The sequence below is a fragment of the Lonsdalea britannica genome (assembly GCF_002111595.1).
Lineage (GTDB): Bacteria > Pseudomonadota > Gammaproteobacteria > Enterobacterales > Enterobacteriaceae > Lonsdalea > Lonsdalea britannica.
In genome coordinates this window covers 1-57,671 of record NZ_LUTN01000021.1, presented here as the reverse complement: position 1 = coordinate 57,671, position 57,671 = coordinate 1, and the positions used below count along the sequence as shown (strand labels likewise).

39 protein-coding genes and 7 pseudogenes (1 of these 46 running past the window's edge) are annotated in these 57,671 nt (G+C 56.3%); 13 read left to right on the top strand and 33 right to left on the bottom strand.

What is annotated here, in order from left to right; all coding sequences use genetic code 11:
* A protein-coding gene (guaA, locus tag AU509_RS15615) for a glutamine-hydrolyzing GMP synthase (RefSeq protein ID WP_094118777.1) crosses the window boundary here: on the bottom strand, positions 1-1,535 show its 5' portion. Its footprint begins 43 nt before the window's first position; 1,535 of the gene's 1,578 nt are visible here — the first part of the coding sequence; it begins with the start codon at positions 1,533-1,535; the stop codon falls past the left edge of the window.
* Between the two features lie 94 nt (positions 1,536-1,629).
* A complete protein-coding gene (gene guaB / locus AU509_RS15610) occupies positions 1,630-3,099 on the bottom strand; it encodes an IMP dehydrogenase (protein ID WP_099045422.1) in 1,470 nt (489 codons plus the stop codon).
* A gap of 170 nt (positions 3,100-3,269) precedes the next feature.
* On the opposite strand from guaB, the gene xseA reads away from it, so the two are divergent.
* The 3 genes from xseA to AU509_RS15595 all read left to right on the top strand — a co-directional run bounded on the left by xseA (position 3,270) and on the right by AU509_RS15595 (position 6,178).
* Positions 3,270-4,625, top strand: coding sequence for an exodeoxyribonuclease VII large subunit (xseA, locus tag AU509_RS15605; protein ID WP_085653577.1), 1,356 nt, complete (start codon positions 3,270-3,272; stop codon positions 4,623-4,625).
* Between the two features lie 116 nt (positions 4,626-4,741).
* On the top strand, positions 4,742-5,803 hold the full coding sequence (locus tag AU509_RS15600; protein WP_085653576.1) for a M4 family metallopeptidase: 1,062 nt from the start codon (positions 4,742-4,744) through the stop codon (positions 5,801-5,803).
* Positions 5,804-5,872: 69 nt separating this feature from the next.
* Positions 5,873-6,178 carry a hypothetical protein gene (locus tag AU509_RS15595; RefSeq protein ID WP_322788449.1) on the top strand — a complete coding sequence of 102 codons (306 nt, stop codon included), beginning with the start codon at positions 5,873-5,875 and terminating at the stop codon, positions 6,176-6,178.
* Here the strand turns inward: AU509_RS15595 and AU509_RS15590 are convergent.
* The 10 genes and pseudogenes from AU509_RS15590 to ndk all read right to left on the bottom strand — a co-directional run bounded on the left by AU509_RS15590 (position 6,137) and on the right by ndk (position 16,165).
* Positions 6,137-6,379: a zinc ribbon domain-containing protein gene (locus AU509_RS15590; RefSeq protein ID WP_094118776.1), complete on the bottom strand. Its 243-nt coding sequence runs from the start codon at positions 6,377-6,379 to the stop codon at positions 6,137-6,139. The genes AU509_RS15595 and AU509_RS15590 overlap by 42 nt on opposite strands.
* 113 nt (positions 6,380-6,492) lie before the next feature.
* On the bottom strand, positions 6,493-7,986 hold the full coding sequence (gene der, locus AU509_RS15585) for a ribosome biogenesis GTPase Der (RefSeq protein ID WP_085653573.1): 1,494 nt from the start codon (positions 7,984-7,986) through the stop codon (positions 6,493-6,495).
* A 148-nt stretch (positions 7,987-8,134) separates the two neighbouring features.
* On the bottom strand, positions 8,135-9,316 hold the full coding sequence (bamB, locus tag AU509_RS15580) for an outer membrane protein assembly factor BamB (RefSeq protein WP_094118775.1): 1,182 nt from the start codon (positions 9,314-9,316) through the stop codon (positions 8,135-8,137).
* A 10-nt stretch (positions 9,317-9,326) separates the two neighbouring features.
* On the bottom strand, positions 9,327-9,941 hold the full coding sequence (locus tag AU509_RS15575; RefSeq protein WP_094118774.1) for a YfgM family protein: 615 nt from the start codon (positions 9,939-9,941) through the stop codon (positions 9,327-9,329).
* A 13-nt stretch (positions 9,942-9,954) separates the two neighbouring features.
* Positions 9,955-11,229 (bottom strand): histidine--tRNA ligase, encoded by a 1,275-nt coding sequence (gene hisS / locus AU509_RS15570; protein WP_085653570.1) that lies wholly within the window; start codon positions 11,227-11,229, stop codon positions 9,955-9,957.
* 137 nt (positions 11,230-11,366) lie between these two features.
* Positions 11,367-12,488: a flavodoxin-dependent (E)-4-hydroxy-3-methylbut-2-enyl-diphosphate synthase gene (ispG, locus tag AU509_RS15565; RefSeq protein WP_085653569.1), complete on the bottom strand. Its 1,122-nt coding sequence runs from the start codon at positions 12,486-12,488 to the stop codon at positions 11,367-11,369.
* A gap of 36 nt (positions 12,489-12,524) precedes the next feature.
* Positions 12,525-13,511, bottom strand: a complete 987-nt coding sequence (rodZ, locus tag AU509_RS15560) for a cytoskeleton protein RodZ (protein WP_094118773.1) — start codon at positions 13,509-13,511, stop codon at positions 12,525-12,527.
* Positions 13,501-14,258 (bottom strand): annotated as a pseudogene (gene pilW / locus AU509_RS15555) (type IV pilus biogenesis/stability protein PilW). Before pilW ends, rodZ begins: the two are co-directional and overlap by 11 nt.
* Before the next feature lie 136 nt (positions 14,259-14,394).
* Positions 14,395-15,573 carry a bifunctional tRNA (adenosine(37)-C2)-methyltransferase TrmG/ribosomal RNA large subunit methyltransferase RlmN gene (locus AU509_RS15550; RefSeq protein WP_085653566.1) on the bottom strand — a complete coding sequence of 393 codons (1,179 nt, stop codon included), beginning with the start codon at positions 15,571-15,573 and terminating at the stop codon, positions 14,395-14,397.
* A 160-nt stretch (positions 15,574-15,733) separates the two neighbouring features.
* Positions 15,734-16,165, bottom strand: coding sequence for a nucleoside-diphosphate kinase (gene ndk / locus AU509_RS15545; RefSeq protein WP_085653565.1), 432 nt, complete (start codon positions 16,163-16,165; stop codon positions 15,734-15,736).
* Between the two features lie 398 nt (positions 16,166-16,563).
* Here ndk and sseA point away from each other — a divergent pair.
* Positions 16,564-17,423: pseudogene (gene sseA, locus AU509_RS15540) on the top strand (3-mercaptopyruvate sulfurtransferase).
* A 343-nt stretch (positions 17,424-17,766) separates the two neighbouring features.
* Here the strand turns inward: sseA and sseB are convergent.
* The 5 genes from sseB to trmJ form a co-directional block, all read right to left on the bottom strand.
* Positions 17,767-18,561 carry an enhanced serine sensitivity protein SseB gene (gene sseB / locus AU509_RS15535; protein ID WP_094118772.1) on the bottom strand — a complete coding sequence of 265 codons (795 nt, stop codon included), beginning with the start codon at positions 18,559-18,561 and terminating at the stop codon, positions 17,767-17,769.
* A 122-nt stretch (positions 18,562-18,683) separates the two neighbouring features.
* Positions 18,684-19,979, bottom strand: coding sequence for an aminopeptidase PepB (gene pepB / locus AU509_RS15530; protein WP_094118771.1), 1,296 nt, complete (start codon positions 19,977-19,979; stop codon positions 18,684-18,686).
* Positions 19,980-20,740: 761 nt separating this feature from the next.
* Positions 20,741-21,958 (bottom strand): IscS subfamily cysteine desulfurase, encoded by a 1,218-nt coding sequence (locus tag AU509_RS15525; protein WP_094118770.1) that lies wholly within the window; start codon positions 21,956-21,958, stop codon positions 20,741-20,743.
* A 119-nt stretch (positions 21,959-22,077) separates the two neighbouring features.
* Positions 22,078-22,572, bottom strand: a complete 495-nt coding sequence (iscR, locus tag AU509_RS15520) for a Fe-S cluster assembly transcriptional regulator IscR (protein WP_026738381.1) — start codon at positions 22,570-22,572, stop codon at positions 22,078-22,080.
* Between the two features lie 131 nt (positions 22,573-22,703).
* The gene (gene trmJ, locus AU509_RS15515) at positions 22,704-23,426 is read right to left on the bottom strand and encodes a tRNA (cytosine(32)/uridine(32)-2'-O)-methyltransferase TrmJ (RefSeq protein ID WP_085652733.1); all 723 of its coding nucleotides are present in this window, start codon (positions 23,424-23,426) and stop codon (positions 22,704-22,706) included.
* Between the two features lie 120 nt (positions 23,427-23,546).
* On the opposite strand from trmJ, the gene suhB reads away from it, so the two are divergent.
* The 4 genes from suhB to AU509_RS15495 all read left to right on the top strand — a co-directional run bounded on the left by suhB (position 23,547) and on the right by AU509_RS15495 (position 27,881).
* The gene (suhB, locus tag AU509_RS15510; protein ID WP_085652732.1) at positions 23,547-24,350 is read left to right on the top strand and encodes an inositol-1-monophosphatase; all 804 of its coding nucleotides are present in this window, start codon (positions 23,547-23,549) and stop codon (positions 24,348-24,350) included.
* A gap of 524 nt (positions 24,351-24,874) precedes the next feature.
* Positions 24,875-25,999 (top strand): ABC transporter substrate-binding protein, encoded by a 1,125-nt coding sequence (locus AU509_RS15505; protein ID WP_094118769.1) that lies wholly within the window; start codon positions 24,875-24,877, stop codon positions 25,997-25,999.
* Between the two features lie 59 nt (positions 26,000-26,058).
* On the top strand, positions 26,059-27,087 hold the full coding sequence (locus AU509_RS15500) for a FecCD family ABC transporter permease (RefSeq protein ID WP_244201061.1): 1,029 nt from the start codon (positions 26,059-26,061) through the stop codon (positions 27,085-27,087).
* On the top strand, positions 27,084-27,881 hold the full coding sequence (locus AU509_RS15495) for an ABC transporter ATP-binding protein (protein WP_094118767.1): 798 nt from the start codon (positions 27,084-27,086) through the stop codon (positions 27,879-27,881). The genes AU509_RS15500 and AU509_RS15495 overlap by 4 nt, the downstream gene beginning before the upstream one ends.
* Before the next feature lie 80 nt (positions 27,882-27,961).
* Here the strand turns inward: AU509_RS15495 and AU509_RS15490 are convergent, their stop codons facing one another.
* The 4 genes from AU509_RS15490 to glyA form a co-directional block, all read right to left on the bottom strand.
* Positions 27,962-29,008: a nickel/cobalt transporter gene (locus tag AU509_RS15490; RefSeq protein WP_085652728.1), complete on the bottom strand. Its 1,047-nt coding sequence runs from the start codon at positions 29,006-29,008 to the stop codon at positions 27,962-27,964.
* Positions 28,999-29,607, bottom strand: a complete 609-nt coding sequence (locus tag AU509_RS15485; RefSeq protein WP_244201062.1) for a DUF1007 family protein — start codon at positions 29,605-29,607, stop codon at positions 28,999-29,001. Before AU509_RS15485 ends, AU509_RS15490 begins: the two co-directional genes overlap by 10 nt.
* 69 nt (positions 29,608-29,676) lie before the next feature.
* Entirely contained in the window at positions 29,677-30,846 is a 1,170-nt protein-coding gene (locus AU509_RS15480; RefSeq protein ID WP_094118765.1) for a 3-phenylpropionate MFS transporter, read from the bottom strand.
* A 131-nt stretch (positions 30,847-30,977) separates the two neighbouring features.
* A complete protein-coding gene (glyA, locus tag AU509_RS15475; RefSeq protein ID WP_094118764.1) occupies positions 30,978-32,231 on the bottom strand; it encodes a serine hydroxymethyltransferase in 1,254 nt (417 codons plus the stop codon).
* Positions 32,232-32,725: 494 nt separating this feature from the next.
* Between glyA and AU509_RS15465 the strand changes: the two genes are divergently transcribed.
* Both AU509_RS15465 and AU509_RS15460 read left to right on the top strand, forming a co-directional pair.
* Entirely contained in the window at positions 32,726-33,889 is a 1,164-nt protein-coding gene (locus AU509_RS15465) for a polysaccharide lyase (RefSeq protein WP_085652723.1), read from the top strand.
* Between the two features lie 399 nt (positions 33,890-34,288).
* Complete coding sequence (locus AU509_RS15460; RefSeq protein WP_094118763.1) at positions 34,289-35,485, top strand: pectate lyase family protein; 1,197 nt, start codon at positions 34,289-34,291, stop codon at positions 35,483-35,485.
* A 910-nt stretch (positions 35,486-36,395) separates the two neighbouring features.
* Here AU509_RS15460 and glnB read toward each other — a convergent pair.
* The 5 genes and pseudogenes from glnB to purL form a co-directional block, all read right to left on the bottom strand.
* On the bottom strand, positions 36,396-36,734 hold the full coding sequence (glnB, locus tag AU509_RS15455; RefSeq protein ID WP_085652721.1) for a nitrogen regulatory protein P-II: 339 nt from the start codon (positions 36,732-36,734) through the stop codon (positions 36,396-36,398).
* A gap of 105 nt (positions 36,735-36,839) precedes the next feature.
* Positions 36,840-38,176: pseudogene (gene glrR / locus AU509_RS15450) on the bottom strand (two-component system response regulator GlrR).
* Positions 38,173-38,940, bottom strand: coding sequence for a two-component system QseEF-associated lipoprotein QseG (locus AU509_RS15445; RefSeq protein WP_162896381.1), 768 nt, complete (start codon positions 38,938-38,940; stop codon positions 38,173-38,175). The pseudogene glrR and the gene AU509_RS15445 overlap by 4 nt, the downstream one beginning before the upstream one ends.
* Before the next feature lie 41 nt (positions 38,941-38,981).
* A complete protein-coding gene (locus AU509_RS15440; RefSeq protein ID WP_094118761.1) occupies positions 38,982-40,421 on the bottom strand; it encodes a sensor histidine kinase in 1,440 nt (479 codons plus the stop codon).
* Positions 40,422-41,344: 923 nt separating this feature from the next.
* Positions 41,345-45,226: pseudogene (gene purL / locus AU509_RS15435) on the bottom strand (phosphoribosylformylglycinamidine synthase).
* 280 nt (positions 45,227-45,506) lie between these two features.
* On the opposite strand from purL, the pseudogene mltF reads away from it, so the two are divergent.
* A pseudogene (gene mltF, locus AU509_RS15430) lies at positions 45,507-46,972 on the top strand (membrane-bound lytic murein transglycosylase MltF).
* On the opposite strand, the gene tadA reads toward mltF, so the two are convergent.
* From tadA to murQ, 3 genes and pseudogenes are all read right to left on the bottom strand, one after another.
* Positions 46,961-47,467, bottom strand: coding sequence for a tRNA adenosine(34) deaminase TadA (gene tadA, locus AU509_RS15425; protein WP_094118760.1), 507 nt, complete (start codon positions 47,465-47,467; stop codon positions 46,961-46,963). The pseudogene mltF and the gene tadA overlap by 12 nt on opposite strands.
* A gap of 67 nt (positions 47,468-47,534) precedes the next feature.
* Positions 47,535-48,173 (bottom strand): phosphatidylglycerophosphatase C, encoded by a 639-nt coding sequence (yfhb, locus tag AU509_RS15420; protein WP_085652715.1) that lies wholly within the window; start codon positions 48,171-48,173, stop codon positions 47,535-47,537.
* Positions 48,174-48,246: 73 nt separating this feature from the next.
* A pseudogene (gene murQ / locus AU509_RS15415) lies at positions 48,247-49,146 on the bottom strand (N-acetylmuramic acid 6-phosphate etherase); the annotation flags it as partial.
* A gap of 246 nt (positions 49,147-49,392) precedes the next feature.
* On the opposite strand from murQ, the pseudogene lapG reads away from it, so the two are divergent.
* Both lapG and lapD read left to right on the top strand, forming a co-directional pair.
* Positions 49,393-50,030: pseudogene (lapG, locus tag AU509_RS15410) on the top strand (cysteine protease LapG).
* Positions 50,031-50,039: 9 nt separating this feature from the next.
* Positions 50,040-51,989: a cyclic di-GMP receptor LapD gene (lapD, locus tag AU509_RS15405; RefSeq protein ID WP_085652712.1), complete on the top strand. Its 1,950-nt coding sequence runs from the start codon at positions 50,040-50,042 to the stop codon at positions 51,987-51,989.
* Between the two features lie 55 nt (positions 51,990-52,044).
* Here the strand turns inward: lapD and AU509_RS15400 are convergent, their stop codons facing one another.
* The 4 genes from AU509_RS15400 to AU509_RS15385 form a co-directional block, all read right to left on the bottom strand.
* On the bottom strand, positions 52,045-52,386 hold the full coding sequence (locus AU509_RS15400) for a tryptophan synthase subunit beta (RefSeq protein ID WP_085652711.1): 342 nt from the start codon (positions 52,384-52,386) through the stop codon (positions 52,045-52,047).
* A gap of 90 nt (positions 52,387-52,476) precedes the next feature.
* Positions 52,477-55,005: a type I secretion C-terminal target domain-containing protein gene (locus tag AU509_RS15395; RefSeq protein ID WP_094118759.1), complete on the bottom strand. Its 2,529-nt coding sequence runs from the start codon at positions 55,003-55,005 to the stop codon at positions 52,477-52,479.
* Positions 55,002-56,255 (bottom strand): Ig-like domain-containing protein, encoded by a 1,254-nt coding sequence (locus AU509_RS15390; RefSeq protein ID WP_254901603.1) that lies wholly within the window; start codon positions 56,253-56,255, stop codon positions 55,002-55,004. Before AU509_RS15390 ends, AU509_RS15395 begins: the two co-directional genes overlap by 4 nt.
* Positions 56,159-57,671: Ig-like domain-containing protein (locus AU509_RS15385; RefSeq protein ID WP_139824066.1), on the bottom strand; the 1,513-nt coding region annotated here is incomplete at its 5' end. The genes AU509_RS15390 and AU509_RS15385, both read right to left, overlap by 97 nt.

Here is a 57,671-nt window from a genome sequence, read left to right as displayed (position 1 = left end):
TAAACAACGCGGGAGATGCCGTCCACTTCGTTGATGATGCGGTTGGAAACACGGCCGAGGAACTCGTACGGCAGGTGCGCCCAATGCGCGGTCATGAAGTCCACGGTTTCTACCGCGCGCAGAGAGACGACCCAGTCGTATTTACGGCCATCGCCCATTACGCCCACAGAGCGAACCGGCAGGAAGACGGTAAATGCCTGGCTGACCTTCTGATACAGGTCGGCTTTGTGCAGTTCTTCGATGAAGATGGCATCGGCACGGCGCAGCAGGTCGCAGTACTCTTTTTTCACTTCGCCCAGCACACGCACGCCCAGACCCGGCCCCGGGAACGGGTGACGGAACAGCATGTCGTGCGGTAAGCCCAGTTCCAGGCCAATTCTGCGGACTTCGTCTTTGAACAACTCTTTCAGCGGTTCAACAAGGCCCAGCTTCATCTCTTTCGGCAGGCCGCCCACGTTGTGGTGAGATTTGATGACGTGCGCTTTACCGGTCGCAGACGCGGCGGATTCGATCACATCCGGATAAATGGTGCCCTGAGCCAGCCATTTCACATCCGTCAGTTTGCTCGCTTCCTCGTCGAACACTTCCACAAACACACGGCCAATGATTTTACGCTTGGCTTCCGGCTCATCAACACCCGCCAGCGCGCTCAGGAAGCGCTCTTCCGCCGGGACATGAACAATGTTCAGGCCGAAATGGTCGCCGAACATTTCCAGCACCTGATCGGCTTCATTCAATCGCAGCAAACCGTTGTCCACGAAGACGCAGGTCAGGCGGTCGCCGATGGCGCGGTGCAGCAGCATCGCGGTGACAGAGGAGTCAACGCCGCCGGATAGGCCAAGGATGACTTTATCTTCGCCGACCTGCTCACGAATGCGGGAGACGGCATCGTCGATGATTTTTGCCGGCGTCCACAGCGCTTCACAACGACAAATCTCGAGGACGAAACGTTCCAGCATGCGCTGGCCCTGGCGAGTGTGCGTCACTTCCGGGTGGAACTGTACGCCGTAAAAACGTTTTTCTTCATTCGCCATAATGGCAAACGGGCAGGTATCGGTACTGGCTACGGTCTCAAAACCTTGCGGGATCGCAGTGACTTTATCGCCGTGGCTCATCCAAACGTCCAGCAACGGTTCGCCCGCCGCGCTGACGGCATCCTGAATGTCCCGCACCAGCGCGCTGGCAGACTTCACTTCCACCTGCGCGTAGCCGAATTCACGCTGATTGGAGCCTTCAACTTTTCCGCCCAGCTGCATCGCCATGGTCTGCATGCCGTAGCAAACGCCCAACACAGGAACACCGGCCTGGAACACATATTCAGGCGCTCGCGGGCTGTTGAACTCGGTGGTGCTTTCCGGGCCGCCGGAGAGAATAATCCCGTTCGGGTTGAATTCACGAATCTGCGCTTCGGTGACATCCCATGCCCAAAGTTCGCAGTACACGCCCAGCTCACGTACGCGGCGAGCGACGAGTTGCGTGTATTGCGAACCGAAATCCAGAATAAGAATGCGGTGTTGATGAATGTTTTCTGTCATGAGAGGCGTATTCCAATACGGATAGAAGCGAATGAAAAATAGAACCCGATAAATATTACCGGGTTCTGTTCGTTAAATCAGCCAACAAAAGCGCTTAACCTAAGCGGTAGTTAGGCGACTCTTTGGTAATGGTAACGTCGTGAACGTGACTTTCCTGAATGCCTGCGCCGCTGATGCGGACAAATTCAGCCTTGGTGCGCAGCGCGTCGATGGTCGGGCAACCGGTCAGGCCCATGCAAGAACGCAGGCCGCCCATCTGCTGATGAACGATCGCCTTCAGGTAACCTTTATAGGCGACACGGCCTTCGATACCTTCCGGCACCAGCTTGTCAGCTGCGTTGTCTGACTGGAAGTAACGGTCAGAAGAGCCTTTGGACATCGCGCCCAGAGAGCCCATGCCACGGTAAGATTTGAACGAGCGGCCCTGATAGAGTTCGATTTCGCCCGGAGACTCTTCCGTACCCGCCAGCATAGAACCCACCATGACACAAGCCGCGCCCGCAGCAATGGCTTTGGCGATGTCGCCGGAGAAGCGAATACCGCCATCGGCAATCACCGGAATACCTGTGCCTTCCAGCGCGGCAACCGCGTCGGAAATCGCCGTAATCTGCGGTACGCCTACGCCGGTTACGATACGCGTCGTACAGATGGAGCCCGGGCCGATACCGACTTTAACTGCGTTAACGCCCGCTTCCGCCAGCGCTAATGCGCCAGCGCCGGTGGCGACGTTGCCGCCGATGATCGGCAGTTCAGGATATTTAGCGCGTGTATCGCGAATACGCTGCAATACGCCTTCAGAATGGCCGTGAGAGGAGTCGATCAGCAGAACATCGACGCCAGCGGCGACCAGCGCGTCGATACGCTCTTCATTGCCTTCGCCCGCGCCTACGGCAGCGCCGACGCGCAGACGACCGCGCTCGTCTTTACAGGCGTTCGGTTTGCGTTCCGCTTTCTGGAAATCTTTAACGGTGATCATGCCCTTCAGGCGGAACTGGTCATCGACGACCAGCGCCTTCTCGATACGGCGCTCGTGCAGTTTGTGCAGCACGACTTCACGATCGCGCGCTTCACTCTCGCTGACTGTCACCAGACGCTCTTTCGGCGTCATCACAGCGCTGACCGGCTTGTTCATATCGGTCACGAAACGCACGTCACGGCCAGTGATGATACCGACGAGTTCGTTGCCTTCCGTCACGACCGGATAACCCGCGAAGCCGTTACGTGCGGTCAGGTCTTTCACCTGCTGCAAGGTGGTTGCCGGGGTGACGGTCTGCGGTTCTACCACGACGCCGCTTTCGTGACGTTTCACGCGGCCGACTTCTTCCGCCTGACGCTCAATAGTCATGTTCTTGTGAATGAAGCCCAGACCGCCTTCCTGTGCCAGCGCAATCGCCAGAGCAGATTCGGTTACCGTATCCATGGCGGCAGACAGCATAGGGATGTTCAGGCGAATGTTTTTCGTCAGTTGAGTGCCGAGATCGGCCGTGTTGGGAAGTACGGTAGAATGTGCAGGAACGAGCAGGACATCATCAAACGTCAATGCTTCTTTTGCGATACGTAACATGGGCAATATCTCACCGAGGATGGTTGGAAGATTAGATAAAATATTGCCGCGGCATTATACAGAGCATATAGGATTGTCTCCAGCGTTTTTTATAAAAAGCCTTGCGTACTGCCCTTTGCCCGGTAGTATGGAAAGATTAACCCACTGCTTTGAAACTTGATCTTTCTCACATGCCACAGACTCCTTCTAGCGCCATTTTTACCGTCAGCCGTCTCAATCAGACGGTTAAACAACTGCTGGAAGGCGAGATGGGCCATATCTGGCTCAACGGCGAAATCTCCAACTTTTCCCAGCCGTCATCCGGCCATTGGTACTTCACGCTGAAAGACGAGCGCGCCCAAGTGCGCTGCGCCATGTTCCGTGGCAGCAACCGTCGCGTGACGTTCCGACCACAGAACGGCCAGCAGGTGCTCATCCGCGCCATGATTACGTTGTACGAACCGCGAGGCGACTACCAACTGCTGGCGGACAGCATGCAGCCTGCTGGCGACGGTCTGTTGCAGCAGCAGTTCGAACAGTTGAAGCAACGTCTGTTCGGCGAAGGGTTGTTTGACCAGCAGTTCAAACAGCCGCTGCCGAAACCGGCCAAGCGTGTAGGCGTCATCACATCGGCGAGCGGCGCCGCGCTGCATGACATTTTACAGGTGCTGCAACGTCGCGATCCGTCGCTGCCGGTCATCATCTATCCGACCTCCGTACAAGGCGCAGACGCGCCGCCGCAAATCATCCGCGCCATCGAACTGGCTAACCTGCGCGATGAGTGCGATGTCTTGATCGTCGGCCGCGGCGGCGGCTCACTCGAAGATCTGTGGAGTTTCAACGACGAACGCGTCGCCAGAGCGATTTTCGCCAGCCGCATCCCCATCGTCAGCGCCGTCGGCCATGAAACGGACGTTACCATCTCCGATTTCGTCGCGGACTTACGCGCCCCGACGCCTTCCGCCGCCGCGGAACTGGTCAGCCGTAACCAGCAGGAGCTGTTGCGACAGGTGACAACCCAGCGCCAACGGCTGGAAATGGCGATGGATTACTATCTGGCGCAGCGCCAGAGCCTGTTCACTCGGCTGCATCATCGCCTGCAACAACAGCATCCCCAACTGCGGCTGGCGCGCCAGCAAAACCGGCTGATCCGGTTGCGTCAGCGACTGGACGACGCCGTACAGCTCAGACTGCGCCAAATCTCGCGCAGACAGGAATACCTCCAGCAACGCTTGCTGCAACAGCCGCCGCAGCCAAGAATCCATCGCGCGCAGCAACACCTTCAGCAGCTGCACTACCGGCTACAACACGCACTCGACAAACAGATCGGTCAGAACAAACAGCGCTTCGGCGAGGCCTGCTCTCACCTGCAAGCCGTCAGCCCGCTGGCCACGCTGGGTCGAGGCTACAGCGTCACCACGACCTCATCGGGCGAGGTGTTGAAAAAAGCGGGCCAGATCGCCGCCGGGGACACCCTCAGCACGCGGCTGCAAGATGGGTGGGTTGAAAGCCAGGTGACCGCTATTCATTCGGCCGATGACGCCTGAAATCACTCTTCGTCTGAAAATGATTTCCTGAACTATACTTATCGCTCCTTTACTGGTTATCTACGTTATGGACGTCCGCTCATACCGAGAGATATGCATCCATGTGGAGATGATGTATGAAAGCGATTCATAGCATAGTACCCCCGTATATCCTTCATCGTATCGTCAGCAATGGTTCTGACGAAGAGCGACGCCTCGCTCAGCAAACGCTGATGCATGTACAGTCGCTGATGGTCTCCGCCCAGACGCGTCCTCCCGAGCACGACCCACTCCCCGGCGGACAGATCCACCGCCATATTCATGATGCGCAACATCAGCAAACGCTGCCGGGCACGCTTGTTCGCGAGGAAGGCCAGGCCGCCACGGGCGATATCGCCACGGATGAAGCCTATGAGTATCTGGGCGCCACCTACGACTTCTTCTGGCAGGTTTTCGGCCGCAATTCTTTGGACAACGCCGGGCTGCCCTTACTGGGCTCCGTTCATTTCGGTCAGGATTATCAGAATGCTTTCTGGAATGGGCAGCAAATGGTCTTTGGCGACGGCGATGGCAAGATTTTCAACCGCTTCACCACCGCTATCGACATTATCGCCCATGAGCTGACGCACGGCGTCACCGAGAGCGAAGCGAATCTTCTCTATACGCGCCAGTCCGGCGCATTAAACGAATCGCTGTCCGATGTGTTCGGCGCCATGGTGAAGCAGTTTTATCTTAAACAAACGGCTCAGGAAGCGGACTGGATCGTCGGCGCGGGCCTCCTGACCGAGGAGATCGATGGCAAGGGCCTACGCTCCCTGTCTCGCCCGGGAACGGCCTATGACGACCCGCTGCTAGGTACGGATCCGCAACCTGCTCATATGCGTGATTACATCAACACCCGTGAAGATAACGGCGGCGTACATCTCAATTCTGGTATACCCAGCCGCGCCTTTTATCTGGCAGCGACCGATCTTGGCGGGTATGCATGGGAGAAAGCGGGTGTCATCTGGTATGACGTTTTATGTGACAAATCGCTGCCGCAGAACGCCGACTTTTCACTGTTTGCTCAATATACCGTGAATCATGCGGAACAGCGTTTTAGTACGGCGGTAGCGGATACCGTGCTGCACGCCTGGCATCGGGTGGGCGTGGATACGGGGATCCCGAATGAGTATGAACGCACTGCCCCGCTTGACTGACGACGCCATTATCGAACTGGCGCGGGAAGGCGGCATCGCTGGATACCCCAATTATCCGGGCCGAGATGGGTGGTATTAGCCAAACTGCCTGAGGAAGAACGTCAACGCATCTGTGCGGTACTGCGCAGCGTGTTGCCTTCAGCGGAGTCCGACGATCTGACCGATCCCCCCGGCCGGGCGATCAGTTTTACTACCGCATTCATATTCTCCGGAGTGAGTCAGACCGCAGCGACGCATCCCTTCAAGAGTGGCGGATTCCCGAACGGAATGCGCCGGAACTGGATGCTCTGTGGCGGAACGCACAGCCAGCGCCGTGATGTCTGCGGCGACGGCTCAATCCGACGTATCGGTCAAAACCGGTTGGTAGCGGAATAACACGCGTTTTTTTGAAATCAAACCGTGTTTCTGCGTGCAAAAATAGTCCACCGCGCCGCAGGCTTTAAGCACCTGCAACGACTGCCCACAGTCTGGGCATAACGCCTCACGGCGATAATCCTGTCGACACTCATCGCAGCTAAAACGCTCATCGCTGCGCCCTTGCATTTCGTGCTGGCACTGCGGACATCGCGGCGTCATGCCGTTCTCCTTTTCCATCGTCGTGTGGCCTCACTTATCACTGGCGTTCCCGCAATAAAAACGGGGCAGAAAATAGTCTGCCCCGCCGGTCCAATCTGGCACTTCAATTCGGCTTATTTGCCTTTTTTGATGTGCTGCATCAGACGTTTACGTTTACGCAGCTGGTTCGGCGTCAGGGTATTTCGCTTGTTCGCAAACGGGTTTTCCCCTTCTTTGAACTGAATGCGGATCGGCGTTCCCATCACCTCCAACGAACGACGGAAGTAGTTCATCAGATAACGTTTATAAGAATCCGCCAGATCTTTGACCTGGTTGCCGTGGATCACGACGATAGGCGGGTTATAACCCCCGGCGTGCGCATATTTCAGCTTCACCCGACGCCCACGCACCAGCGGCGGCTGATGGTCGTCGACGGCCATGCGCATGATACGCGTCAGCAGCGAAGTACTCACACGACGAGTCGAGCAGGTGTAGGCCTCAGTAATCGACTCAAACAGGTTACCGACGCCGCTGCCATGCAGTGCGGAGATGAAGTGAATACGGGCAAAATCAATGAAGCCCAGACGCAGATCCAACGTCTCTTTTACCTGCTCTCTCACATCCTGAGAAAGGCCATCCCACTTGTTCACCACGATCACCAGCGAGCGACCGCTGTTCAGGATAAAGCCCAGCAGAGACAAATCCTGATCGGAGATCCCTTCGCGAGCATCGATCACCAGCAGCACCACGTTGGCGTCTTCAATCGCCTGCAACGTTTTGATGACGGAAAACTTCTCGACGGTTTCCGTGATCTTGCCGCGTTTACGCACACCGGCAGTATCGATCAGGATATATTCGCGCTCGTCACGCTCCATCGGAATGTAGATGCTGTCGCGCGTCGTACCAGGCATGTCGTAAACCACAACGCGATCTTCGCCCAGAATACGGTTGGTCAGCGTCGACTTACCGACGTTAGGACGACCCACGATAGCCAGTTTGATCGGCAAAGATTCCGGATCGAAGTTATCTTCAACCTCGGCTTCCTCTTCGGCTTCAGTTTCAATGGCCAACTGCTCCGCCCAATAGGCGGCGTTGGCTTCTTCTTCCGTCAGCTCCTTCGGCTCTTCGCCCTGATTTTCCGCAAACGGCAGCAGCACTTTTTCCAGCAGGCCGGTGACGCCACGGCCATGCGATGCCGCGATCGGGTAGACTTCGCCGAGGCCCAGCGAATAGAAGTCCGCCGTGCCGGTATCCACATCGATCCCATCGATTTTGTTGGCGACCAGGAACGTGGATTTTTGGCGGTTGCGCAGATGCTGGGCAATGCCCAAATCCGCTGGCATCAACCCATCACGGGCATCGACCATGAACAGCACGATATCCGCTTCTTCAATCGCAAGCAGAGACTGGTCCGCCATCCGTGTTTCCACGCCTTCTTCACTACCGTCAATACCGCCTGTATCGATGATAATGAACTCGTTTCCTTCCACCTCGGCACGACCATACTTGCGGTCACGCGTCAGCCCAGGAAAATCCGCCACCAATGCGTCACGAGTACGCGTTAAGCGGTTAAACAGCGTGGATTTCCCCACATTCGGGCGCCCGACCAGCGCGACGACAGGTATCATTGTTACAACCTCATTGCTTATATTTCAATTCGTTACAGCAAGCTTAGCTGGCTGATCATAAAAGACGAAACGGCTCCTGATAGCGTCAGGAGCCGTTCGACAGGTCAAAGGCCATTCTGGCGCCTTCGCCCGGAGTAAAACACGTGTACTAGCGCGTAAAGGCGTAAACCTCGCCGCCTTTAGCCTGAATCAACAGCTTATCGCTGGCCACCACAGGGTTGCTCAGGAAGCCGGAGCTATCCACTTTCTGCTGAGAGACGAAACGGCCATCGGTCGTATTAACCCAATGCATGTACCCTTCCTCGTCACCCACCACCAGGTAACCATTATACAGTGCCGGAGCCGTCAGATTACGGTGCAACAGCTCGCTCTGGCGCCAGATGCTCACGCCGCCGCTGGTGTTCAGGGCCACGATGCGATCATCCTGATCGACCAGATAGATACGGTCGCCGTCAACAATGAAGTCGTTCACCGAGCCCAGTTCGCGTTTCCACAAAATCTGACCGGAGCGCAGGTCCAACGCCGTCAGGTTGCCATGGTAACCCAGCGCATACACCACTTCGCCGACGATGACCGGCGTGGTATCGACGTCGTTCAGGCGGTCGATTTCGGTAGCGCCGCTCGGCTGGGAAATACGTTGCTGCCAAATCAGCTGGCCCTGGTTGATCAGCACGGCGCTGACGCGTCCGTTGTCGCCGCCAACGATAGCCGCGCCAAATGCAGTCGCTGGCGCAGACTCGCCGCGCACCGACAATGCCGGCATATCCAGGTTCACCGTCCACTTAACAGCGCCGTCAGCTTCGTTCAGCGCCTGCAGCATACCATTGCTGGTGTGCACCAGCACTACGCCATCGCTGATAACCGGATGAGAAGTGACTTCCCCGGCGACCGGCGTCTCCCAGACCTGAGAGCCGTCGTCTGCATTCAAAGCGAACATCTTCGCTCTTTCACTGCCGACGTAAACGTGATTTCCGGCAACCGATACGCCGCCGGACAACAGTGCCGGACGGTTCGCCGACAGCAGGCCCGTTTTCTCAGACAGGTCGGCCTTCCATTTTTCTTCGCCGTTGCTCAAATCCAGCGCTTTAACCGTACCGCGACGGTCGGCGGCATAAACACGGCTGTCTTGCCAGGCCGGACGCAGATTGGAATAGAAATCACCGATACCGCTGCCGATTGAACGACTCCAGACTTTCGTCGGCGTGAACTGGTTCTCTACCTGCGGCAGAGGGGACATTTTAACAACGTCTTCTTCACGGTCGAATAGCGAACAGCCGCTCAGCAGGGCAGTTGAAACCAGTCCTACCAAAAGTGTTTTACGCAATTGCATGGAATTCCTCTTAGCTGGACAGGTTGTTCAGTTTCATTCGTAACAGGGCCTGCAGCCCCTGAGGAGGCTGAGACTCGATGCCTTTTTCATACGCACTACGCGCACCCTGATTATCACCTTTGCTGACCAGAACGTCGCCGCGAACGTCTGCAACCATAGCGGCCCAGCCTTCGGTTTTAATGGCATCCAGCGTTTTTAGCGCGTCATCCGCTTTTTTCTGCGCAAGCTGCACACGCGCCAGACGCAGGTTGATCAGCGATTGCAGATCGGCGTTATTGCTTTGAGAAAGCGCTTGAGTCAGCTGCTGCTCTGCTTTGGCGAAGTCTTTCAGCTCAGCATAGTGAGCCGCCAGCTCCATAGAAGCGAGCGCGCCGTAGTTGTTCTTGTTGGCGGCAGCAAACGCTTCCACCGCCGTGGTGCCCTTACCTGCCGTCAGCGTTTCACTGGCCTGCTGATAGGCCGATGACGTTACCATCGCGCTATTGTCCTGATGGCTCTGCCAGAAGCGCCAACCGACCAGCGCCCCTATTCCCAGGACCACGCCGACAGCCAGCGCCTTGCCGTTTTCTCTTAGGAAACGTCGCAGCGCATCAACCTGTTCATTCTCTGTGGTATAGACTTCCACGGTGTCTTTCTCCTCAATCCAGTAGCGTCGTCAGCCGGGCTGCAACGTCAGCCTGCGCCAGAGTTTCTTGTTCACCGCTGGACAAGTTTTTCACCACTGCCTGTCCTGCCGCGACTTCATTTTCGCCTAGCACCAGCGCGACACGCGCCCCGCTTTTATCCGCACGAGCAAACTGCTTTTTAAAGTTGCCGCCGCCGAAGTTGGTCATCAGCTTCAACCCAGGCAGCGCATCACGCAGCGATTCCGCCAGCAGCATAGCCGCACTCTGCGTTCCCGCACCGGAAGAAATGACGTAAACGTCCACGCCCGGTAGCGCTTTGTACTCTGGATTGACCGTCTGAACCAGCAGTACCAAACGCTCTAAGCCCATCGCGAAACCGACCGCAGGCGTGCTGGAGCCGCCCAGCTGTTCCACCATGCCATCGTAACGTCCACCGCCGCACACAGTGCCCTGTGAACCGAGGCTGGTAGTCACCCATTCGAAGACGGTGCGGTTATAATAATCCAGCCCACGAACCAGGCGCGGATTAACCTTATATGGGATGCTCGCCTGCGTTAAAAGTTCACACAGGCCGTCAAAATGCTCGCGCGACTCATCATCGAGGTAATCCGTCAGGACCGGCGCATCGTTCAGCAGCGTCTGCACATCGCGATTTTTGGAATCCAGTACGCGCAGCGGGTTAGTGTACATACGACGTTTGCAGTCTTCGTCCAGAACATCCTGATGCTGTTCCAGAAACGCAATCAGCGCCTCTCGGTAGCGCGCGCGCGCTTCCAGCGAGCCGATAGAGTTTAGTTCCAGCGTAACGTGTTCGGCGATGCCCAGCTCTCGCCACCAGCGCGCCGTCATCATGATCATTTCAGCATCGATATCCGGGCCTTTCAGACCGAAAACTTCACAACCGAGCTGATGGAACTGACGATAGCGGCCTTTCTGCGGACGTTCGTGACGGAACATCGGCCCTGAGTACCACAGACGCTGTTCCTGATTGTAAAGGATGCCGTGCTCAATGCCTGCGCGGACGCAGCTTGCCGTGTTCTCAGGGCGCAGCGTCAGGCTATCGCCGTTACGGTCCTCGAACGTGTACATTTCTTTTTCTACGACGTCGGTGACTTCACCGATAGCGCGCTTGAACAGAGAAGTCTGCTCAACGATAGGCGTGCGAATTTCGCTATAGCCATAGCTGGCAAGGACCTGTTTCAGGCTGCCTTCAATACGTTGCCATAAAGCCGTATCGGCCGGCAGGTAGTCGTTCATGCCTCGGATGGCTTGGATATTTTTTGCCACGTCAGTTCTCTAATCCGTTTTCTCGAAAATAGGCCCGATTATAGGGGGAACGGCACTGCGGCATCAATGCGCGGCCGTCGCCGTCGGGTTGGGAAGCTGTCGACAGGGCGGCATCTCGTGCGATGCCGCCACAGTCATTACTTATCGACCACGTTGATGGTGATGCGGTTACTCTCGTTCAACATCGCCGCTTTGGCGCGGATCTTCGATTCCAGCTGGTCGATCATCTGTTCGTTGTCGAAACGCTCACGCTGGCGAACGCCGTCTTCATAAAAACCGCTTTTCTTGTTGCCGCCGGTCACGCCCAGCGTCGAGACCAGCGCTTCGCCCGGTCCGTTAACCACGCAGCCGATAATCGATACGTCCATCGGCGTGATGATATCTTCCAACCGCTGTTCCAGCGCGTTAACGGTGCCAATCACGTCGAACTCCTGACGCGAGCAAGTCGGGCAGGCAATGAAGTTGATGCCACGCGCGCGAATACGCAGCGACTTCAAAATATCAAAACCGACTTTCACTTCTTCGACCGGGTCGGCCGCCAGCGAGATGCGCAGCGTATCGCCAATCCCTTCGGAGAGCAGCAGGCCCAGACCGATGGCGGACTTCACCGACCCACTCCGTGCGCCGCCGGCTTCGGTGATACCGAGATGCAGCGGCTGATCGATGCGGGAGGCCAGCAGACGGTAGGACTGGACGGCCAGAAAGACGTCGGAGGCCTTCACGCTGACTTTGAACTGGTCGAAGTTGAGCCGATCGAGAATGTCTACGTGACGCATAGCGGATTCCAGCAGCGCTTCCGGCGTTGGCTCGCCGTATTTTTCCTGCAGATCCTTTTCCAGTGAACCGGCGTTCACGCCGATACGAATCGGAATGTTGTTGTCCCGTGCGCAGTCCACGACAGAGCGAATGCGCTCTTCGTTGCCAATATTACCCGGGTTGATGCGTAAGCAATCCACGCCGTATTCAGCGACTTTCAGCGCGATGCGGTAGTCAAAGTGAATATCCGCCACCAGCGGCACATTCACCTGTTGTTTGATCAGCTTGAATGCCTCAGCAGCATCCATCGTGGGGACGGAAACGCGAACGATGTCGACGCCCACGCGCTCCAACGCTTTGATTTGATTTACCGTTGCTTCAACATTCGTTGTACGGGTGTTCGTCATCGACTGCACCGCGATAGGCGCACCGTCACCGACGGGCACCTTACCAACGTAAATGCGCTTTGATTTGCGACGGGTTATGGGTGCGGGGTTATTCACAACTTCACCTCCAAAATGCCGCTACCGGCCGGAAAATTACTGGCCGGCCAGCGTTAAACGTGCAACCTGATTGCTTTTGACGTACTGACTCAAATCCACCGGTTTACCCTGATACTGAATACGCACAGCAGCAGGCGCGCCGATTTTGAGTCGATAAGGAGGTTGTCCGCTCAGATTCAGCGAACCGCCGTTGCGTTGCATACCGCTGAACAGTTTTTTGCCGGTGCTATCCACCACTTCCAGCCAGCAGTCCGCAGAGAACGACATGGCTAATGCGTTAGACGCTGGCGCGGAAGGCGCCAGCGTCTCAACGGCAGGGGCCGCCGGAGAGGATGGCGCGGGAGAAGGTTGCGCCGGGGATGCCGTCTGCGCGGGAGCAGGCGTGGCAGGGGCCACAGGCGCAGGCGCATTACTCGCTGGCGTGGACGCTACCGAGGAAGCGTCGGCAGGCGGCGTCACCTCGGGAGTGGTCGCCCCCGTGGCGCTATCGTCCGGCACAACCGGGTCCGGTTCGCCGTTGCCTAAATCCAGCGGTTGTCCATCTTGCGAAGTCTGCGTAGCGTTCGCATGATCGACCATGGAATTGATTTCCTGCTGCTGCGCCTGATGATTCTGCCACCACCAGGCGACCGTCAACCCCAATACCCCCAGCAAAATAAGCCAGGTAAAGGTCATCAGCCAGCCGTCGCGCTTTTTACGACTTTTGCCCAGCGCGAGATGCTGCATAGGGGATACGTTGGAGGTACGACTCGGCACCACGTGTTTTTCCAGCATCGGCAGCAGCTCATCTTCGGGCAGATGCACCAGCTTGGCATAAGAACGGATATATCCACGCAGGAATGTCGGCGCAAGGCCAGCAGGCGTGTTGTCTTCTTCAATCTCACGAACGGTGGAGACTTTAAGGCACAACCTTTCCGCGACGACTTGCTGCGACAACCCTAAGCTTTCACGCGCCTGACGCAGTCGTTCCCCAGGAGTGGCTATGGGTGATGCTGTTTTATCTTGATTGGCTTCAGTATTCATTAGCTAAGAACTGCTGGTACTGTTTAGATTGTGGAAAACTTCGCGCCAACATCGCACCGTAACGCATCGCGTTATCGGTATCCCCCGCCAGCGCGGCGAAACGAATCTGTAGCCATAAACTTTCGGCACTCGCCGGAAATTTCGGCTGATAAATATTCAAGAGCACCCGCGTTTGTTCTGTATGACCGGCATGCATACGATGCTCGGCTTCCGCGAGTAGGCGTCGACCTTTACGAGGGTCGTAGTTCAGCGCCCGACGAAGTCGTTGCTCCGCCTCATCAAACTGCCCTGCGTCTAGAAAACAATAACCGGCGTTTTCCAGAGCATCGGCAACCTGCGGATAATTTGCGAGCTGCGTTGCGCGGCTAAACTGTTGTTGCGCCGTTACATACTGCCCTAAACCACACAGAAACGCACCGTAATTATTCATTACGCTCCCGTTCGAAGGGCTCTGTCGCAACAACTGCTGATAACGTTTTTCAGCCGCTGCATATTCACCAATTTGCTGTTCGTATAGCGCCATACCCAATTGGTACGGTAGTCATCTGGGGCTGCTTTCACGGCGCTGAGCAGGTTGCTGTGCGCGACGTCAAACTGTCCGCGCTCCAGATAGGCCAACCCCAGTTGCAAACGCGTCTGCGCCTGCGGCGAGAGTGAGTCTGTTTCTGCGGTGCTCACGCACCCGCCGATCATCACGCATAACACGGCCAAAGCGCGCCGCCACCTTCCCTGTCGCCGTGAATTCATCGCTGACTATCCTTAGCCATTGTCTCTCGCCGAGGGCGGCGGACACAGTTATAGGAGTCCGCTGTCACCACAGCATAGTATGATAAGCCACTGAAATGTATTTATCATCAGTCCGGCCCTCTCGAGCCGACCACGATCATACACTCTTAACGGCTATCGTATCCTTGACCATTTTTTTCTTCATCGTGCGTTTGGTTCGGTCAACGACTTCCCCGGCCAACTGTCCACAGGCCGCATCAATGTCGTCGCCGCGTGTTTTACGAACGATGGTGGTAAAGCCATATTCCATCAATACCTTGGAGAAGCGGTCAACACGGCTGTTGGAACTACGCCCATACGGCGCGCCCGGGAAGGGGTTCCACGGGATCAGGTTGATCTTGCACGGCGTATCTTTCAGGCATTCCGCCAATTCATGGGCGTGTTCCGTACCGTCGTTGATGTGATCCAACATGACGTATTCGATGGTGACACGTCCCTGATTGGCGTTGGATTTATCCAGATAACGCCGCACTGCCGACAAAAAAGTTTCGATATTATATTTTTTGTTGATCGGCATGATTTCGTTACGAATTTCATCGTTCGGCGCGTGCAGGGAAATGGCCAGTGCGACGTCGATCATATCGCCGAGCTTATCCAGTGCAGGCACGACGCCTGAAGTAGATAACGTCACACGCCGTTTAGACAAACCGAAGCCGAAATCGTCCAGCATAATTTCCATCGCTGGCACCACGTTGGTCAGGTTCAGCAGCGGTTCACCCATGCCCATCATGACAACGTTAGTGATAGGACGCTGACCGGTGACTTTAGCCGCGCCGATAATTTTCGCCGCGCGCCATACCTGACCGATGATTTCAGAAACACGCAGGTTACGGTTAAACCCTTGCTGCGCCGTCGAGCAAAACTTGCACTCCAACGCACAACCCACCTGAGAAGACACGCACAGCGTCGCGCGTTCCTCTTCCGGGATGTAGACCGTTTCCACACGCTGGCCGTCGACCAATATAGCCCACTTGATCGTGCCATCAGAAGAGCGCTGCTCATCGACCACGACAGGCGCGCGAATTTCAGCGATCTCCTGCAATTTGGTGCGTAACACCTTATTGATGTCGGTCATTTCGTTGAAATCATCACAGCAGTAGTGATAGATCCATTTCATGACCTGATCGGCACGGAACGGCTTTTCCCCCATAGAGGCGAAAAAGGCGCGCATTTGCTGGCGGTTAAGATCCAGCAGGTTGATTTTTTCAGTGCCCGTCGGCTTAACGGCAATAGCGTCAGACTCGGTGGCGATCGGGGATACGGTTTGCTCAGACATATTGACTCATGGCCTCGTTGTTACACGTTATGGCTCGAAAGAAGTGATAAAGGATAAAGAAACGCCCCGGCCAAGCGCCTGCTCGTTCCGGGGCGCGGCATTGTACAAAGTTTAATACAGAGGTGCCAGCGCCACTCCGCTTTTAATTCTTTGCCTCAGCTCAACGGGTGCGTGCACACACCTCGTCCGCACTGAAGAAATAGGCGATTTCGCGTTCGGCTGACGCCAAAGAGTCAGAACCGTGCACCGCATTTTCAGTCATGCTGTCTGCATAGTCCGCTCGTAGCGTTCCCGCCAGCGCATTATCAGGATTCGTCGCACCCATCAGGTCACGGTGACGCTGAACGGCATTTTCGCCCTCCAAAACCTGAACCAGAATGGGGCCGGAAGTCATGAATGTCACCAGACCGTCAAAGAAAGGTTTGCCCTGATGCTCAGCGTAAAAGCCTTCGGCCTGTTCGCGAGTCAAATGAAGCATTTTGGCAGCAACAATGTTGAAGCCTGCGCTTTCAAAGCGGTTGTAGATAGCGCCAATCACATTCTTGGCGACCGCATTGGGCTTAATGATAGAAAAAGTACGTTCTACCGTCATAGTGACCTCGTTTGATAACTGTCTGATAACTGCCGGTTAATAAATTATGATCCCGGCACCGTAAAGTGGCGCAGATTATAGGGTTGCACCTCCATCTTGCCTACGGTCAAATAACATTTTTTTAAAATAACGTTATCTTATCGTCCTTTTCTTATCATTATAACGCTGAATCTCTGTCTGACACCCCCTCTCTGTCCGACCTGCGGGGCGGATGGCAAACAAATTCGCGCGTTTCACCTGTTTCATCCCAGTGTTCCGGTAACGCTCGCATTCCTGAAATAGAGTGCGCCTAAACGGGCGTTATCGGCAGGATTGCGCTTGTCCGCTGCTGAAAAATCGCTGACAATTCAATCCTCATCTTATTCCGGGCTGCGTTGACGGCCCGCTCGGGAGGTCTCATGTCTGTATCCAGTTCCGACATCTTTGTCACCGCCACCTGGCTGAATTCGCATCTGAACGACGCTGATATCACGCTGCTTGATGCGCGGATGCTGCCACCTGGCGACACCACGCGGGATATTAAGGCCGAATATGAGCCGAACACCTGCCGGGGGCGGCTTTTTTCGATATCGAAACGCTGTCAGACGCGACGTCGCCTCTACCGCATATGATGCCGGACAGTGCGTCCTTCGCTCAGACGATAGGAGCGCTAGGCGTCAGCGAAGGACAACACTGCATCATTTATGACGAAGGCAATCTGTTTTCCGCCCCTCGCGCCTGGTGGATGCTGAGAACCTTCGGCGTGACAAAGGTTTCTATTCTGGCTGGCGGCCTGGCCGAATGGAAACACCAGCAACTTCCCCTGGAGCAAGGAAACAACGGTCATCCGACAAGAACCTTCAAGGCTCGACTGGACGCCGGAGTGATCTGTCAGGCCGAAGTCGTGCTGGCCATCACCCACGATCATTCCGCACAAATCGTCGATGCCCGTCCGGCGCTGCGTTTCGCGGGTGAAGTGGATGAACCCCGTCCGGGACTACGTCGTGGCCATATCCCCGGCAGCGTTAACGTGCCATGGAATGAGCTGGTGGCAAACGGCGCGCTGAAAGCCCCAGAAGAGCTGGCCGCGGTGTTCAAGCAAAAGGGAATAGATATCCAGCGTCCCATCGTCGCCAGCTGTGGCTCCGGTGTGACAGCAGCTGTGGTCGTATTAGCGCTGTATGTGCTGAATGCCCCTCAAGTCAAACTGTACGACGGTTCCTGGGGGGAATGGGGAAGTCGAGATGACCTGCCCGTTGAAACAGGGGTAACTCGCTGACGCTTACCGATTTGCCATTGACACAATCTCAGTAAAAACGGCCACATCATGTGGCCGTCACGGAATCCGTCATGACTGATGTTGTGCCTCTGCGGGGATTCCTGGCTTCAGTCTCATAGATGGCAGTAACAGCACTCTCCGTAATCGTGATTCATCACGACGCGCATCCGCCGACCAAAAGCTCACACAGTGAGCCTTTGCCGTTTTGGCTTTTGGCTTTTGGCTTTTGGCTTTTGGCTTTTGGCTTTTGGCTTTTGGCTTTTGGCTTTTGGCTTTTGGCTTTTGGCTTTTGGCTTTTGGCTTTTGTAGCGTTGCGGTCAAGCGGTCAAGCGGCATTATCTAATCATGCGTGGCCGCTGTTTTTGAAGTCGCGAAGAAAGCTGCCCCACTTACGCTCATAAAATGGCGTGGTGTGCTTGATCATGTAATGGCTGATGCCCGGTTCGTTGTCGGCTACGACGCAAAGGTCAATCGGGCGATCGTCCGGCAGCGTGTCGCTGGCAACGGTACCCGCAGCCTGAATGATCGCCTCAACGTCTTCATCCACGTCAATCCCGACCAACAGATGCGGCTGCTCCTCGTCAGGCTCTTTAATTTGCACCAGAAACGCACGGCGCACGGCGGGATATTTCGCAAATAGTTGGGTCAGGGAGTCGATCATCTGCGCAGGCATTTCTGCGGGCTGTCCAATGAGGACCTGTGTATCCTCCTCGATCACCTTCTTCGTCACGAGTCCGGTGCCTTCGCCCGCCAGCAGGTGTTCCACTTCCTGCGGCAGAAACTCTTTACCGTAAGGTAGTTTAGGATTGAGGAACAACACAGCGCCCTGAGTCAGCTCAAACAGCGCGCGAGCAGGGAGTGCCAGGAAGGACTGCTCTTCGGTGATGGCTGACTGTAAAGCCGCCAGAGAAGAGAAGAAGGGGATCGCAGAACTGCCATCCGGCTTCTCCCAATGCTGAAGATGAACATGGCTCCCGGCCTGAAGCGTCTGCTCGCCAAAGGTGGTATCGCCGTCGCTGTTTCCCAGTACATACACCGTGGCCGTCATGAGCTCGTTGAAAAACTCGGGCCGATGCGCAGGCTCCGTCGCAGCGCGCATCAGCGCCTCTTCCAGTGTGTTTTGTGGTGAAAATTCCATCGTGTTCCTCAACGCTCTCAGCCCTGCGCACCTTTTTAACTGCGCAAGGCCTGTTTGTTATGCTCGCGCGGCGTCACCGCGCGTAGTTCATTGCGGGTATAAACTTACCCACCATCGCTTATTCAGCCAGCTTTGCTCAGCAGGAAGTCCGCCAGCGTGCGAACGCCCAGTCCGGTCGCGCCCGCAGACCATTGATCGACCGCGCCTTTACGGTAAGTCGCCGAACAGTCGATATGGAGCCACCCTTCCTGGTAGTTCTCCACAAAGTGGGACAGGAAAGCCGCCGCCGTGCTGGCGCCTGCCGAATGGGCCGGACTCGCGATGTTATTCAGTTCAGCAAAGTTGGACGGCAGTTGCTGACGGTGGAACTCCTCCAGCGGCAAACGCCAAAAAGGTTCGCTCTCGCGCCCGGCACTGGTGAGCAAATCTCCGACCAACGCATCGTCAAAACTGAACAGCGCGTGATAGTCGTTACCCAACGCCATTTTTGCGGCACCCGTCAGCGTAGCGCAGTCGATAATCCACTGCGGCTTCTGGGCGGACGCATCGATCAGGCCATCGGCCAGCACCAAACGTCCTTCCGCGTCCGTGTTCATCACTTCCACCGTTTTGCCGTTGCGATAGCTGATGATGTCTCCCAGACGGAATGCGTTGCCGCTCACCATGTTGTCGGCGCAGCACAAGTACAGTTTGACACGCTGATTCAAACCACGCGCAGCGGCCATGGCCAGCGCTCCTGTCACTAGCGCGGCGCCTCCCATATCGGACTTCATCGAATCCATAAAGCTGCTGGGTTTCAGGCTATAACCGCCGGTATCAAACGTAATACCTTTACCGACCAGACAGGCCATCACCGGCGCATCGGGATTGCCGGTCGGATTGTAATCGAGCGCAAGTAATACCGGCTGACGTTCGGAGCCGCGTCCGACGGTATACAAGCCGGAATAGTTCTGCTGACGCAGGTCTTCACCTTTGGTGATGCGATAAGATACCGCGTCGCAGTTGACGGAACACAGCAGATCCACCGCGCGGGTAGCCAGTTGCTCCGGCCCCAGCGCTTCCGCTGGCAAGTTGATCGTATCGCGCACCCAGTCGACGATTTTCAGGCGGCGATCCAACTCCTGCCGCGCAGCCTCATCCAACTCGGCCCACTCGACGGTACGCTTGCCTTTCGGCCCCCGGTAACCCTGCCAAAAAGCCCAGCTACTTTCGAGATCCCATCCCTCGCCTTCCAGCTTGACGCATTTAATGCCCTGACCGTCGATTTTGCGGCCGGCGCGCTGGATGATCGCCAACGGTTTGTCGCCGGTCAGATGGATAGTGAACCCTTGTTCGCCAGAGGTTAACGTTGCTTTTTCACCCCAGCGAGCATCCGCGGGCTGGTGGGTCAGGGTAATGGGCATAGCTTCGGTTGTCATAATCTCGTTCCCTATTGCGCATTTCTTTAATCAGGCCGTTCAAGCATGAAGAAGAGAAATCGGCCGCCGTGAAGGCGCGCCTGTCGTGCTGGTTATTCAGCTTTTATCCAACCAGAGAACCGCGTCTCTTTGAACCTGTTTAGGTCACGGTTCGGTGGCCGATCGTGAAATCATCCCGCGGCACTTTTCGTCATGCCGCTGGCTTGTTCCTGAAAAATCGGCAGGCGATATCGACCGCCGATCCTCGTATGAATCCGTCTCACCGTACCGGCTTACGAAGCAAGGCCGGTGCGTGTATCAATATAGTGTAAGGGGGCGTTTTAGGCCCCGCGCGACGTATTTGCTCGTAGTGTCGTTCAACCTTTCCAAACACCACCCTCTTCGCTGCGCCCGTCGAGCACTGATGGTCATAGTAAGGCAAATTTATGACCGATTTCTTAGACCTTACGCGCAGCGGCAAAAAACTCGAGCCAAGATACCATATATGCCCCCGATGGCTGGCGTAACCCGTCGGAAGAGAATCTCGAAAACAGGAAAAATCCCACATATAGGCGCGCGGAAGAGCGAGATAAATAGGAATTCGGGTCGATGAACGGATAAGCCGCGAAGGCGATGCCGCGTTAAACGGTTTAACACGCCACAACTCAGCGTTCACTCAAACTCGCGGAAGGGTAACCACTGCATAGAAAAGCGCGTTGAGTGCGGTGTTGACCGCACTGAATCGCCCGGTCAACCACGCCTGTTGGGCTTATAGAAAAGCGTCAGAGTTGAGGCGCGCCTGCAACGCGGCTGCTCTTGGTGCTCTGTTTGAAGGTTTTCCAGTCAGTAGAAACGCTACGCAACCGGTCAACGGCGTTATGCACCTGCTCGATGGCGTAATCCACTTCCTCTTCCGTGCTGAAACGCCCCAGCGAAAAACGAATAGAACTCAGCGCGAGCGTTTCGTTAACGCCCAGCGCCCGCAGCACATAGGAAGGCTCCAGGCTAGCGGAAGTACAGGCAGAACCAGAGGAAACCGCCAGATCTTTCAACGCCATCAGCAGCGATTCGCCCTCGACGTAGTTAAAGCTGACGTTTAGAAGATTGGGGATGCTGTTTGACAGGTCGCCATTCAGGTAGATTTCTTCGATATCCCGAATGCCGTTCCACAGCCGATCGCGCAGGGTGCCAAGCCGCGCAGATTCAGCGTCCATTTCCTCTGCCGCGATGCGATAGGCTTCGCCCATACCGACGATCTGATGCACCGGCAGCGTACCGGAACGCATGCCGCGTTCGTGTCCGCCGCCGTGCATCTGAGCGTCAATGCGCACACGGGGATTGCGGCGGACGAACAGTGCGCCGATGCCTTTCGGGCCATAGATTTTATGACCGGAGAACGACATCAGATCGACCTTGAGCTGCCCCAGATCGATTGGTAATTTGCCGACGCTCTGCGTGGCATCGACATGGTAGATCACACCACGACGATGGCACAGTTCGCCGATAGCCGCGATGTCTTGCACCACGCCAACTTCGTTGTTGGCATGCATGATGGAAACCAGAATCGTATCATCGCGAAAAGCGGCTTCCAGCTCGTTCATGTCGATGATGCCATTGCGCATAGGCGTCAGATAAGTGACGTCAAACCCTTCACGTTCCAGCTGGTGACAAGGGTCCAAAACCGCTTTGTGTTCAGTGACGCAGGTAATGATGTGCTTACCCTTTTCCTGATGAACGCTGGCGGCGCCTTTAATCGCCAGATTGTCAGCTTCCGTGGCGCCTGACGTGAAGATGATTTCGCGAGGATCCGCGCCAACCAGATCGGCAATCTGGTTGCGAGCGACGTCCACCGCCTCTTCCGCCTGCCAGCCGTAACGATGCGAACGGGACGCGGCATTGCCGAACGTACCGTCCATCGTCAGGAACTTCATCATTTTTTCAGCCACGCGCGGATCAACCGGTGTCGTCGCTGAATAATCCAGATAAATGGGTAACTTCATTGCTCATTAACTCCGTACTTCACATCAAAACGTACTCTGCGTTTTGTTTATAGTCGGGCGCTCCTGCCCGTACCCCTTGGGGCCAACGCCATGCGTTGTCAGCACCTCTCCCGGCGTGATTAAGCGCGCAGATTAACGTTAATCGTTTCCTGCGTACGACCGGTAGAGGTACGGCGCGTGTCGGCATCCTGACGGTCGGCAACATCGAGAATATCTTTGTTGTTGACCAGTTCGCCCAGGGTAATGTTGTTCAGGAAATCGGTGATTCGATCGCTCAGATCGCGCCACAGCGTATGGGTCAGACAACGATCGCCGCCCTGGCAGCCTTCACGCCCCTGACAACGGGTCGCATCGACCGACTCATCAACGGCGGAGATCACTGCGCCGACAGCGATGTCATTGGCGTCTCTACCCAACAGATAACCGCCGCCCGGACCACGCACGCTGGAAACCAGACCATTTTTACGCAAGCGGGAGAACAGTTGTTCAAGATACGAAAGCGAAATGCCCTGACGTTCAGAGATGTCGGCCAGAGGAACAGGGCCTTCCTGAGAATGCAGCGCCACATCAAGCATGGCGGTAACAGCATAACGGCCTTTAGATGTCAGTCTCATATCAATGGTATCCGTAGAGTAAACCCGTGTTTCAAAACACAGGTAGGGTCGAAATGTGACATTAGTCTGTCATTCCCGAGTATTTCAGTCAAGTATTTATCCTAGTAAATCACTCAACTATTACCCGCTACTCACCGGTCATTTTTATGGATAGAACTGAGGATGCCACGCAGTATATTCAGCTCCTGACTTTCCGGGCGCGCACGGGTAAACAGCCTACGCAGCTTACTCATAACCTGACCCTGATGCGCCTGGCGGATAAACCCGGTTTCCACCAAAGTGGATTCCAGATGCTGATAAAAGCGTTCCAGATCGTCCACCAGCGGATACGGGGTTTCTTCATGCTCAGGCGTATCCATCTGTTCGTTATCCAAGTGCGCGACTCGGATTTCGTAAGACAGAATTTGCACCGCCATCGCCAGATTCAGCGAGCTGTATTCCGGGTTTGCCGGGATCGCCACATGATAATGACATTTCTGTAGTTCATCATTGGTCAACCCAACGCGCTCGCGACCAAAGACGATGGCGACCGGCGCATGACGCGACGCTTGCGCGCTGCGAACGCCGCACTCGCGGGGCTCCAGCATCGGCCACGGCAACGTGCGCGAACGCGCGCTGGTCCCTATCACCAGGCTGCAACCTTCCAGCGCCTGATCCAGGTTTTCAACCAGCGTCGCATTCCCGATAACGTCGCTCGCGCCGGCGGACAGCGCGATCGCCTGTGAATCAGGTTTAACCAGCGGATTAACCAAGTAAAGATTGCTCAACCCCATGGTTTTCATCGCCCGAGCGGCCGATCCCATGTTGCCGGTGTGGGACGTTTCCACCAGGACAATGCGTATATTTTCTAACATGCTGACTCGATAGTGCGAAAAAGGAAATGCGGACTATGTTAACACAATCTTCGCTATTTTCTCTTTTGCTGGTATACTGCGCGCCGATTTCTGTTCTTTAACATTCTTGTGGACGATACCATGCATCCGATGCTGAACATTGCCGTGCGCGCCGCGCGTAAAGGCGGTAATTTAATTGCCAAAAACTATGAAACGCCTGACGCCGTCGAGGCTAGTCAGAAAGGCAGTAACGATTTTGTCACCAATGTCGATCGGGATGCAGAGCGCCTGATTATTGAAATCATTCGCAAATCATACCCTCAGCACACCATCATCAGTGAAGAGTGCGGAGAACTGGTCGGAGAAGACCAGGATATTCAATGGATTATCGATCCCCTGGATGGCACTTCCAACTTTATCAAACGTCTGCCGCACTTCGCGGTTTCCATCGCTGTTCGCATCAAAGGCCGCACCGAAGTCTCGGTAGTTTACGATCCGATGCGCAATGAGCTGTTCACCGCCACTCGCGGTCAGGGCGCTCAGCTGAACGGCTACCGTCTGCGCAGCAGCAACGCTCGCGATCTGGACGGCACCATCCTCGCTACCGGCTTCCCGTTCAAGCACAAACAGCATTCCGCCAGCTACTTCCGCATGATGGAAGGTCTGTTCGGCCTGTGCGCGGACTTCCGCCGCACTGGTTCCGCCGCGCTGGATCTGGCTTATGTCGCCGCTGGCCGCGTGGATGGCTTCTTCGAAATCGGCCTGAAACCGTGGGACTTCGCCGGCGGCGAACTGCTGGTACGTGAAGCAGGCGGTATCGTGACCGACTTCGTCGGCGGCCACAATTACCTGACGACTGGCAACATCGTCGCCGGTAACCCGCGTGTCGTGAAATCTCTGCTGTCTAACGTCCGCGAAAACCTGAGTGATGCATTGAAACGTTAAGTTTCTTCCGGTTAGCCGACTTCGGTCAGCTAACCGCCGTTTTCCTTATCCCTTATGTGACTTCACGCCATCTTTCTCTGATTCATCAATCCCCTTACGCCCCCTTATCCCCCATCACGCTTGGTAAAATGTGCACAACATCTCATACCACACGCCTTGTTTACGCGCTGATATCGAATTTCCTATCTCATGCATCTTTATCCGTTTGCCGTGATGACGAAGGCCCGTTCTTCAGAACGCGCGAGAAAAACACAGAAACCACAGGTAGTATCCATAACCTTCATCGCAGACAACACACCAGCGGCCCTAAGGCCTTGTCGCGGTGATGCAATAGCGTTAATAACTCCGTCCCAACGCCGACTTAATACCCAAAGCAGGCTTTTCTGCACTTTTGTTATCCCGATCGGGATCGCACAAGCCTTCGCTAACTTTTATTTTTTAACTTTTTTGTTGGTTGAAAGCGCCCCTGATTACATATGATAATCATTATTAAACTCATTTTAAGGGCGGAGTGCAGTCGCGTTATGTTCATCAACCTATTTCGACACGTTTTGTTGGTCGCCGCACTGACGGCTTCCTTGAGCATCTATGCCACACAGTATCCTGTCACGGTGACCGATCTCGACGGGAAGAGCGTCACGCTCAAGCAAGAGCCTCGGCGCATTGTTTTACAGGATGGCCGCGACATCATGGCGATGGCGCTGTTGGATCGCGAAAATCCATTCCAGCGGTTGGTGGCCTGGAATAACCTGCCCAGAACTTCCGACACCGCGACGTGGAATATGTTGAAAGGGAAATGGCCGCAGGCGGCATCCATTCTTGAAATGGGATTCAGCGACAAAGGCGATATCGAGCTGGAAAGCGTCCTGGCGCAACGGCCGGACCTAATGATCGCGCAGATGCGCGCCAAGCCCTCGCTGACCGATAACGGCATACTCGCCAAACTGCACACGCTCGGTGTTCCGGTCATTTTCATCGATTTTGAAGTCTCACCGGTCAAAAACACGACGGATAGCATCACCCTGCTGGGACGCGTGCTTAACCGCGAAGACAACGCGAAAGCCTATACGGATTTCTATCGCCAACATCTCGCCGCCATTCAGCAGCGCACCGCCGCCATCACGCCGAAAGCCAATGTGTTCATTGAGGCGCTGGCCGGTCGTTCTGAATCCTGTTGCTTCAGCCATGCTCATAACGGTTGGGGCGGGCTGGTCGAAGCCGTCGGCGCGCGAAATATCGGCTCAGACCTGCTTCCGGGCGCGTATGGCTACGTTTCTCTGGAAAAGCTCATCAGCATGAGTCCGGATGTGTACATCATGACCGGCTCTAAGCGCGGCGACGGCACCAGCCCGCTGTTGCAGCTCGGTTATGACGCGGACAAGGCGTCTCTCGATGCCAGAGGCAGTCAGCTGCTCAGCCGCACCGGCGTGGCGCAAATTCCGGCCGTGCAAAAAAAACACGCCTTCGGCCTCTACCACCATTTCTATAATCACCCGTACAATGTGGTTGGTATGGAATATCTGGCTAAGGCAATCTACCCTCAGCAGTTCAGCGATCTGAATCCGGACGCGTCCTACCACGACATTATTCGCCGCTTCACCACGTTGCCCGATAGCGAATTTATTTTTTCCTGGAAACAGGCTGAGTAACTTTCATGATTGTTACGACCGAATCGACTCACCACGGCAGCCTCGCTGCCGAAAAGCACATGATGCATCGCTACCAGCATATCGTCCGACATCGCCTGCTAATGATGGCCATCCTGGCGATGGCCATCGTTGCCTCGCTGCTGTTGGACTTTGTACTCGGGCCCTCGGGCCTGCCGCTGAAGACACTGTGGCAAACGCTGACCGACCCCGCCGCGGCCGATGCCGGTATCCGCGTCATCGTCTGGGATATCCGCCTGCCCTATGCGCTGATGGCGGTCGTCGTCGGTCTGGCGCTGGGGCTCGCAGGCGCGGAAATGCAGACCATCCTCAACAACCCACTCGCCAGCCCCTTCACGTTAGGCGTCTCCTCGGCCGCCGCTTTCGGCGCGGCGCTGGCAATCGTGCTCGGTATCGGCATTCCCGGTATTCCGGCACAGTGGTTTATTTCCGCCAACGCGTTCCTGTTCGCGCTGCTGGCCGCGCTGCTGCTTGATGCCATCACCCGCTGGACGCAGGTCGCCACGTCAGGCGTCGTGCTCTTCGGCATCGCGCTCGTCTTCACCTTCAACGCACTGGTCTCCATGCTCCAGTTCGTCGCCAACGAAGACACGCTACAGGGGCTGGTCTTCTGGACGATGGGCAGTCTGGCCCGCGCATCGTGGGAGAAGCTGGGCGTTCTGCTGCTGGTGTTGGCTGTCGTCATGCCGCTGTCCATGATGAACGCATGGAAACTGACGGCGTTGCGTTTGGGCGAAGACCGGGCCATCAGCTTCGGCATCAACGTGCGCCGACTGCGGCTGGCGACGCTGCTGCGCATCAGCATATTGTCCGCGCTGTCGGTCGCCTTCGTCGGCCCAATCGGTTTTATCGGCCTCGTGGCGCCGCACATCGCCCGACTGATCTTCGGCGAAGATCACCGCTTTTATCTGCCGGCGAGCGCGTTAACCGGCGCGCTGGTGCTATCACTCGCCTCCGTGGTGTCCAAAAATCTGCTGCCAGGCGTCATCATTCCTGTCGGTATCGTCACCTCGTTGGTCGGCGTGCCTTTCTTCCTGAGTATCATTCTGCGCCACAGGGGGAACGTATGAATTCGCCACCCAAGGGGCTGACCCTAGCCCACTTCCACGCGGGCTATCCCAAGCGTCCGGTAATCGCGGATCTCAACGTGCCGAAACTGCCGCGAGGGAAGATCACCGTGTTGCTGGGGCCGAACGGGAGTGGGAAATCCACGCTGCTGCGAGCGATGGCCGGTCTGGGCAAGGCGAGCGGTGAGGTGTATCTGGACGACGTGAACCTGATGCAACTGCCTTTCAGCAAACGCGCCGAAAACGTGGTTTACCTGCCCCAATCGCTGCCGGCCGGCGTGCATCTGCACGTCCTGGAATCGATTATCGTCGCCCAGCGCGCCAGTGGAGGTCTATCCCCCTCCGGGGATAAAGGCGAGGTTATGACGCTGCTGCGACAGCTTGGCATCGAACATCTGGCGCTGAACTATCTGGACCAGTTGTCAGGGGGGCAAAAACAGCTGGTTGGGCTAGCGCAGTCGCTGATCCGTCAGCCGTCTCTGCTACTGCTGGACGAACCGCTCAGCGCGCTCGATCTCAATTATCAGTTCCACGTGATGGATCTGGTACGGCGAGAAACCCAGCGTCGGAACATCGTCACCGTGGTGGTGGTCCACGACATTAACATCGCGCTTCGCCATGGCGATCACGTGTTGATGCTGCAAAACGGACAGCTAATTGCCGATGGCGAACCGGCGGAAGTGATTACCGCCGAGAGCCTGGCCCGCGTTTACGGCGTACGCGGGCGAATCGAACGTTGCTCACAGGGAATCCCGCAAGTGATGATCGATGGGCTGGTCACGGAGCCGATGCAGTAACCTTTTTGCCCCGGTCTATGCCGGGGCTTTAGGCCGATAGCCTCCCGACAGTCGTCGAAACCGCATGGAAAACGTGGTGATTATCCTGAAAACGGACGAATGCCGCCCATCATGGCGGGTTGCGCGCTGACATACAGCACCACGCCCATGACGATCAACAATGCGCCGCCGCTCAGGGACAAAACGAACCAGACGACCTGCTGCCAGCGGGGAGACGCCTGTTCAGCGCCGAGACGCGTCATCAGCCGCCGACAGTAGCTGACCGCCGCCGCCAGCAGAGAGAGCGTGAAGGCGGTGCCTAACGCCATCGTCAGCGCAGCCAAAATCCCCCAGCCATACACGCCGAGCACTTTGGCGAACAACAGTACCAATATCGCGCCCGAGCAGGGCCGTAATCCCATCGCTAACACGACCATCAAGCGCGCCCGCCATCCGCCGTCCTCGGCGAGCGCCTCCGGCCCCGGGACATGCTGATGACCACAGCAGCATCCGGCGTCATGCGCGCCAGAGCGGCGGACATGAGCGACCAGCAGCGAGGACGACGAAGCGGCCGCCAGCGGAGCAAGCCGCTGGATCCTCGGAGGGCGGGAACTCGCCCGCGCCGCCAGCAGCCTACGCACCGCCCGAATGCACAGCACCATCCCCAGCAAGACCACCAGCAGGTAACTGCCCTTCTCTATCCAAAAACTGCTGACGTGCAACACCCGGCTAGAGAGCTGCAACACGGAGAGCACCACCGTGACCAGGATCACCGCGACCATGCCTTGCAATAGCGATGCCGCAAAGGTGAGCTGGAGGCTGCGCTTCAGACGAGAAGGATGCGTGGCAAGATAGGTGGCGATCACCACCTTGCCGTGGCCCGGTCCAAGCGCGTGCAAAATACCGTAGGCCAGACTGAACGCCAACAGGCTCCAACCGGCGCGATGCGGCTGCGTGCTGACCGCTTCCATCAGTTGCGACATTTGCTGATGCAGCGATCTTTGCCAGATGACGCTTTGGCGCAGCATCTCCGGCCACCAGGACCAGACTGCGTACAGCCCACATCCCAGCGCCAGTACGACGATCAGCAGCGGCCACGCGGCGCGGCGAGATGGCTCGACAGAAAGAGAAGATGGCGTTATTGGCATTGCAACGTAACCCTCTGTGCGAATTGTTGACCCAACGCCATGTCTTCGTCCGGGCTATCATTTTTGTCCAATGAGAGCGCATAAGACTGCAAAGCCGCATCCGGTTTCGGCGTCGTCAGCGTAGTATGGCAGCGCGCCGAGAGTGCTGGGTTGACAGCAACCGCATTGTCATTTTTGTAGGACATATCGACGAAATAGGTGGGATCGTAGGTGGAAATTTGTAGGGGGTTTCCCGCCAGAGGCTGAGGATGGGCCAGCGGCAGCACGAACTCCAGCACCGCCTGATTACCGTGGCGAGAAAGATGATACTCGCTCGGCACCGGCGCATATTTAACCGGTTTACCGTCGCGAAAGACGTCGGTGAAATAGTGCTGCCCCAGCACGTTGGCCATAACTTCCGCCGCCAGTTTCTTCCAGATTTCAGCCTCTTGGGACGCTGAGCCCGCGTCGTAAAGCAGATCGGCGGACGTCATGGGGTCCATCGTCCACACCATGCGCAGCCCGGTGATGAGGTCGTTTTTCCCCTCCACCGTTAGACGCATGTCGATGAAACTGTGCGGATGCGCGGCCGCCTGCGGGATAGCGCCACATCCTATCATCATCAGCGCCGCTGCCAGTCGACCCGGCCATCGCGACGTCATTGCACCGAATACCATTACTACCTCTGACTAATGATTTTCACTCAGGGAGGTCTTTGCCTTCGCCGTATCCGGCAATCGTATAAACAGGACCGGCAGCGCCAGTAATGCCATCACCCAGAACGTTTTACCCTGCAAATGGCCGAACAGATAACCCGACAAGACGGTGACCAACGCGATTCCGCCGCCCATCGCCAGCGCGGAATACACCGCTTGCAGCTTCAGTACATCGCTGCCCTGACGCGTGGCGATAAAACGCATGGCGGACAGATGACATATCGTAAACGTCCCGCAGTGCAGGAGCTGAATCACGATCAGCCACGGCAGCGACGCCGTCGAGCCCATCAGCCCCCAGCGGATCACGCCGCACGCGGCGGAGAGCAGCAACAGTCCCTGCGCTGTCCAGCGTCGGAACAATCGATGACTGAGCGCAAAAATCACGATCTCTGCGACCACGCCCAGCGACCAGAGATACCCCACGACCGACGCCGAATAACCCATATCCTGCCAGTAAATGACGCTGAATCCGTAATACGCGGCGTGCGCGCCCTGCAACAAGGTGACGCCAAGCATAAAGCGCCACACGGCGGTTTCGCTTAATAACTGACGCCACGGCGTTGACGCCAGGTCGGACGCCGTTGACGCCGTCTCTTGCGGTGCCGTTTCAGGCCGGAACAGCATTCCTATCAACATACACAGCAGCCCGACGCACAGCACCAGAAGAATGGCAGGATGACCCCAAACGGCCACTAAATCCCCGGTGACCGCAGAACCAATAACGAACGCGATCGACCCCCACAGCCGCACCCGACCGTAGTCCATCGTGAGCTGCTGACGCCAGGTATTGGCCAGCGCATCGGTCAGCGGCACCAGCGGCGCGAAGAACAGGTTGAAGCCGATCATGACCAGCAGCAGCCACAGCCACGCGTTGCCAAGCCAAAACCCGAAGGCCATGAGCAACGAGACCAATGCCAGACAGCGCAATGCGCCGATCAGCCTGGACGGATGGCCTACTCCGGCTGTGATAGCCAAACTCCCGCAGCAGCGGGCGACCAGACCGGCGCCGAGCAGCAGCCCAATGGTTTCATCCGATAAACCTTCTCCCTGTAGCCAGCGGCCCCAAAAGGGCAAAAAGATGCCATAGCAGAAAAAGTAGGTGAAATAGCTGAGAGCCAGCCAGCGAGTGGATCGTAAAACCATGGGTTCTCCTGTTTTCGACCGGCTACTTTGGCAAAGATGTGTGACGGGCGCAACCACGGTCGACAGATAAAAAAACGCCAGCTTTGCGCTGGCGTTTGTTCGCGATGCGTGACGAAGCACGCATGGCAATCTTAGGCGTAAACAGGGAAACGAGCGCAGAGTTCCAGCACTTTCTGCTTGGTACGCTCAATCACAGCTTCGTCGTTGATGTTGTCCAGCACGTCACAAATCCAGCCGGCCAGTTCACGCACTTCCGCTTCTTTGAAGCCGCGGCGAGTGGCGGATGGCGTACCGATACGAATACCGGAGGTGACGAACGGGCTCTTAGGATCGTTCGGCACGCTGTTTTTGTTGACGGTGATGTTCGCACGGCCCAGCGCCGCATCGGCTTCTTTACCCGTGATGTCTTTGCTGACCAGGTCCAGCAGGAACAGGTGGTTTTGCGTACCGCCGGATACCACGTTGAAACCGCGGGACAGGAAGACTTCAACCATCGCCTTGGCGTTTTTCGCTACCTGCTGCTGGTAAACGGTAAACTCCGGCTCCATCGCTTCTTTCAGCGCGACCGCTTTACCCGCAATCACGTGCATCAGCGGGCCGCCCTGACCACCCGGGAATACCGCGGAGTTCAGTTTCTTATACAGATCTTCGTCACCGCCTTTCGCCAGGATCAGGCCGCCGCGCGGACCTGCCAGCGTTTTGTGCGTAGTGGTGGTGACGATGTGCGCGTGAGGCACCGGCGTAGGATAAACGCCAGCAGCGACCAGACCGGCCACGTGCGCCATATCGACGAACAGGTAAGCGCCTACGCTGTCAGCGATTTCACGCATTTTCGCCCAGTCGACTACGCCGGAATAAGCCGAGAAGCCGCCAACGATCATTTTCGGTTTGTGAGTACGCGCCAACTCGGCCATTTCGTCGTAATCAATCTTGCCGCTTTCGTCGATGCCGTAAGGAATCACTTTATACAGCTTACCGGACAGGTTAACCGGCGCGCCGTGAGTCAGGTGGCCGCCGTGAGCCAGGTTCATGCCCAGAATGGTATCGCCAGGCTGCAGCAGCGCGGTGTAGACCGCGAAGTTGGCCTGAGAACCCGAGTGCGGCTGCACGTTGGCGTAGTCCGCGCCAAACAGCGCTTTCGCACGGTCAATCGCCAGCTGTTCAACAATATCGACATATTCGCAACCGCCGTAATAGCGTTTGCCCGGGTATCCTTCCGCATACTTGTTGGTCAGCTGAGATCCCTGTGCCTGCATGACGCGTGGGCTGGTGTAGTTTTCTGAAGCAATCAGCTCAATATGTTCTTCCTGACGCACCACTTCCTGCTGCATGGCTTGCCACAGCTCGGCATCATAATCGGCAATGTTCATTTCACGCTTTAACATCCGCATCTCCTGTCCTGACTCAGCTAACGTGCATTTTTACAACGCAATATAATCGCCCCGAAAGGCACTGGCCTATAGTGTAAACCGATTCTCACCAGCGAAGATAGGCTTTGACAGAGGTTTTTGCGCAAACGATTAGCCACCGGTGGCACAAGGGTTTGTGCTTTTCTCTACCTCCCTGTGCGGAGGGACTTTTTCTCATCAGGCACCTGCATCTTTTTCATGTTGGGCTGCGATCTGACTCGCTCAACCCGCCCAATTTCCCTCTCCCAATCCATCGATATTTTTGATGGATTGGTCTGTAAGACCAATCTGATACTAAGTATTTTTTGAGGTATTTTTTGATTGGGAATAATTATTCCAAATAATGATATTGAACCCATATAAATGGGTTGCTAACTTCCTCGTATTGAACGGATTTCAACCACTAGCCCTTCATTCTCACACCAGGGAAACGTATGCGACATACGTGGGCATAATAAGGAGATAACCTCATGACTAGTCTTACACCTCGCATTGGACCCGGCCGATTTCGCCCTTTCTCTCTCTCGCTCATCGCAGCGGCGCTGATGTCCTCCAGCGCAAGCGCCGGCACTCTGCTGACGCAGGAAGCCCTGACCGCCGCACCCGACGTCGGTTGGGCATCGCAAAATGGTTTAACCACCGGCGGCTCCGCCGCAGCGGAAGAGAACATTTATAGCGTGGGAACGCTCGACGAATTTAAAACCGCGCTGGCAGCAGGCAGCGCCAGCAAAATCATTCAGATCACGGCGCCTATCGACATCAGCGGCGGCACCGCCTACACGAGCTTCGACGATCAAAAAGCACGTAGCCAGATCCTGATCCCATCTAACACGACGATCATCGGAATGGGCGACCAGGGTAAATTCACCAACGGTTCACTGATCGTCAAAGAAGTCAGCAACGTAATTTTGCGGAATATCTTCATTGAAACGCCGGTCGATGTTGAGCCGCATTATGAGTCGGGCGATGGCTGGAATGCGGAGTGGGATGCGATGAATGTTCAAACCGCCGACCACGTGTGGATCGACCATGTGACCATCAGCGATGGCAGCTTTACGGACGACCAGTACACGACCAAGGATGACGAAACCTACGTACAGCACGACGGTGTGTTAGACATTAAACGTGGCTCTGATTATGTCACCGTGTCCAATAGTCGTTTCGAACTACACGATAAGACCATCCTGATCGGACATAGCGACAGCAATACCTCGCAAGATGCGGGAAAGCTGCACGTCACTTTCTTCAACAACCTGTTTAATCGGGTACGTGAGCGCGCGCCAAGAGTGCGTTTCGGCAATGTCCATGCCTTCAATAACGTCTACATCGGCGACGTTAAGGACACGGGTTATCCTTACCTGTATAGCTTTGGCATCGGCACCAGCAGCAGCCTGTTATCTGAGGGCAACGGTTTTACCGTCAGCAACCTCAGCAATAAATGCAAAGTAGTGAAAGCCTTTAATGGCAAAATTTTCTCGGATAAAGGCTCCATGTTGAACGGCAACGAAGTTGATTTATCGACCTGCGGCTTTACGGCCTATTCAGACACCATCCCTTACAGCTATACCGTGCAACCGATGACAACCACTTTGTCTGACGACATCGCTGGCAAGGCTGGTTTCGGCAAGCTCTAAATAAGTAAAAGCGGCAATCGTACAAAGGTTATTAACCCGGGATTGCCGCTTTATTTTATTTCTATCACAAAAAAAACAAGTCAATAAGAAAAGACCAATAATCAATCATGAAAAATCACTCATTAATACCTATAAGAATTGATAGGAATAACACAAAATAAAATAATACCCTTTCATTTACCCATACAATCCGTCACAAGGTGAAATATTCATTCCATCAAAAACCCTCCAAGTAAATCCCTTTTCATTTGTTTTTATATTTTCTCTCAGAAAAACGATTTTGATCAAAAAACTAAAATCCCAGTTCTTAATAATACGGGCCGGTTACACGATAGCTTTATATCAAGCCGATGAAATGTATTTCATGAATAATTCTCATAACGAAAAAGGAACTTCTTAATGAACGCCACTCATTTATCTAAAAAGACACAATCAGGATATTCTGGATCACTTTCACGTATTTACTCCTGTGCCAAACCACTGCTGATTGCCAGTATCACTGCCGCGTTAATGACGTCCAACGCCTCGGCCGCCAGTCTGCTAAGCGCTCAAGGCCGTACTGCGGCAACCGTAGGGTGGGCGACTCAGAACGGAACAACCACGGGGGGCAAAGCCGCCACCGCCGCCAATATCTACACGGCGAAAAACATTACTGAGTTCAAAGCAGCATTAGCAGCCGCAAACACGGCGAAAATCATTCAAATCACCGGGACCATCGATATCAGCGGCGGAAAAGCCTACACCTCTTTTAACGACCAAAAGGCGCGCAGCCAGATTCTCATCCCATCGAACACCACCATTATCGGCATCGGGAATTCGGGTAAATTTACCAAGGGGTCGCTGGTCGTCAGCGGTGCCAGCAACGTGATTATTCGCAACATTTACATTGAAACACCGGTCGACGTCGCACCGCATTATGAATCTGGCGATGGCTGGAATGCGGAATGGGACTCCATTAATATCGTCACGTCTCATCACGTCTGGATCGACCATGTGACGTTTAACGACGGCAGCTTTACCGACAATAAATACACCAAGAAAAATGGCGAAACCTACGTACAGCATGACGGCACCTTGGATATTAAACGTGGCTCCGACTACGTCACCGTCTCCAACAATCGTTTTGAACAGCACGATAAAACCATCTTGATCGGTCATAGCGACAGCAATGGTTCACAGGACGCAGGCAAACTACACGTGACCTTCTACAACAACCTGTTCAGCCAGGTGCGTGAACGAGCTCCGCGTATTCGTTTCGGCAATGTTCACGCCTTCAACAATGTCTTTGTGGGCAACGTCAACGCATCGACTTATGCCTACCTCTATAGTTTCGGTATCGGCACCAGCAGTAGCCTGTTATCGGAAGGCAATGCTTTCACTATTGCCAACCTCAAGAGCAAGTGCGGCGTCGTGAAGGCATTTAACGGCAAAATTTTCACCGATAAAAATTCGATTATCAACAATGGCGCCGCTGGCTTATCCAGCTGTGGCTTCACCAACTATACCGCCAAAATCCCCTACTCCTACAAGGTACAGACCATGAACACCAGCCTGATCAAAACCGTTATGGCTGGCGCGGGTTACGGCAAAATCTAATCCAATGCAGATGCTGTCTGCGTGAATAACGCGTGACACATTATGGTCGGTCAGTGCTGTTTAAATAACGGCGTGACCGGCCAATAATAAAAATAAAATAGCACAACCGTATTGATATTTTTTAATGTAAACATTCAATCCTGAATTCATTCAGCATGAATTATTCGTCCAAATACAACCTTAAACAATTCAACAACGAAGGATGTCTTTTTTGTAATTCTACAATAATCATTTCACTCCCAACAATATCGATAGCAAGGCTATAAAAAATGACAGCAATCGATAAAAACTGTGTTCATTCCATTTTAATTTTCTGGGGTGGGCCTTGCATCACCCTTCTTTTTTATTGTAAACGGATTTCAATCGCATTCACGCTTTGTCATCACTCTCAGTATCTGATATTTCCATTGAAGATTAGCGTCTTTACATAGGGCTGCGGATACACGCGTGTTTCATTTTAATAAAATGGACCAGACAGACTGCACGACTCTGCCGCCATTCGCCCCACTATTTTTTGTGATGACGTCGCCGTTTTTTTACTGCCAGCGCTTTTTGCGCTTACGCACTATAGGGCCAATGGAACCTTTCCAGCAGAAATGTCGCGACAGCTGAGGGGGATTTACCGAGCGTCGTAACCCTGATTCAGCGAGTCATAAGAGCGTGGCATGGCTCGTCAAAACGGTCTAGCAGACATCAATAAGGCGGGCGAATGTGCGGAAAGAGATAACCAGAAACGAAGATCAGGGATAATAAAACAAGGGAGAAAAGTCAGAAAAGAGGCAGGCAAAACACAACAGCGGGCTGAATACACCTGAACCAATGCCGACAACGTATGACAACCGGCATTGATTCAGTGTGGCGTTCAGTGGTCCAAGAGCATGTAAAAAGCCCTTTAAGCCAGCGAAGACGCTTACAGCGCGGCTTCGTCCTCTTCGCCCGTACGAATACGCACGACCTGGCTGACGTCATAAACGAAAATTTTACCGTCGCCGATTTTACCGGTCTGAGCCGTCTGCATGATGGTTTCGACACAGGTATCCACGATATCGTCGGCAATAACGATTTCGATTTTGACCTTCGGCAAGAAATCCACCATGTATTCCGCACCGCGGTACAGCTCGGTATGACCTTTCTGGCGACCAAATCCTTTGACTTCAGTCACCGTCATACCGGTAATCCCTACTTCCGCCAACGCTTCACGAACGTCGTCCAGTTTGAAGGGCTTGATAATCGCATCAATTTTTTTCATCAAGAAATCCTAATCATCACTTTGTCACGGCCGTAGCCTGGCATCGTTTATGCGATGGGCCGCGCATCAACTCGCACCCGCTATCAGCACGATACTGACCCATAGTTAGTCTTTAAAATCATTGGCGTCCAGTTCATGGCGCGCCAGCAGTTTATAAAATTCAGTCCGGTTACGACCCGCCATTCGAGCCGCCTGGGTGACGTTGCCCTTGGCAATCTGCAGCAGTTTACGCAGATAGTTCAGCTCGAACTGATGGCGCGCATCCGCGAAGGTCGGCAACGCCGTATTTTCGCCTTCCAGCGCCTGTTCGACCAACGCCTCGCTAATGACCGGCGCGCTGGTCAATGCCACACATTGTTCGATCACGTTAACCAGCTGGCGCACGTTACCCGGCCAGCTCGCCGTCATCAAGCGTTTCATCGCATCCGTGGAGAAACTGCGCACAAACGGTTTATGGCGAGCCGCGGCCTCGCGCAGCAGATGGTTGACGAGTAAAGGAATATCTTCAGAACGCTCGTTCAGCGCCGGAATTTTCATATTCACAACGTTGAGGCGGTAAAACAGGTCTTCCCGAAACTCCCCTTTCTCCATCGCCTTAGGCAAGTTGCGATGGGTCGCGGAGATAATACGCACGTCGATATCCAGATCGTTGTTGCTCCCGAGCGGCCTGACTTTGCGTTCCTGCAATACGCGCAGCAGCTTAACCTGTAGCGATAACGGCATATCGCCTATCTCATCCAGAAACAGCGTTCCGCCGTCCGCCGCGCGAAACAGGCCATCACGACTGCTCACCGCCCCGGTAAACGCGCCACGGGCATGTCCGAATAGCTCAGACTCCAGCAGCGGCTCCGGCAGTGCGCCGCAGTTGATCGCCACAAAGGGTTTATCAGCTCGCGGCTGGCCGCATGAATCGCCTGCGCCAGCACCTCTTTACCGGTCCCGCTTTGACCATTGATCAACACGCTGACGTCCGATTGCGCGACCATTTTAGCCTGCTCCAGCAGACGTAACATCAACGGGCTGCGGGTAATGATCGTCTCTCTCCAGCTATCATCCCGAGCGGGCGCCGCAACCGACAAGGCCTCATCGATGGCCTGATAAAGCGCATCGCGATCGACCGGCTTGGTCAGAAAGCTGAAAACCCCTTTTTGGGTCGCCGCCACCGCGTCCGGAATAGAGCCATGTGCGGTCAGAATGATGACCGGCATCCCCGGCTGTTGCTTCTGGATCTCAGCGAACAGCGCGAGGCCGTCCATTTCATCCATCCGTAAATCACTGATCACCAAGTCAATTTTTTCGCGCGCCAGCAAACGCAACGCCTCCTGACCGCTAGCGGCGGTGATGACGTGGAAGCCCTCGCTAGTCAAACGCATTCCCAGCAGCTTCAGCAGGCTCGGATCGTCGTCGACCAGCAGTAAGCTGGCGGATTTCCGTGTCGTCATGGATGGTTGACTCCCGTTTTCGAACTGGGCGGCACCGGTGTGCGCTCGACGTTCTGAGGTTTCCCATTCGTCTCTGACGATGAACGAGTCTGAGCGTTGCCGCGATGCTCTTCTCCGTCAGAAAAGTCTGCGGGCACCGCTTTGCGCGCCGACAGCTGACGTTCGATATCCGTCAGATTCTTCAACTTGCGCGTGGTGGTATCCAACTGCTCACGCAGCTGATTTTGCTGTTCCCGGAGATCGGCCAGCGCTTTATCGTGGTCGTCCTGCAGGCGCTGTACTCGCACTCGCTCTTCGTCCTGAAACGCAGTCAACTGCTGCTTGTCCATCCACAGTTGCAGCAGCGGAATCAGCACTGTCGGTACGTCTTCGCTCTCTTGTGCCAGTCGGGCAATGCGCTGCCGCTGTTCCGCGGGGATCGCACCGGTCCGCTCACGCAGCAGGCTTTGTTTCCAGAGCCCGGCCCAATCTGACGAAGATGGTGTCCGATTGGCCTGCATTAAGGCCTGCGACGGAGACAGTTGCGCCGCACAGTCCATCGCCCTCAGCCAATACAGGGAATTTGTCATCGCATTGCGGTTGTCTACCAGCCAGATCGTGTGGCAGTCCACGCTGCGGTAATCGGCCAACTGCTGATCGGGCTCGCGGTTGGCGTCAATGATCGTAGGCGTTCCGCCGCCCGCTTGCTGCGCGCAGCCGACTAAAAGGGGTGAAGAGAGCAGCATCGTTCGTAATACACGGCCCCATAGGGTTGAGGCTGTCACAGCATACCGACGGGGGGATAAGGAGCGGAAAAACCGTGCATTCATGCTTCATTCTCGGTGGTTAATGGCAATTCGATACGGAAACAGACGTCGGCATAGTCTACCGAGACCAGATCCAGCTCGCCGCGCATTCGTCGAATGCAGTCTTGCGCGATACTGAGCCCCAGCCCACTGCCCTTGACGGCGCCTTTGCGCTGATGCGCGCCCTGATAAAAAGGCTCAAAAATCATGCTGCGATCCGCTTCCGGTATCGGCGCTCCCGTATTGGCGACCTCAATTTGAAGGTGCGAACCGGCGCTCCGACTGCGCACCCAAATGTTACCGGATTCCTGCCCGTAGTGCACCGCATTGGAATAGAGATTATCGAGCACTCTCATCAGCAGCGTGGTTTCCGCACGGCACGCCGTCACATCCAGCTCAACATGCGTTTTCATCGCTTTACCGCGCGCCGGCAGACTGTGATCGGCGACGACGGAATCCACGATCGCCGCCAGATCCACCTGCTCAAGCTGGGTTGGCGCATCGGCGAGCTGGCGGTTGTAGTCAAGCAGCTGCTCTATCAGTTGTAATAGATGGCGACTGCTACTGTCCAGAATCGCTACGACCTGCCGCTGGTCTTCCGTCAGCGGTCCCGCGACCTCGTCCGCAAGCAGCGACGTGCCCTCTCGCAGGCTCGCCAGCGGCGTTTTAAGTTCATGTGAAATGTGCCGGAGAAACTCATGCCGCTGGGCTTCAAGCCATGAGAGACGTTCGCTTAGCCAAATGATGCGCTGTCCCAGCGAGCGAATTTCTCGCGGGCCTCGAAACGTGGGCGATGACCCTAACGGCAACCCTTCCCCCAAGCGATTAATCATTCGCTCGACGCCCTTCACCGGACCGATAATCATGCGGGTAAACAGCACCACCAGCAGCACGCTGACCAAGAACAACAACAGCGCCTGCCAGCCAAAGAACTGGCCGCGCTCCGCGATAGTCCGCTGAAGCTGCTGCCCACGGGAGAAGATCACTTCTCGCGTCACCTGTACCATCTGCGTGTTGGCCTGAGAAAAACGTTCAAGCAGCGACGCGGCTTCACTGCTCGGGGCACTGTTCTGACAATCCATTTCCGCCAGTTGCGTCAGATACTGCTGCAGGCGCTGAGGTGATTGGGGATCGGGCAGTACCGGCGCATGGACGTCCAGCATCTGCGTATATTGCCTGCGCTGATTTTGATAGAGCTGAGCCAGCGTGCGGTCGTCCAGCACACAATATTGACGATAGCTGCGTTCCAGCGCCAACGCCAAACCGGCCATCGCCTCGCTGCGACGGGCATCCGTCAGCGTGGTGCGGTTAATGATGGCGGCCTGCTCGCTGAGCGCTTTGAGACTGCCATATGCCTGATAGGCCAATACCAGCAAGGGCAGCAGCACCAGCAAGAACGCCATAATGACCAGCTGTCGCAAAGATCGGGGGAACAAACGCCATCGTTTCAAGGAGATCATCTCATTACCTGTTCATGCGCTCGCATGCTAGCCGACTGCGGCGAAAGTGCAACGTTTTCGCCAGCAACCTGCGAAGCGCTAATCAGCGATTACGGTAACCCTCGCCTCATTGCCCTAAAAACAGCATAGCGCCTCGCAGAAAGCCGCGTTGGGGTTGCCCCAAAAAGGCAAAACCCGGTCAAACACGAAGTTTGACCGGGTCTTTGAAGAGGGGGTGCCTCACTCAACGTGTCGTCCGGTGTGTGATAAAGTGCGTTTGCACGCGCAGTTATCGTAAAAGTTGGACGATAGGCACCATTTCTTGTGGCATCATTCTGGGCGTTATGAGCGAAAGCGGTAATTTTGCTTGGCCATCATAACCAGTTGAATGAGCAGCTGTATAAGCTATAGCATCTACCGTGCCACTAATCCACGGAACACCATAACTAATTGATGTTTAATTGAAATTAAATCCCATTTTTACTTTTATCCTCGGTGAGCCCCTTGCGGACAGGTCAGCATCGGCTTCCGCTCCTCCGTTTTCTGTCGCCAAAAACCGACACCACAACTCACCAAAAATAAAAACCTTAAATATCAATAAAATAAATGTCTCCATGTGGAGACAGTAAAAAACAGCATTGTCGTGACTTTGAGACAGGTCGTTCAGTTCGCGTACTTACAGAGGTTGAAACCAGCAATGCAGCAACGTCTGGCAGCATTGTTGAGAGCAACCCACACCGCCTAACGTCACCGCGATCATCGACGACTAAAAAAGCACGCGTTGTGCTGAACATTTCACCTCGCGGCAACGCTGCATCATTAGACGGTTCGCTACGACATCATGAAGCGGCGTTAGGCCCATAAAAAAACCGGACACCCAAGGTATCCGGCTCTGGGAGGCATCGCCCCCTTTTCTGTCAGCGCTTCAGCTCAGCCGAAGAACCTTATCCAAGCTGCTTACGCGCGTTGCGGAACATACGCATCCACGGGCTATCCTCGCCCCAGGAGTCGGGATGCCAGGAGTTGCTGACGGTGCGGAAGACACGCTCAGGATGCGGCATCATGATGGTGGCGCGACCACCGACGCTGGTCACCGCCGTGATCCCACGCGGCGACCCGTTCGGGTTGGCCGGATAGTTTTCCGCGACCTGACCGTAGTTGTTGACGTAACGCAGCGCCACCAGCTGTTGTTGCTCCAACGCAGCCAGCTGAGCGGCATCACGCACTTCAACCTGTCCTTCACCATGCGACACGACGATCGGCATACGCGACCCCGCCATATCTTGCATAAACAGCGATGGGCTCTGAGCGACTTCCACCAGACTAAAGCGCGCTTCGAAACGGTCTGATTTGTTGCGAACGAAACGCGGCCAGTTTTCTGCCCCCGGGATCAGTTCGCGCAGCGTGGACATCATCTGACAACCGTTGCACACGCCCAGCGCCAGCGTCTGCGGACGCGCGAAGAACGCCGAGAATTCATCGCGGACGCGGCTGTTAAAGAGAATCGACTTCGCCCACCCTTCCCCAGCGCCCAGTACGTCGCCATAGGAGAAGCCGCCGCAGGCAACCAGCGCCTGGAAGTCCTGCAAGTCGCGTCGCGCCGCCAGCAGATCGCTCATGTGTACGTCGATAGCCTCAAACCCGGCCCGATCGAACGCCGCCGCCATTTCCACATGCGAGTTGACGCCCTGCTCACGCAGCACGGCCACTTTCGGACGCACCTGCGTATTGATGAACGGCGCGGTGATGTCCTCCTGCGGATCGAAGCTCAGCGAAACGTTCAGACCCGGATCGCTGTTGTCTTCTTTCGCCAGATGCTCTTCATCGGCGCACTGCGGGTTATCGCGCAAACGCTGCATCTGCCAGGTCGTTTCCGCCCACCAGCTGCGCAGCGTGGAGCGTTTCTCACGATAAATCACTTCCTCGCCCAGGGAGATGACGAACTGGTTGCTGCTTCCGCGCGGCCCAGATAGTGCACGCACTCCGCCAGGCCGAATTCGGCCAATACCTGTCCCACTTCCGCGCGTCGGTCGGCTTCAACCTGAATAACCGCACCTAATTCTTCGTTAAACAGAATAGCCAGACCGTCTTCGCCCATACTGCTGATATCGGCTGACAGGCCGCAGTGACCGGCAAAGGCCATTTCCGCCAGCGTCACCAGCAGGCCGCCGTCAGAACGGTCGTGGTAAGCCAGCAGCGCTTTGTCGGCGACCAGTTTCTGCATGGCGTTAAAGAATCCGGCTAGCTGTTCCGGACTGCGTACGTCGGCCGTTTTACGACCCAACTGACGATATACCTGCGCCAGCGCCGTCGCGCCCAGCGCATGATGACCGACGCGAGATCGATCAGCAGCAGGGCGTTGTCTTTATCGGTGCGCAACTGCGGCGTGACGGTATTGCGCACGTCTTCGACGCGGCCAAACGCGGTGATCACCAGCGACAGCGGCGACGTGACGGCGTGGTCCTCGCCGTTTTCCTGCCAGCGGGTTTTCATGGACATCGAATCTTTACCCACGGGAATGGTCAGCCCCAACGCCGGACACAATTCTTCGCCGACGGCTTTAACGGCGTCATACAGACCCGCGTCCTCGCCCGGATGCCCGGCGGCGGACATCCAGTTGGCGGACAGCTTGATACGTTTCAGATCGCCGATATGCGTCGCAGCGATGTTAGTGAGCGCTTCCCCTACCGCCAGGCGGGCCGAGGCGGCGAAGTTACGCAGCGCCACCGGCGCACGCTCCCCGAGGGACATCGCTTCGCCGTAATAGCTATCCAGACTTGCCGTTGTTACCGCGCAGTCTGCGACCGGCACCTGCCACGGCCCCACCATCTGATCCCGTGCGACCATACCGGTTACGCTACGGTCACCGATGGTGATCAGGAAAGTTTTTTCAGCGACAGCCGGTAAATGGAGTACGCGCTCGATGGCGTCGGCCAGATAGATATTGTCGAAGTTGAGCGGCTTGCCTTCGTTGTGCAAACGAGTCACGTCACGCTGCATTTTCGGCGCTTTACCCAGCAGCACTTCCAGCGGCATGTCGATCGGCTGGTTGTCGAAGTGGCGATCGTTCAGCGTCAGATGCTGTTCTTCCGTCGCCTCGCCGATCACGGCGTAAGGCGCGCGCTCACGACGACAGATGCGTCGAAGGTCGCCAACTGTTCCGGCGCGACTGCCAGCACATAGCGCTCCTGAGACTCGTTGCACCACACTTCCAGCGGGCTCATGCCCGGCTCGTCGTTCAGAATGTCGCGCAGCTCGAAACGACCGCCGCGGCCGCCATCGCTCACCAGCTCCGGCATGGCGTTGGACAGGCCGCCCGCGCCCACATCATGAATGAACAGGATCGGGTTTTTGTCACCGAGCTGCCAGCAGACGTCGATCACTTCCTGACAGCGACGTTCCATTTCCGGGTTGTCGCGCTGCACCGAGGCAAAGTCCAGATCGGCATCGGACTGGCCGGAGGTCATGGAAGACGCCGCGCCGCCGCCCAGACCGATATTCATCGACGGTCCGCCCAGCACGATCAGCTTCGCGCCGATGGAGATCTCGCCTTTCTGCACGTGATCCGCACGGATGTTGCCGATCCCGCCCGCCAGCATGATGGGTTTATGGTAACCGCGGACTTCCGTTCCATTGTGGCTGTCGACCGACTCTTCATAAGTACGGAAGTACCCCGTCAGGGCCGGACGGCCGAATTCGTTGTTAAACGCCGCGCCGCCCAGCGGGCCTTCCAGCATGATGTCCAGCGCGTTGACGATGCGATCCGGCTTGCCGAAGTCCTGTTCCCACGGCTGAATGAAGTCGGGAATGCGCAGGTTCGAAACGGAAAAACCCACAAGTCCGGCTTTCGGCTTGGCGCCGCGCCCGGTCGCGCCTTCGTCACGAATTTCACCGCCGGAGCCGGTCGCGGCGCCCGGCCACGGCGAGATGGCGGTGGGATGGTTATGGGTTTCCACTTTCATCAGGATATGGGCGTCTTCCTGATGATATTCATAGCGCCCCTGCGGATTCGGGAAGAAGCGTCCTACGGCGGAGCCTGTCATGACGGCAGCGTTATCTTTATAGGCGGACAGCACAAAATCCGGCGTCTGTTCGTAGGTATTTTTAATCATTTTGAACAGGGATTTGGGCTGTTTGACGCCGTCGATAACCCAGTCAGCGTTGAAGATTTTGTGCCGGCAGTGTTCCGAGTTGGCCTGCGCGAACATGTAGAGTTCGATATCGGTCGGATTACGGTTCAGGCGGGTAAAGGCGTCGATCAGATAGTCGATTTCGTCTTCCGCCAGCGCCAGGCCGAGACGAAGGTTGGCGGCTTCGAGCGCCTGACGCCCTTCCGCCATCATATCCACCCGCTGCAGCGGCGCAGGCTCATGCTGAACAAACAAACGCTCCGCCTGCTGGAGTTCGCTGAACACCGTCTCCATCATCCGGTCGTGAAGCTGTTCGCTCAGCGACTGCCACTGCGCTTCATTCAGCGTCGGCGCATAGATATAGAAGGCCAGCCCACGCTCCAAGCGACGAACGGTATTCAGACCGCAATTGTGTGCGATGTCCGTAGCTTTGGACGACCAGGGAGAAATGGTGCCGGGACGAGGCGTGACCAGCACGAGGCGGCCCGCAGGATCATGTTCGGGGAGTGAGGGGCCATATTTCAGCAGGCGGGCCAGCTGCGTTTTTTCATCGGGGGTTAACGGGGCGGTCACGTCGGCGAAGTGCACATATTCGGCATAAATATCGCTGACAGGCAGGAGATTGTCTTTGCAGCGCGCCAATAGTTTGTTGATACGAAAAGCCGATAAAGCCGGGGAACCACGCAGTATTTCCATCATTTCACATTCTCTCGTCTTCGATGCACCGATAGCGGGGCACCATGGCGCTACAGGAGGGGGAACGCGGCACATTATAGAGAATACCGACGCGTGACGAAACCGTTTGCGCGGCAATAGTCGAACATCTTTGATGATAGGCGACCGATTCGTTGTCGGGGCAATAAAAGTTGCACCCTGGCGGTTTGTTACGCAAAATGCCCCGACTCTGGGACACTCAGTATAAGAAACTGCCTAATAGACAGACAGGCCTACAGGCCACCGAGAGACATCAAATTACTTGAAGCGTTTAACGATAAATTATTTTTTCATCGGGGTGATTGCACTGTTATTGGCATTGGCGCTGTGGCCCAATATTCCCTGGCGCAGCAGCCAGGACGACCAACTCAGGCAAATCCTTTCACGTGGTGAGCTACGTGTCAGTACGGTTGTTTCTCCACTGACCTACTCCCTACACCGGGGCTCCCCGTCAGGGCTCGATTATGAACTGGCTAAACGATTCGCCGATTACCTCGCGTCAAGCTGGTCGTTTCCACACGTCAGAACATTGATGAATTATTCACCGATCTCGACAACGGAGACGCCGATATGCTGGCGGCGGGCCTCATCTACAGCGATGACCGGACGCAGTCGTTCCGTGCTGGCCCCACCTATTATTCCGTCTCGCAACAGCTGGTGTACCGGCTGGGGTCGCCCCGCCCCACGTCGCTTGGCAAGCTCAAAGGCCGGCTGGCGGTGTTGTCCGGCTCCGCCCAAATTTCCACGTTGCGCGAGCAGCAGTCCACGCAGTATCCCAACCTGACCTGGGAAACCAGCACCAATATCTCCGAGCTGGATCTGCTTAAACAGGTGGTCGACGGCAGGCTGGATTACACGATTGCGGACTCCATCAGCGTCGGGTTACTGCAACGCATCTATCCGCAGCTGGCCGTCGCGTTCGATCTTAGCGATGAAGAGCCGGTGAACTGGTATATGCGTCAGACCCACGACGACAGTCTATCCGCCGCCATGCTGGACTTCTTCAGCCGGATCGGCGAAGACGGCTCGCTGGCGCGTCTGGAAGAAAAATATCTGGGTCACGTCGGCGAGTTCGACTACGTGGACACCACCACGTTTCTGAATGCGATCGACAACACGCTGCCGGGGCTGCGCTCGCTGTTCGAACGCTATGCCACGGAAATGGACTGGAAGCTGCTGGCCGCGATCTCATATCAGGAATCGCACTGGAATCCCTTGGCGACGTCGCCGACCGGCGTGCGCGGTCTGATGATGTTAACGAGGAATACGGCGGAAAGTCTGGCGGTGGTCGACCGGCTGAATCCAGAAGAAAGTATTCGCGGCGGCGCAAAGTATCTGTCGTTGATGATGCAGCGTATGCCGAACACGATCCCGGACGACGAGAAAATTTGGTTCGCGCTGGCGGCCTACAATATGGGTTACGCCCATCTGATGGATGCGCGCAAGCTGACGGAGAAGCAAAAAGGTAATCCCGACAGCTGGGCGGACGTCAAAATACGCCTGCCGATGCTCAGCCAAAAACGCTATTACCAGCAGACCGCCAACGGCTACGCGAGAGGTCACGAAGCCTACAACTACGTGGAAAACATCCGTCGCTATATGATCAGCCTGGTCGGCTACCTGACGGAAAAAGAGAACAAAGCGCAGCATATCAAGCAGGCGGGTGAAGGCTATCCCGCAGTCTCACCGGCGCTGGCGCAGTCCGGATTGCATCCCTCAGGAAAGTGATTCCCTTTTGGCCGCCGCCCGGCGCGCCTTTTGCTCTTTCCGCCGCATGCGGAAAAAGTCGCTCAGCTGCGTTGAACACGCCTCCGCCAGCACGCCCGACGTGATTTCAATCTGATGATTCATGCCCGGATGACGCAGAATATCCACCAGCGACCCGGCCGCGCCCGTCTTGGCATCGGCGGCGCCGTAAACCAAACGCCCGATGCGGCTGTGAACCATCGCCCCCGCGCACATCACACAGGGTTCGAGCGTGATGTACAGCGTACTGTTGAGCAGACGGTAGTTTTGCACCACCATACCGCCTTGCCGCAGCGCCATAATCTCGGCATGCGCGGTGGGATCGTGCTGACCGATAGAACGGTTCCAGCCTTCGCCAATCACCTGGTTGTCCAGCACCAGCACCGCGCCGACGGGAACCTCGCCTTCGTCCCAGGCTCGTTGCGCCAGCGTCAGCGCGTGCTGCATCCAAAACTCATCATCATTTACGCTGTTCATCGTGCCTCTTTTACCCGTCAATCCTCGTCAGCGGCGGGCATTATACACGGCGCACCGCGCAGTGGAATTACTCCAGCTGTTGCAGGCTGCCTTGCGGAGTGACGCGCCAGCGATGCTCGCAGAAATAGAGCAGCGGGTTATCCTGTTTGCTGTCGCTATAACCGCTGTAAAGCTTCAGCGGAGCGCCCAGCTGGCGTTCCATCTGCACCACTTTTTCCCGCCCCAGACAGCGTAGCGTGAGCACCCAGCCGCCATAACGCCGGGAAATTTGGCTGCCCATCAGACGTACGCCCGGCAGAAAGGGAGCATCGCGATAGACGGCTTCCACCAACCGCTGCGGAGAGCCGGTAACCAGCCACACCTGAGCATCGCTGGCGCTCAGATAAGTGGTCAGCCGCTGCTGCACCTGAGGAAACGGCGTCACCTGCTGACGAAAACTGTCCACGAACGCTTTTTCCAGCTGTTCAAGCTTCGCCTCGCCGCGGCCTACCGTGATGGCCCACAGCAGGCAGCTCATCGGCCAGCGAGCCGCCCTGCCTCCGCACAGCAACGAGAGCATCACCACGGGCAGTACGGGGATGACCACCAGCAGATTCAACGGCAAACGCCGGATCAAATAACGCAGAAAACTGCCGAACATATCCTGCTGATGCAGTGTGCCGTCCAAATCGAAAAATACGACGCGCAACGTTTGCTTATCGTTCAAAACGGGCTCCTTAAAGATGACGGGAGCGTCCCCGCCTCGTTTTGCGGTAATAAAGGGTGAAAAGCGAATGGCGCTATTCCTGTATGGCGTCGCGCAGGTATCCCTGATGACGCGCCAGCTTTTCCTGCGCCAGAGCGGCGCCGCAGCCGGTCAGGAGCATAACGATGGCCGGTTTGACCTCAAACCCCGTCTGTTCCAGCGCCTGCCGCGCGACGTCGCGCTCTACGCCGGAGGCTTCCACCACGATACGACAGGCGCGATCGACCAGCTTGGCGTTGGTCGCCTTCACATCCACCATCAAATTTTGGTACACCTTGCCCAACCTGACCATCGCCCCGGTGGAAATCATATTCAAGACTAGCTTCTGGGCGGTGCCGGACTTCAGTCGCGTCGAACCGGTCAGCACTTCCGGTCCGACGACCGGGGAGATGGCGATCTCCGCCAGTCGGGCGATCGGCGACGCGGGGTTACAGGAAATCGCCGCGGTATGGCAGCCGATGCGGTGCGCATACTCTAGCCCGCCAATGACATAGGGCGTTCTGCCGGATGCCGCCAGTCCAATCACCATATCCTGCGCAGTCAGCGCCAGCGCCGCCAGATCCGCCTCCCCGCCCGCGGGGTCATCTTCCGCCCCTTCCACCGCCTTCAGCAAGGCGCTGGGACCGCCCGCGATCAGCCCGATCACCCGGCCGTGTGCGATGCCGAACGTGGGGGGACATTCAGAGGCGTCCAGCACGCCCAAACGACCGCTGGTGCCCGCGCCTAAATAGATCAGTCGCCCGCCCGCCTTCATACACGCGGCGGTGACATCCACAGCCTGCGCAATCGCCGGCAGCACCAGCCGGATCGCTTCCGGCACCCGTCGGTCCTCTTCATTGATGAGAGCCAGCATGTCCAGCGTCGCCATACGATCTAAATCCATCGTCGCCGGGTGACGGCTCTCTGAGACTAATGCCCCTAAATCCATACACTTCCTCGTTTGTGAACGCGAAGCTGATACGTGTCAGCTTCGTGATAAATCAGTCGTACCTGCTATCGTTATGACATGGCACTTTTCAGCCGTTCAAAGTAAGCTATGCGGCAGCGGTCTACAATGCCTGATTGTTCAGGCGTCGAATTCAGACCACGGAGTCCGGACTCACCGGTGGGTAACAGAGACGTCACGTTGAAATTTCATGCGCAGCGCCAGTCATTAGTTCATGTTCTATTACACCTCTTCATCGGCAGCCTGCTGCTGGTGGCGGGTACGCTATATGCGGACTGGAATTTCTCCGCCATCAACTCAATCACCGATCAGCGATATGGTCAGGCCACGCCGGAAGCACGCCAGCGGATAGCCGCCTGGCAAGCGTTGATGCAGGCGCAGCAAACGACCACAGAAAGTCAGAAGCTGGAGTCGGTCAATCGCTTTTTCAATGACAGGATAGCTTACCGGGAAGATATCGACGTCTGGCAGCAGGAAGATTACTGGCTACGCCGATAGAGATGTTACGAAAGGGGATGGGCGACTGCGAAGACTATGCGATCGCCAAATATCTGACGCTGGTCCACCTTGGCGTCGAGCGTGAAAAACTGCGTATTACCTACGTTAAAGCGCTGAGCCTAAACCGTGCGCATATGGTGCTCAGCTATTACCCTTCACCGAACGCCATCCCGCTGATCCTGGATAGTTTGATCACCGAGATCCGACCCGCCACCCAGCGTAACGATTTGCTGCCGGTCTATTCCTTTAACGGCGACGGACTCTGGCTGCCTGGCACGGGCGGCAACCGACGCGCCGGCGACAGCAAACGTCTGTCTCGCTGGCAGGACTTATTAATTAAAATGCGCGCAGAAGGATTTTCTCTTGATGAGTAGGATGGGGCTATGTCGCTATTTAAACAATTACTGATAGCCATCTGTTTGTTTATGCTGTTCATTTTCAGCGGTAGTTTTATCGCCAATCTGGAAAGTTCACGCGATCAATATAACAATCAGTTGCACTCGCACGCTCAGGACGCCGCCACGGCTTTGGGCGTCGCGCTCACGCCGAATATCGACGATCCGGCGATGGTGGAACTGCTGGTCAGTTCTATTTTCGATAGCGGCTATTTCTCCAGCATCCGCGTCATCGATCTGGAAACCCAGAAGGTGACGATGGAGCGCGTCACTTCGCCGGAAGTATCGAGCGTTCCCGCCTGGTTTGTCCGACTGGTGGATTTACAGCCCGGTAATGGACAGGCCATCGTGATGCGCGGCTGGGAACAGGCGGCGCGGGTCGAGGTGGTCAGTCACCCGATGTTCGCCATTGCCAGGCTGTGGCAAGGCACCTCCGCCTCGCTGCTCTGGCTGCTGTCGTGCGGCGGCATCGGGCTCGTGCTTGGCGCTTTGTTCCTGCGCCGACAGCTGCGCGCGCTGGATGACATGGTCGTACAGTCGCTCGCCATTTGCCGTCGCGAGTTCCTGAGCATTCCCAAACTGCCCAAAACGCCGGAGCTGCGCCGGGTCGTTCAAGCCATGAACCTGATGGTCACCAAATTACAGTCCTTGTTCGAAGAGGAAGCCCAGCGAAGCGAGCGCTTACGTAAGGAAGCCTATCAGGATCCGCAAACCGGACTGGCCAACCGCCGCGCGATGGATATCCAGCTGGAAACCCGCCTGAGCGATGAAGAGGCCTCCACCGGCTACCTGATTATGCTGCGGTTGCAGGATCTGGCAGGCATGAATCAGCGCCTGGGCGCAGCCAAAACGGATGCCTTGCTGGCCTCTGTCGCGCACAATATCCTGAAGTGCAGAAAACGTTATGTCGAAGCCGACAGCCTCGCCGCACGTATTCGCGGCGGAGAGTTCGCCATTTTCTGTCCCGGTCTGGTACAGAAAGAGGCGCAGGCGCTGGCCGACGAACTGTCGAACCGGATTGAGGCGCTGTTTCTGACCGGCGAGACGGACGTGTCTCCCGTCGCCCGCTTGGCGTTGGTGTCATTCCAGCACGGGGACTCACCGGCCTCGTTGTTCATCCGCGGCGATCGCCTGCTGATGAAGGCGGAACGCAATTCGGACATCCATGCCGAAGAAGAGGAAAACGGTCAGGAGTCCCAATGGGTGGCAGACCGCCATTACTGGTTTACCCTGCTGGATCCGTTGCTGGCGCAAGAGAATGTCCAGCTGTTCCTGCAGCCGGTCATGGACTGCGCACAAAAGGGTCAGATTCTTCATCACAAGGTGCTGGCGCGCATCCTCGATCAGGAAGGCAACACTATCAATGCAGGGCAATTCTTGCCGTGGATCCAACGCTTTGGATGGAACACGCGTCTTGATCAGGTCATGATGAAACACGCCCTCGCCTACCTGCAACGCTACGACGGTACGCTGGCTTTGAGCCTGTCCGGCAGCACGGTATTAGACCTGCAGCTGATGGCCGAATGGCTGGCGCCGCTGAAAGCGTATCCGCAGCGGGCCTCGCGCTTGATTCTGGAACTGGACGAAAACCAGCTGCCCGATGCACAGCAGCTCGATCTGTTGGTGAAACTGCTCAACGAATTCGGCTGTAAACTGGGACTGCAACACTTCGGCGGCCGCTTTACCATCATCGGTAATCTGTCGAAATGGGGCCTCGCCTATCTGAAAATCGACGGCAGCTATATTCGCGGTATCGATCAGGCGGAAGACAAGAAAGTGTTTATCACCGCGCTGCAACGTGCGATGAATAGCATTGATTTGCCGCTGATTGCGGAGCGAGTAGAAACGGAAGGCGAACTGGAGGAACTGCGTGCGCTGGGTATCAGAGGCGCGATGGGCCGACTGTTGGGAGAACCTTTCCCGGTGATCTTTTCCTAAGTCTACGCCACTGACTTGCCGGCTTCGGCAAGTCAGTCTGCATCATGACTGATGTTCAAAACATACCCTCTTCGTCATCGCGAATCAGCGCATCCAATCCCCCCAACGCTTCACGCGCCTGTGCACGCTGAATCAATTTCAGCTGCGCCGCCTGTGGGAAATCCGTGATATTCAGCAAGCCTTTGCTGGTCAGCACCTGAATCAGGTCTTCCAGCACTCGCACCATTTCCAGATCGCTGCTGCGCAGTTGTTCCAGACTAGAAAGAATCGACTGTTGATTATTCATCCACGCCTGTGCCTCAACCGAGTCCTGCGGCAGTTCGCCGTTCATCCCTTCGAACGGGGAACTCTGCACCTGAACCAGGTTACCGTCGTTATCTCGTAATATATAAAACATAGGCTGTCCTTTTACATACCGCCAATAAGGAAACCGGACGCATGACGTCCGGTTTCCTTTTTATTGCCTATCGCGAGTGAGTCTTGATGACTAAGCGCTGTGTTCCGGCTTCGCTATCAGGCTTTCCAGAGAAGGCATCGTCCCGTTGTAATGTTCCAACGTGATGGACGTATCCGGCGTTGCGCCGCCTTGATCCGTGAATTGGCCCTGAGTACTCACCTCAATCGTCGGCGAACCTTGGTTATCCACAATACGGATATAGTGGCTGATATCCGTTCCCGCTTCCAGCTCGCCGACCAAATCGCTCAGGTCGATGCGGTCGCCTTCCGCCGGATTGAAGTCCTTGATGGTATCGAACCCGGTATCGCCCGCCTTCCAGACGAAAGTGTCCGCGCCGCTGCCGCCGATGAGCGTGTCGTTGCCGACACCGCCTCTCAGCACATCATCGCCGGTTCCGCCATACAGGATATCGTCACCCAAACCACCATCCAGATTGTCGTTACCGCCCTGTCCGTACAGGATATCATTACCCGAACCGCCGCTAATCGTATCATTACCGCCCGCAGAGGTGGCAACATCGAATTCAGCGCTGTGTCCGGCGATGTAATCATGTACCTGCTGAACAGAAGCCGTGGTATCCGACCCCAGATGCAGCTGGTTGCCGACATACTGCTGCAAAGCTGGCAAACCGTTGCCGTCAATACCGTCGAACGAGATCGAGTCGCCGAACAGGATATCGTCGCCGTTGCCGCCCAGCAGCGTATCGTGGCCGCCGGTCAGGGACTGATTCGAGCCCAGAATCGCTTCGGACAACTGCGCCGGATCGATGTGATCCAACACCACGCCGTCGCTATCGTAGTGCTGCAGGCTCGACGCGTTCAACGAGTCGCCTACCCCGATCGCTTCCACATTCGATACGTGCTGCAACAATGCGTAGCCTTCAGAGGAGTTCGACGTCGTCGCCGAGTTGGCATTGTAACCGGTACCCGCCAGATGAGAGATCTCGTAAGTCCCATCGCCTTGGGCGTGGACCTGACCGATCACCGTACGCGTTACCCCACCCCGACCTGAGTTGGAGTAGTAGTACACGTCGCCGCTGCTGCTGATCACCTCGCGACTCACCCCAGAAAGGTTCATATAGTAGGTTTGGCCCGGTTGGTAATCAAACGAGTCGATATCCAACGTCGTACGGCTGTTGACCTTGATCGTATCCGTCTCACCGGCCTGATAATAGGTCGGTTCACCATCCGTGATGAAGTAGGTCAGATTGGTACCGGAGTTGCTTACCACGGTATCGCTCTGGAACCAGTTAGCCGCCGTTTTGAACACGTCCTCGTAGTTCGTACCGCCGCCTGAAGTCATTGTTTCCAGCGCCGCAACCAGTTTGGACAAGGCGTTCGAATCCGACAGGTTGACGGAAATAGTCTGGCCGACCTTCGTATCGAAGTCCGCCAGGAACACATTCACCGACCCCGCATGGACATCCGACGTGCTCTTGATCAGGTTGTTGAAGACATTGGTCAGCGAAGACACCGTCTTGCTGATGCTGTCATTCGACATACTGCCGGAGGAGTCCACCAGGAAGGCAATATTGTAGTTTTGCCCTTCCATGATCTGCAGGCCGGAAACGTCGCCGACGATCAGGTCGTTACTGTTCGTTCCCGTCAGCACATCGTCACCCGTGGTCCCCATCGTGGCGCCGAACTGTTCCACTTCCTGCGAAGAGTAACCGGTCGACGAATCGTAGTTCGCCACTTCGGTCGCCGTCGCCTGCGCAATGATGTCGAACTTGCCGGCATCGACAGGCGTCTGAATAGTGATGGTTCCGGCTAACGTATCCAGATGCTGAGCATTGGTAATCAGGTACACGCCATCCGCACCGACGGTGACCGTCACGTTATTGATGTGGTCGGTCAACACGGAGCCTTCCGGAATTCCCGTCAGCGTAATACCCGACAACTGCTCGCTGCCGTCAAGGTCGGTCAGCGCCGCAGACACGGTTAACTCATGCTGCTGATAGCCGACCTGCTCCGCGACGGACTCTTCCTTGAAGTCCGGCTTATCTGCCGCGATGTAACTGCCGTCGCCATAGATAATGCCGTCCAGATGGTTCGCTCCGCTGATCAGCGTATTGCCCTGATACGTAATGTTCACAGAGTCATACGTATTCACATTGGTGGCGGCATTGTTGTTCGGACCCACGTAGGTGGCATAGCCATCGGCCGTCGTGCCTTCAACAAAGATGTAGTCAGGACGCGTCCCAGACGCTTCCGTCCCGCTGTTGCCGGTGACCGCGTTCAGCGGACGCCAATTGCCATCCTGATAGTAGCCGCTGCCGTTATGGACGACGAACAGGTCGGTGTACTGGCTGCTGGTGCCAGTAGAGTTCCCCTGACCGTAGTAAGCGACCACGCCGTTACCCACAATTTCAGGCACCGTATCGCCCTCAGACAGCCAAATGCGTACGTTGTCGCCGATACGCACAATCTTGCCGTCCTGAACGTCGAAACCGCCGTTTTCACTGCCGCCGTTGACCTTGATGTAAGACGGCGTCGTCGGCACCGTTTCACCGCTGGTGATATCCAGTGAAACGACCGGCGTATCGGCTACCGGCGTCACGTTAACCGTGACTTCGCCTGAGAACCGGTGTTGCCCGCGGCATCAACCGGCTGCCAGCTCAGTTCCGCCAGTCCATTGCCGGACACATTGGCCGCAGGAACGAAGCGCAACGCGGTATCCGCCGCCGTGAACTCCTGACCCACGGTCACCTGATGCCATTCACCGCCCTGGCTGTAGTAGAACGAACCCGCGCTGGCATCCGGCAACAAAGAGATCACGATGCTGCTGGTGTCGGAGGACACGCCCAGATCGCCCCAGGCGATCGACAGCGCCGTATCTTCCGCGACGGTCAGCGTGTGGCTGCCGCCGTCCGGACCGACCGTATCAACCCCGTAGCCGTGATCGGCCGTTGCCGTGGTCGCATTGCCCGACATATCCAGCGTCGTGACAGACGCGTGGATCTGGGAGTCGCCCGCCAGCACGCTACCCGGAACATTGACGCTCCAGATATTGCTGCCGTCTGCCGCCGCGAACACGTTCGTTTGATAAGACTGACCGCCAACGGTCACCGTGACGATGTCGCCGACATGTACGTCGTTACCCACGCGCCCGGTGATGGTCTGGGTCTGACCTGATTCCGCCAGGTTAATGGTGTTATCCGCCGTGACCGCGTCAATCGTGATGCTGGCTTCCGGCGCGGACGTATCAACCGCGTAGCTGTGGTCTGCCGACGCCGTTGCCGAGTTGCCGACAACATCCGTGGTGGTGACTTCCGCATGAATTTGCGCGTTACCGGCCAGGACTGCACCCGGCACATTCACGCTCCAAACGGTGTCCCCATCATCATTGACGATAACTTCGGTCTGGTAACTCGTATCGCCCACTTTGACCGTCACAATATCGCCTGCCTGCACGTCATTGCCGACGTGGCCGGAGATCGTCTGGGTTTGTCCAGACTCCGCGATGTTGATGGTGTTGTCGCTGGTCACATCATCGATGGTGATGCTGGCATCCGGCAATACCGTATCGACCGTGTAAGTATGGTCGGCGGTCGCCGTCGTCGCATTTCCCGCCTGATCGGTGGTGGTCACCGCGGCATGAACCACAGTATCCAGAGCAAGCACGCTGCCCAGAATAACGACGCTCCACACTTTGGCGCCATCCGCCGCCGTAGTCACATTGGTCTGATAAGACTGACCCGCGACGTTGACCGTCACCGTATCGCCGACACGGACGTCGTTGCCGACGCGGCCAGAGATGGTCTGCGGCTGGTTGCTTTCAGCCTGGTTGATTGAATCATCGTCGGTGATCGTATCAATGGTGATACTGGCTTCCGGCGCGGCGGTATCGACGCTGTAGCCTGATCTGCCGTGGCAGTCGTCGGGTTACCCGCCGCATCCGTCGTCGTGACTTCGGCGTGGATCTGATTGTTACCGGCCAGTACGTCGCCCGGTACGTTGACGCTCCATACGTTGCCGTTATCCGACGCCGTGACGGTGGTCTGGTACGCCTGATCGCCAATCGTGACGGTCACCGTATCGCCGACCTGTACGTCGTTGCCGACGCGGCCGGTGATGGCCTGTGGCTGACCCGCTTCGGCGATATTCAGCGTGTTATCACCGGTGACGTTATCGATGGTGATCGACGCTTCCGGCGCGGCGGTATCGACTGCGTAGTTGTGATCGGCACCCGCCGTGGTGGCATTGCCCGCGCCATCCGTGGTGGTGACTTCGGCATGGATCTGGCTGTTACCGGCCAGCACATCGCCCGGCACGTTAACGCTCCATACGTTGCCGTTATCCGAGCCAGTAACAGTGGTCTGGTAAGCCTGATCGCCGATGGTCACGGTCACCGTATCGCCGACCTGCACGTCGTTGCCCACGCGACCGGTGATGGCCTGCGGCTGTCCGGCTTCCGCGATGTTCAGCGTATTGTCACCGGTGACGTTATCGATGGTGATCGACGCTTCCGGCGCGGCGGTATCGACCGCGTAGCTGTGATCTGCGGATGCCGTGGTCGGGTTACCGGCCGCATCCGTCGTCGTGACTTCGGCGTGGATCTGATTGTTACCCGCCAGTACATCACCCGGTACGTTGACGCTCCACACGTTGCCATTATCGGACGCGGTGACGGTGGTACGGTAAGACTGGTCACCGATGGTGACGGTGACCGTATCGCCCACCTGCACATCGTTGCCAACGCGACCAGTAATGGCCTGCGGCTGACCGGCTTCAGTGATATTGACGGTGTTATCAGAAGTCACATCATCGATGCCGATTGACGCTTCCGGGGCCGCCGTGTCGACCGCATAGCTGTGGTCAGCACCGGCAGTCGTCGCATTACCTGCACCGTCAGTGGTGGTCACTTCGGCATGGATCTGGTTGTTACCGGCCAGCACATCGCCCGGTACGTTGACGCTCCACACGTTACCGTTATCCGAGCCAGTGACGGTGGTCTGGTAGGCCTGATCGCCAATAGTGACGGTCACCGTATCACCCACCTGCACGTCGTTGCCAACGCGACCCGTAATGGCCTGGGGCTGACCCGCTTCGGTGATGTTGATGGTGTTATCACCGGTCACGTTATCGATAGAGATAGACGCTTCTGGCGCGGCGGTATCGACCGCGTAGCTGTGATCAGCACCGGCTGACGTCGCATTGCCTGCGCCGTCGGTGGTGGTCACTTCGGCATGGATCTGGTTGTTACCCGCCAGCACCTCGCCCGGT

Coding starts and splice junctions, on each gene's coding strand:
- AU509_RS15400 (WP_085652711.1), bottom strand. CDS start 52,386: ATGTTTTATATATTACGAGATAACGACGGTAACCTGGTTCAGGTGCAG.
- AU509_RS15590 (WP_094118776.1), bottom strand. CDS start 6,379: ATGACGCCGCGATGTCCGCAGTGCCAGCACGAAATGCAAGGGCGCAGC.
- rodZ (WP_094118773.1), bottom strand. CDS start 13,511: ATGAATACTGAAGCCAATCAAGATAAAACAGCATCACCCATAGCCACT.
- ndk (WP_085653565.1), bottom strand. CDS start 16,165: ATGACGGTAGAACGTACTTTTTCTATCATTAAGCCCAATGCGGTCGCC.
- AU509_RS15485 (WP_244201062.1), bottom strand. CDS start 29,607: ATGATAGGATGTGGCGCTATCCCGCAGGCGGCCGCGCATCCGCACAGT.
- lapD (WP_085652712.1), top strand. CDS start 50,040: ATGTCGCTATTTAAACAATTACTGATAGCCATCTGTTTGTTTATGCTG.
- AU509_RS15550 (WP_085653566.1), bottom strand. CDS start 15,573: ATGTCTGAGCAAACCGTATCCCCGATCGCCACCGAGTCTGACGCTATT.
- glyA (WP_094118764.1), bottom strand. CDS start 32,231: ATGTTAAAGCGTGAAATGAACATTGCCGATTATGATGCCGAGCTGTGG.
- AU509_RS15525 (WP_094118770.1), bottom strand. CDS start 21,958: ATGAAGTTACCCATTTATCTGGATTATTCAGCGACGACACCGGTTGAT.
- AU509_RS15460 (WP_094118763.1), top strand. CDS start 34,289: ATGAACGCCACTCATTTATCTAAAAAGACACAATCAGGATATTCTGGA.
- xseA (WP_085653577.1), top strand. CDS start 3,270: ATGCCACAGACTCCTTCTAGCGCCATTTTTACCGTCAGCCGTCTCAAT.
- guaB (WP_099045422.1), bottom strand. CDS start 3,099: ATGTTACGTATCGCAAAAGAAGCATTGACGTTTGATGATGTCCTGCTC.
- pepB (WP_094118771.1), bottom strand. CDS start 19,979: ATGACAACCGAAGCTATGCCCATTACCCTGACCCACCAGCCCGCGGAT.
- AU509_RS15500 (WP_244201061.1), top strand. CDS start 26,059: ATGATGCATCGCTACCAGCATATCGTCCGACATCGCCTGCTAATGATG.
- iscR (WP_026738381.1), bottom strand. CDS start 22,572: ATGAGACTGACATCTAAAGGCCGTTATGCTGTTACCGCCATGCTTGAT.
- trmJ (WP_085652733.1), bottom strand. CDS start 23,426: ATGTTAGAAAATATACGCATTGTCCTGGTGGAAACGTCCCACACCGGC.
- suhB (WP_085652732.1), top strand. CDS start 23,547: ATGCATCCGATGCTGAACATTGCCGTGCGCGCCGCGCGTAAAGGCGGT.
- AU509_RS15495 (WP_094118767.1), top strand. CDS start 27,084: ATGAATTCGCCACCCAAGGGGCTGACCCTAGCCCACTTCCACGCGGGC.
- tadA (WP_094118760.1), bottom strand. CDS start 47,467: ATGAACAGCGTAAATGATGATGAGTTTTGGATGCAGCACGCGCTGACG.
- glnB (WP_085652721.1), bottom strand. CDS start 36,734: ATGAAAAAAATTGATGCGATTATCAAGCCCTTCAAACTGGACGACGTT.
- AU509_RS15440 (WP_094118761.1), bottom strand. CDS start 40,421: ATGATCTCCTTGAAACGATGGCGTTTGTTCCCCCGATCTTTGCGACAG.
- sseB (WP_094118772.1), bottom strand. CDS start 18,561: ATGGAATTTTCACCACAAAACACACTGGAAGAGGCGCTGATGCGCGCT.
- AU509_RS15600 (WP_085653576.1), top strand. CDS start 4,742: ATGAAAGCGATTCATAGCATAGTACCCCCGTATATCCTTCATCGTATC.
- AU509_RS15505 (WP_094118769.1), top strand. CDS start 24,875: ATGTTCATCAACCTATTTCGACACGTTTTGTTGGTCGCCGCACTGACG.
- der (WP_085653573.1), bottom strand. CDS start 7,986: ATGATACCTGTCGTCGCGCTGGTCGGGCGCCCGAATGTGGGGAAATCC.
- AU509_RS15480 (WP_094118765.1), bottom strand. CDS start 30,846: ATGGTTTTACGATCCACTCGCTGGCTGGCTCTCAGCTATTTCACCTAC.
- bamB (WP_094118775.1), bottom strand. CDS start 9,316: ATGCAATTGCGTAAAACACTTTTGGTAGGACTGGTTTCAACTGCCCTG.
- AU509_RS15465 (WP_085652723.1), top strand. CDS start 32,726: ATGACTAGTCTTACACCTCGCATTGGACCCGGCCGATTTCGCCCTTTC.
- AU509_RS15490 (WP_085652728.1), bottom strand. CDS start 29,008: ATGCCAATAACGCCATCTTCTCTTTCTGTCGAGCCATCTCGCCGCGCC.